The 47,738-nt window shown below is 64.8% G+C and carries 42 protein-coding genes and 1 pseudogene (1 of these 43 only partly in view); 23 read left to right on the forward strand and 20 right to left on the reverse strand.

Translation table 11 applies throughout. From position 1 onward, the window contains the following. From AB4Y44_RS24580 to AB4Y44_RS24595, 4 genes are all read left to right on the forward strand, one after another. On the forward strand, window positions 1-133 hold the 3' portion of the coding sequence (locus AB4Y44_RS24580; protein ID WP_368701134.1) for a tetratricopeptide repeat protein. It extends 2,222 nt beyond the left edge of the window; the window shows 133 of its 2,355 coding nt (coding positions 2,223-2,355); its start codon lies beyond the left edge, outside the window; it ends in the stop codon at window positions 131-133. A 225-nt stretch (window positions 134-358) separates the two neighbouring features. Further along, window positions 359-6,256: an excinuclease ABC subunit UvrA gene (uvrA, locus tag AB4Y44_RS24585; protein WP_368701135.1), complete on the forward strand. Its 5,898-nt coding sequence runs from the start codon at window positions 359-361 to the stop codon at window positions 6,254-6,256. Between the two features lie 305 nt (window positions 6,257-6,561). Continuing rightward, a complete protein-coding gene (locus tag AB4Y44_RS24590; RefSeq protein ID WP_368701136.1) occupies window positions 6,562-6,792 on the forward strand; it encodes an H-NS family nucleoid-associated regulatory protein in 231 nt (76 codons plus the stop codon). 318 nt (window positions 6,793-7,110) lie between these two features. Continuing rightward, window positions 7,111-7,689: an NnrU family protein gene (locus AB4Y44_RS24595; protein WP_342923827.1), complete on the forward strand. Its 579-nt coding sequence runs from the start codon at window positions 7,111-7,113 to the stop codon at window positions 7,687-7,689. A gap of 169 nt (window positions 7,690-7,858) precedes the next feature. Here AB4Y44_RS24595 and pcaG read toward each other — a convergent pair whose 3' ends face one another. Together pcaG and pcaH are read right to left on the reverse strand one after the other, a co-directional pair. Next, on the reverse strand, window positions 7,859-8,446 hold the full coding sequence (gene pcaG, locus AB4Y44_RS24600; RefSeq protein ID WP_368701137.1) for a protocatechuate 3,4-dioxygenase subunit alpha: 588 nt from the start codon (window positions 8,444-8,446) through the stop codon (window positions 7,859-7,861). A 3-nt stretch (window positions 8,447-8,449) separates the two neighbouring features. Continuing rightward, window positions 8,450-9,154, reverse strand: a complete 705-nt coding sequence (gene pcaH / locus AB4Y44_RS24605) for a protocatechuate 3,4-dioxygenase subunit beta (RefSeq protein ID WP_368701138.1) — start codon at window positions 9,152-9,154, stop codon at window positions 8,450-8,452. A gap of 141 nt (window positions 9,155-9,295) precedes the next feature. On the opposite strand from pcaH, the gene pcaQ reads away from it, so the two are divergent. Next, window positions 9,296-10,312 carry a pca operon transcription factor PcaQ gene (gene pcaQ / locus AB4Y44_RS24610; protein ID WP_342923824.1) on the forward strand — a complete coding sequence of 339 codons (1,017 nt, stop codon included), beginning with the start codon at window positions 9,296-9,298 and terminating at the stop codon, window positions 10,310-10,312. Window positions 10,313-10,351: 39 nt separating this feature from the next. Here the strand turns inward: pcaQ and AB4Y44_RS24615 are convergent, their stop codons facing one another. Further along, window positions 10,352-11,014, reverse strand: a complete 663-nt coding sequence (locus tag AB4Y44_RS24615) for a helix-turn-helix domain-containing protein (RefSeq protein WP_368701139.1) — start codon at window positions 11,012-11,014, stop codon at window positions 10,352-10,354. A 354-nt stretch (window positions 11,015-11,368) separates the two neighbouring features. On the opposite strand from AB4Y44_RS24615, the gene AB4Y44_RS24620 reads away from it, so the two are divergent. After that, on the forward strand, window positions 11,369-11,572 hold the full coding sequence (locus AB4Y44_RS24620) for a hypothetical protein (RefSeq protein ID WP_342923822.1): 204 nt from the start codon (window positions 11,369-11,371) through the stop codon (window positions 11,570-11,572). 197 nt (window positions 11,573-11,769) lie between these two features. Here AB4Y44_RS24620 and AB4Y44_RS24625 read toward each other — a convergent pair whose 3' ends face one another. The 3 genes from AB4Y44_RS24625 to AB4Y44_RS24635 form a co-directional block, all read right to left on the reverse strand. Continuing rightward, window positions 11,770-12,276 (reverse strand): metal-dependent hydrolase, encoded by a 507-nt coding sequence (locus AB4Y44_RS24625; RefSeq protein ID WP_028205038.1) that lies wholly within the window; start codon window positions 12,274-12,276, stop codon window positions 11,770-11,772. Window positions 12,277-12,407: 131 nt separating this feature from the next. Then, entirely contained in the window at window positions 12,408-12,662 is a 255-nt protein-coding gene (locus tag AB4Y44_RS24630) for a sugar ABC transporter ATPase (RefSeq protein WP_256094947.1), read from the reverse strand. A gap of 296 nt (window positions 12,663-12,958) precedes the next feature. Then, window positions 12,959-14,122, reverse strand: coding sequence for a porin (locus AB4Y44_RS24635; RefSeq protein ID WP_342923820.1), 1,164 nt, complete (start codon window positions 14,120-14,122; stop codon window positions 12,959-12,961). A 672-nt stretch (window positions 14,123-14,794) separates the two neighbouring features. Between AB4Y44_RS24635 and AB4Y44_RS24640 the strand changes: the two genes are divergently transcribed. Further along, on the forward strand, window positions 14,795-15,316 hold the full coding sequence (locus tag AB4Y44_RS24640) for a hypothetical protein (protein ID WP_368701140.1): 522 nt from the start codon (window positions 14,795-14,797) through the stop codon (window positions 15,314-15,316). Window positions 15,317-15,334: 18 nt separating this feature from the next. Here AB4Y44_RS24640 and AB4Y44_RS24645 read toward each other — a convergent pair whose 3' ends face one another. Further along, a complete protein-coding gene (locus AB4Y44_RS24645) occupies window positions 15,335-15,769 on the reverse strand; it encodes a hypothetical protein (RefSeq protein ID WP_368701141.1) in 435 nt (144 codons plus the stop codon). 219 nt (window positions 15,770-15,988) lie between these two features. Here AB4Y44_RS24645 and AB4Y44_RS24650 point away from each other — a divergent pair, with 219 nt between their 5' ends. The 7 genes from AB4Y44_RS24650 (at window position 15,989) to AB4Y44_RS24680 (ending at window position 23,702) form a co-directional block, all read left to right on the forward strand. Continuing rightward, window positions 15,989-16,690, forward strand: coding sequence for a CDP-alcohol phosphatidyltransferase family protein (locus AB4Y44_RS24650; protein WP_342923817.1), 702 nt, complete (start codon window positions 15,989-15,991; stop codon window positions 16,688-16,690). Continuing rightward, a complete protein-coding gene (locus AB4Y44_RS24655) occupies window positions 16,687-17,496 on the forward strand; it encodes a 2OG-Fe(II) oxygenase (RefSeq protein ID WP_368701142.1) in 810 nt (269 codons plus the stop codon). The genes AB4Y44_RS24650 and AB4Y44_RS24655 overlap by 4 nt, the downstream gene beginning before the upstream one ends. Next, entirely contained in the window at window positions 17,493-18,503 is a 1,011-nt protein-coding gene (locus tag AB4Y44_RS24660; RefSeq protein WP_342923815.1) for a flippase-like domain-containing protein, read from the forward strand. The genes AB4Y44_RS24655 and AB4Y44_RS24660 overlap by 4 nt, the downstream gene beginning before the upstream one ends. A 27-nt stretch (window positions 18,504-18,530) precedes the next feature. Further along, window positions 18,531-19,310: a phosphocholine cytidylyltransferase family protein gene (locus tag AB4Y44_RS24665; RefSeq protein WP_342923814.1), complete on the forward strand. Its 780-nt coding sequence runs from the start codon at window positions 18,531-18,533 to the stop codon at window positions 19,308-19,310. A gap of 229 nt (window positions 19,311-19,539) precedes the next feature. Continuing rightward, complete coding sequence (locus AB4Y44_RS24670; RefSeq protein ID WP_342923813.1) at window positions 19,540-20,943, forward strand: MFS transporter; 1,404 nt, start codon at window positions 19,540-19,542, stop codon at window positions 20,941-20,943. Between the two features lie 134 nt (window positions 20,944-21,077). Beyond that, window positions 21,078-22,808 carry a gamma-glutamyltransferase gene (ggt, locus tag AB4Y44_RS24675; protein WP_368701143.1) on the forward strand — a complete coding sequence of 577 codons (1,731 nt, stop codon included), beginning with the start codon at window positions 21,078-21,080 and terminating at the stop codon, window positions 22,806-22,808. A 348-nt stretch (window positions 22,809-23,156) separates the two neighbouring features. Further along, on the forward strand, window positions 23,157-23,702 hold the full coding sequence (locus AB4Y44_RS24680) for a LuxR C-terminal-related transcriptional regulator (protein WP_368701144.1): 546 nt from the start codon (window positions 23,157-23,159) through the stop codon (window positions 23,700-23,702). A gap of 18 nt (window positions 23,703-23,720) precedes the next feature. Here the strand turns inward: AB4Y44_RS24680 and AB4Y44_RS24685 are convergent, their stop codons facing one another. From AB4Y44_RS24685 to AB4Y44_RS24695, 3 genes are all read right to left on the reverse strand, one after another. Further along, on the reverse strand, window positions 23,721-23,912 hold the full coding sequence (locus tag AB4Y44_RS24685; RefSeq protein ID WP_342923810.1) for a hypothetical protein: 192 nt from the start codon (window positions 23,910-23,912) through the stop codon (window positions 23,721-23,723). 34 nt (window positions 23,913-23,946) lie between these two features. Then, a complete protein-coding gene (locus AB4Y44_RS24690) occupies window positions 23,947-25,650 on the reverse strand; it encodes an FAD-dependent oxidoreductase (protein ID WP_368701145.1) in 1,704 nt (567 codons plus the stop codon). A gap of 177 nt (window positions 25,651-25,827) precedes the next feature. Next, window positions 25,828-26,646, reverse strand: a complete 819-nt coding sequence (locus AB4Y44_RS24695) for a helix-turn-helix transcriptional regulator (RefSeq protein ID WP_368701146.1) — start codon at window positions 26,644-26,646, stop codon at window positions 25,828-25,830. 231 nt (window positions 26,647-26,877) lie between these two features. Here AB4Y44_RS24695 and AB4Y44_RS24700 point away from each other — a divergent pair, with 231 nt between their 5' ends. After that, window positions 26,878-27,900: a VTT domain-containing protein gene (locus AB4Y44_RS24700; protein ID WP_368701147.1), complete on the forward strand. Its 1,023-nt coding sequence runs from the start codon at window positions 26,878-26,880 to the stop codon at window positions 27,898-27,900. A gap of 41 nt (window positions 27,901-27,941) precedes the next feature. Here AB4Y44_RS24700 and AB4Y44_RS24705 read toward each other — a convergent pair. Then, window positions 27,942-28,404, reverse strand: a pseudogene (locus AB4Y44_RS24705) (MFS transporter); the annotation flags it as partial. 245 nt (window positions 28,405-28,649) lie between these two features. Here AB4Y44_RS24705 and AB4Y44_RS24710 point away from each other — a divergent pair. Next, window positions 28,650-29,675 carry an aldo/keto reductase gene (locus AB4Y44_RS24710; protein WP_342923806.1) on the forward strand — a complete coding sequence of 342 codons (1,026 nt, stop codon included), beginning with the start codon at window positions 28,650-28,652 and terminating at the stop codon, window positions 29,673-29,675. A gap of 27 nt (window positions 29,676-29,702) precedes the next feature. Here the strand turns inward: AB4Y44_RS24710 and AB4Y44_RS24715 are convergent, their stop codons facing one another. The 7 genes from AB4Y44_RS24715 to AB4Y44_RS24745 form a co-directional block, all read right to left on the reverse strand. Further along, window positions 29,703-29,879 carry a hypothetical protein gene (locus AB4Y44_RS24715; protein ID WP_154677984.1) on the reverse strand — a complete coding sequence of 59 codons (177 nt, stop codon included), beginning with the start codon at window positions 29,877-29,879 and terminating at the stop codon, window positions 29,703-29,705. A 570-nt stretch (window positions 29,880-30,449) separates the two neighbouring features. Next, a complete protein-coding gene (locus AB4Y44_RS24720) occupies window positions 30,450-31,151 on the reverse strand; it encodes a carbonic anhydrase (RefSeq protein ID WP_342923805.1) in 702 nt (233 codons plus the stop codon). 344 nt (window positions 31,152-31,495) lie between these two features. Then, window positions 31,496-32,329, reverse strand: coding sequence for an ABC transporter ATP-binding protein (locus tag AB4Y44_RS24725; RefSeq protein WP_342923804.1), 834 nt, complete (start codon window positions 32,327-32,329; stop codon window positions 31,496-31,498). 37 nt (window positions 32,330-32,366) lie between these two features. Then, a complete protein-coding gene (locus AB4Y44_RS24730) occupies window positions 32,367-33,200 on the reverse strand; it encodes an ABC transporter permease (RefSeq protein ID WP_368701148.1) in 834 nt (277 codons plus the stop codon). Window positions 33,201-33,240: 40 nt separating this feature from the next. Beyond that, a complete protein-coding gene (locus AB4Y44_RS24735) occupies window positions 33,241-34,041 on the reverse strand; it encodes an ABC transporter permease (RefSeq protein ID WP_368701157.1) in 801 nt (266 codons plus the stop codon). A gap of 84 nt (window positions 34,042-34,125) precedes the next feature. Continuing rightward, window positions 34,126-35,202 carry an ABC transporter substrate-binding protein gene (locus tag AB4Y44_RS24740; RefSeq protein WP_368701149.1) on the reverse strand — a complete coding sequence of 359 codons (1,077 nt, stop codon included), beginning with the start codon at window positions 35,200-35,202 and terminating at the stop codon, window positions 34,126-34,128. 288 nt (window positions 35,203-35,490) lie between these two features. Then, complete coding sequence (locus AB4Y44_RS24745; RefSeq protein WP_368701150.1) at window positions 35,491-36,738, reverse strand: MFS transporter; 1,248 nt, start codon at window positions 36,736-36,738, stop codon at window positions 35,491-35,493. Window positions 36,739-36,844: 106 nt separating this feature from the next. Here AB4Y44_RS24745 and AB4Y44_RS24750 point away from each other — a divergent pair, with 106 nt between their 5' ends. After that, window positions 36,845-37,726, forward strand: coding sequence for a LysR substrate-binding domain-containing protein (locus AB4Y44_RS24750; protein ID WP_342923800.1), 882 nt, complete (start codon window positions 36,845-36,847; stop codon window positions 37,724-37,726). A gap of 481 nt (window positions 37,727-38,207) precedes the next feature. Next, the gene (locus AB4Y44_RS24755; RefSeq protein ID WP_133184777.1) at window positions 38,208-38,606 is read left to right on the forward strand and encodes a BON domain-containing protein; all 399 of its coding nucleotides are present in this window, start codon (window positions 38,208-38,210) and stop codon (window positions 38,604-38,606) included. Between the two features lie 167 nt (window positions 38,607-38,773). On the opposite strand, the gene AB4Y44_RS24760 is transcribed toward AB4Y44_RS24755, so the two are convergent. After that, window positions 38,774-39,727 carry a LysR family transcriptional regulator gene (locus AB4Y44_RS24760; RefSeq protein ID WP_342923799.1) on the reverse strand — a complete coding sequence of 318 codons (954 nt, stop codon included), beginning with the start codon at window positions 39,725-39,727 and terminating at the stop codon, window positions 38,774-38,776. Window positions 39,728-40,069: 342 nt separating this feature from the next. On the opposite strand from AB4Y44_RS24760, the gene AB4Y44_RS24765 reads away from it, so the two are divergent. Beyond that, window positions 40,070-41,596, forward strand: a complete 1,527-nt coding sequence (locus tag AB4Y44_RS24765; RefSeq protein WP_368701151.1) for a CoA-acylating methylmalonate-semialdehyde dehydrogenase — start codon at window positions 40,070-40,072, stop codon at window positions 41,594-41,596. 51 nt (window positions 41,597-41,647) lie between these two features. Further along, window positions 41,648-42,538 (forward strand): 3-hydroxyisobutyrate dehydrogenase, encoded by an 891-nt coding sequence (gene mmsB / locus AB4Y44_RS24770; protein WP_342923797.1) that lies wholly within the window; start codon window positions 41,648-41,650, stop codon window positions 42,536-42,538. 62 nt (window positions 42,539-42,600) lie between these two features. Here mmsB and AB4Y44_RS24775 read toward each other — a convergent pair whose 3' ends face one another. After that, window positions 42,601-43,656: a phytoene/squalene synthase family protein gene (locus tag AB4Y44_RS24775; protein WP_342923796.1), complete on the reverse strand. Its 1,056-nt coding sequence runs from the start codon at window positions 43,654-43,656 to the stop codon at window positions 42,601-42,603. Between the two features lie 72 nt (window positions 43,657-43,728). On the opposite strand from AB4Y44_RS24775, the gene AB4Y44_RS24780 reads away from it, so the two are divergent. From AB4Y44_RS24780 to bamA, 3 genes are all read left to right on the forward strand, one after another. Further along, window positions 43,729-44,472, forward strand: coding sequence for a hypothetical protein (locus AB4Y44_RS24780; RefSeq protein WP_368701152.1), 744 nt, complete (start codon window positions 43,729-43,731; stop codon window positions 44,470-44,472). Between the two features lie 238 nt (window positions 44,473-44,710). Further along, complete coding sequence (locus tag AB4Y44_RS24785) at window positions 44,711-45,109, forward strand: hypothetical protein (protein WP_342923794.1); 399 nt, start codon at window positions 44,711-44,713, stop codon at window positions 45,107-45,109. 138 nt (window positions 45,110-45,247) lie between these two features. Then, on the forward strand, window positions 45,248-47,563 hold the full coding sequence (gene bamA / locus AB4Y44_RS24790; protein ID WP_368701153.1) for an outer membrane protein assembly factor BamA: 2,316 nt from the start codon (window positions 45,248-45,250) through the stop codon (window positions 47,561-47,563). Window positions 47,564-47,738 lie beyond the last annotated feature (175 nt).

The following is a 47,738-nucleotide window of genomic DNA, read 5'->3' on the forward strand; positions in this document are numbered from 1 at the left end:
CCTGCCGTGCCTCGCGAAGCTGCGCGCCACGCTGCGCGAACGCATGGCGCATTCGCCACTCATGGACGGCGAACGCTTCGCGCGCGGCGTCGAGGCGGCGTACGAAGGCATGTGGCGTGCCGCAGCGCAATAGGGCGATCTGGCGCGTAAAAACGGGGCAACCGGCGGCCCGGACTCAGCTGAACGGCCATCCAGCGTGCTGTATAAATATACAGTAGAATCCTAGCCTGACAGCCAGGGCCGCGCGTCGATTTCCCGCGCGCGCCGCGCTGCAAGTTGCCGGGCCGCGCCGCGTATTTGCCCCATTTCGCGCGCCGTCCGGCCCCACGCGTGTGATCCAGCCGGAATGCCAGCGCAAGTGAGCGATAACCGATCCATCCGAATCCGTGGTGCCCGCCAGCACAACCTCAAGAACCTCGACCTCGACCTGCACACCGGCGAAATGACGGTCGTCACCGGGCCTTCGGGCTCGGGCAAATCGAGCCTCGTCTTCGACACGCTTTACGCGGAAGGGCAGCGCCGTTACGTCGAAACGTTCAGCGCCTACGCGCGCCAGTTCCTCGACCGCATGGACCGGCCGCAGGTCGATCGTGTGGACGGCGTGCCGCCCGCCATCGCCATCGACCAGACCAACCCCGTGCGCAGTTCGCGCTCCACGGTCGGCACGATGACGGAGCTGAACGACCACCTGAAGCTGCTCTACGCGCGCGCCGCAAATCTGTTCGACCGCGTCACGGCGCAGCCCGTGCGGCACGACACGCCCGAGACGATTTACGCCGAACTGATGGCGCGCACGGCCGCGGGCGACCCGCGTCTCGTGGTCACGTTTCCGGTCGAGCTGCCCGATACGACCACCGAGGAAGAAGTCGCGCAGTGGCTCTCCGCGAGCGGCTATACGCGCGTGCAGGCGCAGCGCGAGGTGAAGACCACCGAAGGCACGCGCAAGCTGCTCGACGTGGTCGCCGACCGTTTCCGCATGCAGAACGTGGAGAAGAGCCGCGCGATCGAGGCGATCGAAGCCTCACTCAAGCGCGGCAGCGGGCGCGTGAATATTTACGTGCTCGAGAGCGGTGACGCCGAAGCTGCGGCCGAGCCGCAGATCTGGCGCTTCTCGACGGGGCTGCACTGCCCGGACAGCGATCTGCGCTACGCCGATCCGCAGCCCGCGCTGTTCTCGTTCAACTCGGCCTACGGCGCCTGCGACGCGTGCCGCGGGTTTGGCCGCGTGATCGGCGTGGATTGGGGCCTCGTGATACCCGACGAGCGCAAGACGCTGCGCGGCGGCGCGATCAAGCCGCTGCAGACGCCGGCGTGGAAGGAATGCCAGGACGACCTGATGCGCTATGCCGCGAAGGCCGGCATTCCGCGCGATACGGCATGGTCGGAACTGACGCAAGCGCAGCGCGATTGGGTCATCAACGGGGCGCCGGACTGGAAGGGCAGTTGGCAGACGCAGTGGTACGGCGTGAAGCGCTTCTTCCAGTATCTGGAATCGAAGGCCTACAAGATGCACATTCGCGTGCTGCTGTCGAAGTACCGCAGCTACACGCCGTGCGAAACCTGCGGCGGCGCACGCCTGAAAACCGAGGCCCTGCAATGGCGCCTCGGCACGCAGCAGAACGCGGACGACGTGCTCGCGCCATCGGGGCGCTTCCTGCCGCACGGCGTGGACTGGACACGCGCGCAGCTCGAAGCGCTGCCGGGCCTCACCGTGCACGACGTGATGCTGCTGCCGATCGAGCGCATTCGGCGCTTCTTCGACAATCTTTCGCTATCCTCAGCATTGCTCGACGATGCGCTGAAGCTGCTGCTCGAGGAAGTGCGCACGCGCCTGAAGTATCTCTGCGACGTGGGCCTCGGCTATCTGACGCTCGACCGCCAGAGTCGCACGCTTTCGGGCGGCGAAGTGCAGCGTATCAACCTGACCACGGCGCTCGGCACGTCGCTCACGAAAACGCTGTTCGTGCTCGACGAACCCAGTATCGGCCTGCATCCGCGCGACCTCAACCGTATCGTCGAAGCGATGCAACGTCTGCGCGATGCGGGTAACACGCTCGTCGTGGTCGAGCACGATCCGTCCGTGATGCTCGCGGCCGACCGCCTCATCGACATGGGTCCCGGCCCCGGCGAACGCGGCGGCTCGATCGTCTATGACGGCACGCCGAACGATATCCGCTCGTCGGGCACCCTGACGGGCGAGTACCTGGGCGGCCACCGTGCCGTCGCCGACGCTTCGCACTGGGAGCGACGCCCCGTCGATACGTCCACGCCGAACCTGCTGCTCGAAGGCGCGAGCGAGCACAACCTGCGCGACGTGACCGTGCAGATTCCGCTGCAGCGGCTCGTTTGCGTGACGGGCGTCTCGGGCTCGGGCAAATCGACGTTGGTGCAGGACGTGCTGTATCCCGCGCTCGCGCGGCATCTGGGCAAGGCGACCGAAGCGCCGGGCACGTTCCGCAAGCTGAGCGGCGCGGAGCAAATCAGCGATGCCGTGTTCGTCGACCAGTCGCCGATCGGCAAGACGGCGCGCTCGAATCCGGCCAGCTATGTCGGCGCGTTTGACGAGATCCGCAAGCTGTTCGCCAAGGCGACGCTCGCGAAGCAGCGCGGCTACACGGCGGGCATGTTCAGCTTCAACTCGGGCGAAGGCCGCTGCCCGACTTGCGGCGGCTCGGGTTTCGAGCACATCGAAATGCAGTTCCTGAGCGATGTGTACCTGCGTTGCCCCGATTGCGACGGCAGCCGCTATCGCGCGGAAGTGCTCGAAGTGAAGATCGAGCGCGCGGGCCGCACGCTTTCGGTGGCGGACGTGCTCGACCTCACGGTGAGCGAAGCGGTGCAATGCTTCGCTGAGGATGCCGACGTATTGCGTGTGCTGCAGCCGATCGTGGACGTGGGCCTCGAATACGTGAAGCTCGGCCAGCCGGTGCCGACGCTCTCGGGCGGCGAAGCGCAGCGCCTGAAGCTCGCGGGCTATCTCGCGGAAACCGCACAGTCGCGCGGCAAGGAGGCGGGCGGCCGCCTCTTCATGTTCGACGAACCGACCACGGGCCTGCATTTCGACGACATCGCCAAGCTGATGCGCGCCTTCGGCAAGCTGCTCGCGGGCGGTCATTCGCTGCTCGTGATCGAGCACAACCTCGACGTGATCCGCGCCGCCGACTGGCTGATCGATCTCGGCCCCGAAGGCGGCGATGCAGGCGGCGAAGTGGTGTGCGTCGGCACGCCCGAAGATGTGATCGCTTGCCCGCGTTCGCATACCGGCGCGGCGCTCGAGCGCTATGAAGCCTCACTTGGCAGCGGCGTCGAACTGCTGGCGGAGGAAGAGGGCGTGGCGCTGCAAACCGCGTTGCGTGCCGCGCAGGCGCGCCGCGAGGTACAGGGCGAGGACGTGGTGCGCATCGTGAATGCGCGCGAGCACAACCTCAAGGCGCTCGACGTCGATATTCCGCACGGCCGCTTCAACGTCATCACGGGCGTGTCGGGCTCGGGCAAGTCCACGCTCGCGTTCGACATCCTCTTTCACGAAGGCCAGCGTCGCTACCTCGAATCGCTCAACGCGTATGCGCGTTCGATCGTGCAGCCCGCGGGACGCCCCGAAGTCGATGCCGTGTACGGCATTCCGCCGACCGTCGCGATCGAGCAGCGCCTTTCGCGCGGCGGCCGCAAGAGCACGGTCGCCACGACCTCCGAGGTGTGGCACTTCCTGCGTCTGCTCTACGTGAAGCTCGGCGTGCAGCACTGCGTGCATGACGGCACACCCGTCACGTCGCAGAGCGTCGATGTGATCGTCGCGCAACTGCTGCGCGAACACCGCGGCCAGCATGTCGGTTTGCTCGCGCCGCTCGTCGTCAATCGCAAGGGCGTCTACACCGATCTCGCGAAGTGGGCGAAGGCGCGCGGCAACACGCATCTGCGCGTGGATGGCGAATTCGTGCCCGTCGCGCCGTGGCCCAAGCTCGACCGCTTCCGCGAGCATACGATCGAGTTGCCGGTGGGCGACCTCGTGATCAAGCCTGAAAACGAGGCGCAATTGCGCACGATGCTCGGCGCGACGCTCGAAGCGGGCAAGGGCATCGTGCACCTGCTCGCGCCTCTCGACGGCCTCCATCACGTGCTGGGCAATGGCGGCTCGACGGCGAGCATCGGCGAGGTGAAGGTGCTGTCGACGCGGCGCGCCTGCCCGGTGTGCGGCACGAGCTATCCGGAACTCGATCCGCGTATGTTCTCGTACAACAGCAAGCACGGCTGGTGCACGACCTGCGTGGGCACGGGCCTCGCGCTCACGCGCGAGCAGCGCGCCGCCTACGACGACACGATCGTCGCCGAAGACGGCCGTGGCCGCGAGCAGACCCTGCCTTCGGAAGAGCAGGAACCCGACGGCATGGTCGACGAGCCGTGCCACGATTGCGGCGGAACGCGTCTGAATCCGGTGGCGCGCGCTGTGACGTTCGACGCGCACCCCATCGTCGACGTTGCGCAGTGGACCGTGGCGGATACGCGCCGCTGGATCGATACGCTGAAACTCAACGGCCGCGATGCGCAGATCGCGCGCGACGTGGTGAGCGAAATCCGCAGCCGGCTGCAGTTCCTGGAAGAAGTGGGGCTCGGCTACCTGAGCCTCGATCGCGCCGCGCCGAGCCTTTCGGGTGGCGAGGCACAGCGCATTCGTCTCGCCGCGCAACTCGGCAGCAATCTGCAGGGTGTGTGCTACGTGCTCGACGAACCGACCATCGGCCTGCATCCTCGCGACAACCAGGTCCTGCTCGACGCGCTGCGCAGCCTCGGCGAGAAGGGCAATACGCTCGTCGTGGTCGAGCACGACGAGGACACGATCCGGCGCGCCGATCACATCATCGACATTGGTCCGAGCGCTGGCAAGCGCGGCGGCCGCGTGGTCGCGCAGGGCAGTGTGGCCGATCTCGCGGCACAGGCCGATTCGCTCACGGGCCGCTATCTTGCACATCCGATCCAGCACCCGCTGCAGCCGCGCCGCGAAGTGCGTCCGGTGCGCGCGGGACGCGAGGCGGTGCCGGGTCAGTGGCTCACCGTGCACGGCGGCAAGCTGCACAACCTGCGCAACGTCACCGCGCAGATTCCGCTCGGACGTCTCGTGGCGATTACGGGCGTGAGCGGCTCCGGCAAGTCCACGCTCGCGCGTGACGTGCTGCTATCCAATCTGCTCGACGCCGTGGGGCGTTCGGTGCTGTCTTCGCCTGCCGAGCGCCGCGCGCGCAAGGCGGTGAAGGAGAAAGCGCCGAGCGCCGCGGAACGCCGTTCGAGCGTGCTCGCGCGCACGAGCGCGAAGCCGAAGCTCGAGGTTTCGCACACGTGGCAGGGTTGCGATTCGATTAGCGGATGGGAAAGCATCGACCGCGTGCTCGAAGTCGACCAGACGCCGATCGGAAAAACGCCGCGCTCGTGTCCCGCGACCTATATCGGCGTATGGGACGCGATCCGCCGCCTTTTTGCCGATACGCTCGAGGCGCGCGCCCGCGGCTATAGCGCGTCGCGTTTCTCGTTCAATACCGGCGACGGACGCTGTCCCGCGTGCGAAGGCCAGGGCGTGCGCACCATCGGTATGAGCTTCCTGCCCGACGTGAAGGTGCCATGCGACGTGTGCCACGGCCAGCGCTTCAATCCGGAAACGCTGGCCGTGACGTGGCGCGGCCGGAACATCGGCGAAGTGCTGACGATGGAAATCGACGAGGCGGTGGAGTTCTTCGGCTCGATCACGAGTATTTCGCACCCGCTGCAGCTCATGAAGGACGTGGGTCTCGGCTACCTCACGCTCGGCCAGCCTTCGCCCACGCTCTCGGGCGGCGAAGCGCAGCGCATCAAGCTCGTGACCGAGCTCTCGAAGGTGCGCGACGACATCACGCGCCGCGGCCAGAAGGCGCCGCACACGCTCTACGTGCTCGACGAGCCCACGGTGGGCCTGCACATGGCTGACGTGGCGCGCCTCATCAGCGTGCTGCATCGTCTCGCGGACGCAGGGCATAGCGTCGTCGTGATCGAGCACGACCTCGACGTGATCGCCGAAGCCGACTGGATCATCGATCTCGGGCCCGAAGGCGGCGTGGGCGGTGGCACGATCGTCGCCGCGGCCGATCCCGAAGCGCTTGCGAAGGTGCGGGCGAGCCACACTGGTGCGGCGCTCGCGCCTGTGCTGGCGCGTGGCCAGGGCGGCGTGAGCGCGGCCGAAAGCAAGCCTGCACCAGTGCGGCGCGCAACGGGCGCAGCGGCTTCAAGCTAAGGGAACGGAGCGGGCCGCAGAGGCCCGCTCTGCCTTGAAACCGCTTGATCTGTGCCGCGCGCGCAAGGTATCATGGGTTCCGCTTGCAGCAAACGTTCGCTCACCTGTAGCGGCGTCACCTGAGAGCGGAGCAGCGGACTGCAGATCCCCTCCGAACCGGTCGCGGGCTCCACATCCAGGCCACCTCATCAGTGCAGCAAGGCTTCGCAGTTCATGCGCGAAGCCTTTGTCTTTTCAGGGAAGACCATTCTTTGCCGATCGTTGTATCGGTGCCTTGCCCTTGACGAAGCGAGAGGAATTAATCGATGTTCGACCTCGATGGAGAGGCGCGCGAACGGCTCATCGTGTGGATTCGACGCCGCATGGAAGAGTACGGCATTACGTTCGAAGAGCTTGAAGCGTCTATTGCTGAAAGCGAAAAACTACCCAAGTACCGCGACGCATACGGGAATACGTGGAATGGCGAGGGCGATATGCCGGGCTGGCTGTTGCGCTATAAGCACGCGGGACAGGATATCGAGCATTTTCGCTGCTAGCCATGACGGTGCGTGAGTGCGCGCCTGTGTTGCCCTTCGACCACCAGACCGTTCGCGGCGCATGCCGCAAAGCCCGCACATTGGTGCGGCGCCCAATATTATTCAGCATAGTTTTAAAATGCCTTTCGGCGCGAGCCGGGATTTAATTGCGCCTCCAAATGTGCCGTGCCGGTTTAGGCGCGCAATGATTTATGCATTCCTTTTTGCTGGCATTTGCGCGTGTAATTAGTCAGATTTTTTGAAAACTCCGGTTGGCTGCGCGATCAAGCTGCGCGACAATCTCGCCCATTGCGTTCTTGCTACGGCAGGGAGGTAGTCATGGCGATACTCGTGCTGGGCCTCGTGATTTTCATTGGTGTCCATTCGATCCGCATCGTGGCAGGGCCCTGGCGCGCCGCGCAGATCGAGCGCCTGGGTCCGCGTGCCTGGCGAGGCGCGTTTGCGTTGCTCTCCATTCTGGGCTTCGTGCTGATCGTCTATGGCTACGGTCTGTCACGCCGCTATCCCGTGCCGATCTGGCTGCCGCCGTTCTGGATGGCGCATGTCACGGCACTCCTCACCGCCATTGCCTTCATCCTGATCGTCGCGGCCTATGTGCCGGGCAATCACTTCAAGCGCGCGGTCGGCCAGCCGTTCGTGAGCGGCGTCGCGCTTTGGGCGTTCGCGCATCTGCTCGCGAACGGCACGCTCAACGACATCATTCTCTTCGGGGTTTTTCTCATCTGGGCGTTGTTCGAGCTGCGAGGCGAGAACCGGCGCGATCGCGAGGCCGGGGTGGTCTATCCGCCGGGAGAGGTGTCGCGCGATGCGATCGTCGTCGTGGTCGGGCTCGTCGTCTGGGCCGTGTTCGCCTTCTGGCTGCATGGCGTGCTGATCGGCGTGCGGCCGCTCGGCTGAGCGTGCAGCGAGCCGCGGGCGCACCGCAAAAAAAGAAGCCTGCGCATGGCAGGCTTCACAAGGTACAGCTCGGAGTTCCGCGATCAGATCGCAGCGTCACGATCATAGGGCCAGTTCATGAAAGCCGCGTGAAAGTCCGCACGATCCGTCTCGCGTATGCATCGATGCATCAAAGATCGAAGAACACCGTTTCCTGTTCGCCCTGCATGCGGATGTCGAACGTGTAGACGATGCTGCCGGCCTGCTCGCTACGGCGCGCGATCAGCGTGTCGCGGCGCGCGGCGGGCACGGCTGAAAGCACCGGGTCTGCGGCGTTGGCTGCGGCTTCGTCTTCGAAGTAGATGCGCGTGAAGGTGTGCGTGAGCATCCCGCGCATCATCACGATCACGTTCAGATGCGGCGCTTCGCCGGCGTTCTCCACGCCCGGCTTCACGGTGTGCACGATGAAGCGGTGCTGCGCGTCCGTGCCCGTGCCCACGCGTGCAAAACCGCGGAAGCCGTCTTTGGCAATTTCCTCGCGCGAAGCGGGATAGCGGCCGTTTGCGTCGACCTGCGAAAACTCGAGCATCGCGTCGAACACAGCGTTGCCGTCGCCGTCGATCACGCGGCCGATCAGCGTGATGTGCTCGCCCGGCGTTTCAGGTCCAACCACGTTGGCTGTGAAGAGGCTCTTGAAATCGAAGTCGTATTGCTGCGGACACAGGCCGTAAGCGAAGTACGGCCCGACCGTTTGCGAAGGCGTTTCCTTGAGTGCCATGGTTCAACGCTCCGTGGGGGTTTGGTTCGGGCCGCGCAGCACGATGTCGAATTCGTAGCCGAGTGCGTAGCCTTCTTCGGTGGTGTCGAGCGAGAAGCGCGAAATCATGCGCTCGCGTGCGTCTTCGGGCGTGCCCTGATAGATCGGGTCGAACGCGAGCAGCGGGTCGCCGGGGAAATACATCTGCGTGACGAGACGCGAGCCGAAGTAGTCGCCGAACAGCGAGAAGTGGATGTGATTCGGACGCCACGCGTTCGGGTGATTGCCCCAGGGGTAGGCGCCCGGCTTGATCGTGAGGAAACGATAGCGGCCGTCGTGATCGGTGATCGCGCGGCCGGCGCCGAGGAAGTTGGGATCGAGCGGCGCGTCGTGCTGGTCCTGCTTGTGGACATAGCGGCCGGCGGCGTTGGCCTGCCAGATTTCGACGAGCGTGTTGCGCACCGGCTTGCCGCCTTCGTCGAGCACGCGCCCCGTCACGACGATGCGCTCGCCGAGCGGCGCGCCATTCCTGGCCGCGTTGCGCGTGAGGTCGTGATCGAGCGCACCGAGGTCGTCGGTGCCGTACACGGGCGCGTGCTGGTTGCGCAGTTTTTCCTTCAGGGGGATGAGCGGGAGCGTGGGGCCGCGTTTGACCGACGAACGGTACGGCGGATAAACATACGCGGGGTGCGAGTCGAAGTCGCGCGGCGACAGGATGGACTCGTCCATGGGGTGTCTCCTGGGTTGGACTATTGGGGGAAGGGGCCTGGCGCCGGCAACGGTTGGCGGTGCGACCCGATGCCGCCACTTTATCCAAAGCGAAAAGTTATGCAAAATGATGTTTTTTCGCAGATCATATAACGAACCGTTATGCAAAACCGGCTCGCGGACGGACGCGTCAAATTCCGCCATCTCCAGTGTTTTCTTGCCGTAGCGCAGATGGGCAGCGTGCAGCAGGCCGCCGAGAGTCTTTCGGTCACGCAGCCCGCCGTGTCGAAGACGATCGCCGAGCTGGAACTCGTGCTGGGCGTCAAGTTGTTCGAGCGCGGCCGGCACGGTGCGGTGCCCACGCGCGAGGGGCAGCTTTTCATGCCGCACGCGAGCGCCTGCATGAGCGCGCTGCGCCAGGGCGTGGCCTTGCTCGCGCGCGACGAAGGCGCGGTGGCCGCGACGCTCGATATCGGCGTGCTGCCGACTGTGGCGACGGCGTTGCTGCCCGGCGCATTGCGCCACTTCGGCGAGGAATGGCCGCGCGTGAGCGTGCGGCTGGTGACGGGGGCCAACACCGAACTGCTCGAGCGGCTGAAGACAGGCGCGATCAGCTTCGCGGTGGGCCGTCTGGCCGACCCCGAGCGCATGGTGGGCCTGAGCTTCGAGCAGCTGTACAACGAGCCGCTCGCCGTGGTGGTGCGCGCGGGGCATCCGCTCGAGCAGGGGGCGGGGTTGCCGGCGCAACTCGCCTCGTTTCCGCTCGTGTTGCCGCCGTTCGGCACGTTGATCCGCCAGGCGGCGGACAGTCTGCTTGCCGCCTGGGGCGCGCCGCCGCTGTCGGCGTTCGTCGAGTTGCTGTCGGTTTCCGTGGGGCGCGCGCTCGCGCTCCAGAACGACGCGGTGTGGTTCGTGCCCGCCGGCGCCGTCGAGTACGACCTGCGGCGCGGGACGCTGGTGCGGTTGCCGTTGCCTTCCGCGGGCGGCGAAGAGCCGGTGGGGGTGATTCAGCGTACCGATACCCAACCCACGCCTGCCGGTCGCGCGCTCATCGAGGCCGTGCGGCGTGCGGCGCGCGAGCGCGACGTGCGGCCGGATGGCTCAGCGGCGCCGCGGACGCGGCGTGCACGTACCGCCAACCCTTCCGCTGGCAAGCGTTCGCCCGACGCCGGGGGGTGAGGCTTCACGGTTCCCGCGGACCCACACTGCGCGCCGGATTCAGCCGGCCGTGAGCTTCGTCCTGGCGCGCGACTTCGAGGTTGCCGACGCTTCCGGCGCGACGCCGGGCAGGCGCGCGCTCGTGGCCATCCACAGCACTTCGGCGTCTTCCTCGCTCGTCGAAATGGCCGCGTGGCCGGTGCGGCTGTCGAAGTAGAGGCTGTCGCCGGCTTCCAGATAGGTGGGCGCGTATAGCTCCGAATACAGGCACACGCTGCCGCTGATCACGTAGAGAAACTCTTCGCCTTCGTGGCGGCCCCAGTCGTCGAACGCGTCGAGCGAATGCGCGGTGATGCGGATGCGAAACGGCAGCATCGCCTTGTGCGCGAGATCGGTGGCGAGCAACTCCATCTGATAGCCGCGATAGGCGTGGCGCTGACCTGCGCCGTTGCGCGCGAGCGCGCGGCGGCCGCCGGCATTGAGCCTGGGCGGGGTGCCGAACAGCTCGGCCAGGTCGATTCTGAGCCCGCCGACGATCTTTTGCAGCACGTCGAAGGTCGGCGACATGAGGCCGTTTTCGACTTTCGACAGGGTCGAGCGCGAGACGCCGCACAGGCGGCTGGCCGTATCGAGCGTCAGGTCCTGAGCGACGCGCGCGGCGCGCACGCGGCGGCCGAGGTCGGTGGTCGCCGTGCTGGCGGATGGGGTGAGCGTGGAATCCATGGGCTACGTTCGAATGCTGACGAAAAGCCCTGGTTGGGCCCCGCGATGTCTTACCGATCATATCAAACGGTTGCCCGCGCGAAACGCTGACCTCGCCTGGCCGGCCGGTCTGCGACGTTGGCTCGGCGGTATGGGGCGAGCCGTCACGCATCGACGCCCTGTTCAACGGTGAATTAAAACGATTCGAATTAACGATTTTAAAAAATTAATCCGTCGATGTTTTAACAAATTTTAAAGATTCCCTGGATTTGATATTAGAGCAAGGCCTCAATATGCGTCCATGCGCCGCGGCTCTCACGGATTTTGATATTTATCATTGTAATCAGATGATATAGATCAAGTGGAGAGCGCAAAATGCATGACGAACGACTCGAATTGTTGCTGGCTATCTCGCGAAGAACGCTCGGAATCGAGAGCTTCGAACTGACCGGGAAGCCGACCGCCGACGCACACCTCGTGAGCGCGGAGGATATTGGCCGCGCGCTGGAGTCGGCCTATGACGCCGGGCTGATCGTCGGCTACCGCATGGGCCGCGCGGAGTGCGAAGAGAACACCTGATTACCGCATGACGCGATTTAGGAGCGGCGCCCTTTAAAGGGCGCCGTTTTTATTTTGATTTAGGTTAATACGATAATAAACGTTGCCTGATTAATGGCGATGTGGCGCCTGATCAGTTCCGACGATTGTCAATCGACGCTTCATCGGCTGCATGACTACCAGCATGCCTGCACCTGTTATCAGGGAAACCTGACCAATCAGACGAGCCGTCGCAACGGCGCGAGCGACCAGTCGTGCGGCACGCCATGCACGGCGAAAAACCACGCGGCCACCCATGACGCGGCGACGACGATCAGGTCGCAACGCCCGCTGCGCCACCAGTTCAGCGAATGTCGTTGAAAGATCCACGGCACACCGAGCGGATTGGGCCAGTCCGCGAACAGGTGGATCACGCCTCCGCAAGCGAAGCCGAACGCGGGCGCTGCGAGGGGCAGGTGCCCGAGTTTGTGATACGACCACACGAGCAACGCGATCCAGCCGATGCCCCAGTGCGTGAACGTGCGATGCGTGATCCAGAGGCGCCGCTTCTTGCGCCACCATGCGACCTCCAGCCAGTCGGGCGCCGATCCGCCCGCGACACCCGCCGCGAACGCGAGTGCGGCGTAGAGATGCCAGGCGCTATCGGCGCCCTGATGCGTGACGATTGCGGCGGCGATGACGCCGGCGGCCCAACCCGTGGCGTGATGTGCGGTGCCTGATGCCATGAAGCGGTGTATTGCGAAGTCGAAGGGGGCGCAATCTTCGCAGATGTGTCGCCGTTATGACAGGGGTGACACGCGGGCGACATGCGGAACGTCGTGTGGCGCGTGCGGTGCACGCGCCAGCCGTTCGCGCGTCAGGTCGTGCAGCGTGCTACGTCGAAGCGCAGTTCTTCTTCGGGCGGATCGTTCGACGCGGAAGCGCCGTGCGTGACGCGAATGACCGAGCCGTGGCCGTTCGGCGTGAGCGTGACGAAGTACGACGCGTCCGAGCGCGAGCCCACGCTCAGTTCGGTCGTATTGCCGTCGCGCGAACTGTGCACGTGCGGCAGGCGGTCTTCGAGGCAGCTCGCGACCGACGATGCCGAACGCGCCGACGAAGCGTAGATCATCGGTTCGCCGTTCGAAGCAGTTCCGGACGGCGGTGTCGATCCACAAGCGGCGATGAGCGCGAGCGGAGTCGCGGCGAGGAGTCGTTGCGTGAGCGTTTTCATAGGCGACGTGACAATATCGAAGCAGCGGATTGTGCCAATAAGTATACGCACGCTGATCTGAATCAAGGCCCACGCAGACGTAAAAAGATGCAACAGGTAACAGGAAAAAACGCACATGCGCTTGTGGCGCATGTGCGTTTCGCAAAGGCAAGGCAGCGTGGCGGATCGCGCCGGGTTTCCCCAACCCCGAGCGATCAGAAGCGGTGACGCAAACCGACTGTCGCGGCCACCTGGTTGTTCGTCGAAGAAGGCGAGAGCGTATTGATCGCAGCGACATTCGCGATGCCCGAGCCGTCGGCGTTATAGCCGAGCGAGCCCGAAGCGTGCTGATAGACGCCGGCGAGATAGACGTCCGTGCGCTTGCTCAACGAGTAGTCGGTGCCAACCAGCACTGTGTGCCACTTCGGGCTGTTGTTGCCGCCGTTGCCCGTGACCGTGCCGTCGGTGAACGTGTAGGAGCCGACGAACGCGAGGGCGGGCGTCAGATGGTAAGCGCCGTTGATCTCGTAGTTGTCGACGTGCAGGTTCAGGCCCGAGAGGCCCGGCAGCGGCGCGCTGCCGCCACTCGAGAGACTCTGCATGCCATCGATCTGCGAGTGTGTCCACACGAAGCCAACTTGTGCCGGGCCGTAGGTGTAGTTCACGCCCGCGCCAAACGAGCGCTGCAGCCGCGCCGAGATGTTCTGGTCGGCCGAGGCCGCGCTGTTCGCGGCGCCGAGGCCGCCGGAGTTGTTCTGTTGCGAGTAGGCGGCTGCGAAGTTCAGCGGGCCGTTGCCATACGATGCGCCCACGCTCCACGCGCGGCCATTCGCGAAGCCGTTCGCGTCGTTGCTGAAGCCGTACAGGCCGCCGAACTGGAGGCCCGCGTAGTTTGCGCTGGCGTACTTGACCGAGTTCTTGATCGAATAGCTTTGGGCGAGGTTGTCGTTGTCGAATGGGTGGCCCGCGAGATTGTTGCCGTAGCCCGCGCCGGCTTCCGAGAGCGGCGAGAGGTAGTCGACCATCGAGTCGTACTGCCGGCCGAGCGTGAGCGTGCCGAACCGGTCGCTCTGCAGGCCGACCCAGGCCTGGCGGTTGAAGCCGCTGTCGCCGTTCTTGTAGCCGCCGTTGTTGAGATTGAAGCCGCTCTCGAGGGTGAAGATCGCCTTCAGGCCGCCGCCCAGGTCTTCGGCTCCGCGAAAGCCGAAGTAGTTGTTCGAGAGGGCGCCGCTGCCCTGAGCCCACAGGCTGTGGCCGCCGACGTTGTTCGCGTAGACGATGCCGGCGTCGAGCGAGCCGTAAAGGGTGACGCTGCTTTGTGCATGGGCGCTGATGGCAAATGCACTGAGGACGCCTGCAGCAATGAGTGCTTTTTTCATGTTTTTCTCCGGTCAGAACTTGGGGAATCTCAGGCCGAATATTCTGAAAATCGATTTCGTGCCCGGATGATTCGCAACGAAGTGTAGGCCCGGTATTCGATGTATTTACGTAAATTGACGCAACAATGCATTCATCTCATTTCGTGATCGGCATTAATCACTGTAAGTGACTGCATATAAAGCGTTTTTCTATTGGATTATCTACTGCGACAAAATGGTCCGTCTGGATAATCTGTTGTGCACCTGCGACGATGCGGCAAACCCGCGCAGCGGCTCGCATAGCGCGAATTCAACGCCTTTTCAAGCGCGATTCTTGTCGTTTGGTGAAAGGTACTGTTCCAGATCATGGACTGAACACATGCATAGCGCGGAGGTACAATTTCTTCAGCCCTCGACCAAGGGTGGTCTTTTTTCATCTGTTTTTACGCGGCTCTCGGGCCGCGTTTTTTTTGCCTGCGCAAAATCATTTTAAATTAATGCGCGGGGCGGAATGGTGCGTTGCGGAAAATGGAATGATTACAGTCGCTGTCGGATATTCCGCTTTGATGGCGGGATAATCCGGGACGGCTGGATAGAAAGACGTGGCGCCCGACGCGCGACGCGATCCGGGTAGAATCTTGCCCTTGCCCCGCGACGGGCAAGTCCCGCGCAGAACCCGATGAAAGCCCCGCCATGACCGATTCCTCACCCGCAACCGATCCCGATTTCCCCGCCGATGACCTCGCAGCCGAAGCCGAGGTGATCCAGGAACCGCGCCTGTGGCGCAAGGACGGCTGGACCGCGCGCGTGATCAAGAACGAAGACGACGACGGCTGGGCCGTCGAAATGATCAAGGATGGAGAGCCGGAACCTGCACTCGTCGGCCCGTGGACCATGGGCCGTGACAAGAAGAATCCCAAGCCGCTCGATACGTCGGCGTTCAACACGCTCGTGAAGACCGCTTCGGAGGTGCTGCGCCGGCACGAGCAGCAATTGCGCGCGCTCTTGCACAAGCGCGTGAGCGTGCAGACCGCCGAGGGCGACGTGGACGTGACGCTCGACATCGTTCCCGACGAGTACGAGCCCTACGCGCTCGTCAGCGCGATCGACGCGTTCGGCGAGCAGCTCGCTCAGGCGCGCGTCGCGCCGAACTTCAAGCTCACGAAAGCGCGCGCCGAAGCCTGGGCCGAAGGCGGCTTCGGGCGCATCGAGTAAATCTCAAAGCCTGCCCGCTTACTCCTGCTTGCAGAAGATCGCAGTCAATAGCGGTCCGGCATGGTGGACGATGGCGTTATTGCCTGCCGCCGTGAGGGCTGCCTGCACCCTGGCCTGGGTGCTGACCACGACGGCCCCGTAGGCGGAAGGGGCGATGGGCGTGCCGTCGCCGGTCTTGAAGAGCGGGTCGTCCTTCTGGAAACCCACGATGGCGAAGACGCTGAAGCCATAGGCGGTCATGCGCTGGCCGTGCGCGGGCCAGAACGCGTTGATCGAATTGCTTTCGACCTTCATGGGCTTCGGATCGATCAGGTTTTGCGTGATCAGCCCCGAGATGAAGTCGTGTGCGGACTCGCTACAAGTCAGTGAATCGTCGATGGCGGCGGCGTGGGCGTTGCCGGCGAGAAGCGTCAGGACAGCGAGGAAAAGGGCGGCAAAGGTAAAGCGTTTCATTACGTGAATGGCGAAAGTGCGTGCGCCGGGGCCGGATTGCGGCGGGCGCAAAACGCCCGGGCTGGCGCGAAGGGTTGCACTCTACGCGTGTTCGCGCGATTCCGCTTGCGGCGCCGCGGAAGCCGGTCTGGCGCTTTGCCTTACAGAACCACAAGCAAAAAGTGGGACGAACGTCGGAATACCTGCAAGATTTCTGGAAGGCGTATATATTGCGCGGTTATGACCGAAAAAGATAAACCTGTAAAAACGGCTCCGAAAGCGGTGCCGCTGCCGCGCACGTGGGACGCCCGCGCGGCGCGCTGGCTCGTCACTCCGCTGGTACCCACACGCGTTACCCCGAATCATCTGACCACGCTGCGGCTCCTGATTGGCGTTGTCGGCGGTTTTTATCTGGCGCGCGGAGATTTTCTGCACGTCAATATTGGTGCATTTCTGATCGTTCTGTCGAATTTTGTTGATCATACCGACGGCGAACTGGCGCGTATCAGCGGCAAAACCAGCCGTATCGGGCATTTCTACGATCTCGCGGCGGACGCTCTCGTCACCGTCCTGCTGTTCCTCGGCATGGGCTACGGCCTCGGCGTCGTGGCCGCCCACTCCGGCACCGAATGGCGAGTACCGCCGGCCGTGCTCGGCGGCATCGCGGGCGTCGCGGTCGCCGTGATCTTTTTCCTGCGCATGCGCATCGAGGAAATGGCCGGCAAGGCGGGCACCCAGCAGGCGTTCGCCGGCGGCTTCGAGACCGAGGACGTGCTCTATCTGCTACCCCTTGTCACGCTGACGGGCGTCGTGTCGCCGTTCATCATCGCGGCTTCGATCGGGGCGTCGTTGTTCGCCATCTGGGTGGTGCTCGACTATGTGCGCGTGACGCGCCGCCTGCGCCCCGCCAAGGAAACCCGCCAGGTGTGGAGCAGCCGATGAGCTTGCAGGCAGAACAAGAACAGGTCGTAGCGGCGCCCGTCTCCGCGCCAGCCCGCGCCTCGCGTGCGGCGGCCGGCGGGCCGGACGCCGCGATCGGCCGCGCGCTGCAACCGCTGAACACCGTGCGCCTGCGCGACGACTACCAGAGCCAGGGCTCGTTCCTGTATCTCACCGATTTTCTGCCCGCCGACGCCACGCAGCAGTTGATCGACGCGGCCAACGCACTGCTTCCCGAAGTCAACCGCAACTATCTGCCGGGCCATAAAGCGGGTGGCAGCGTGAGCCGTCACACCATCGACCGCCTCGCGCCGTACATCGCCGAGCTTTACCGCTCGCCGCAACTCATCGCATGGCTCGAAAAGATCACGGGCGACCGCCTGCAGCTCTCGCCCGAAGACGACCCGCACGCTTACGCGCTCTATTACTACACGCGCGCCGGCGATCACATCGGCTGGCATTACGACACATCGTATTACGACGGCCGCCGCTATACGGTGCTGCTCGGCGTAATCGACGAGTCGTCGTGCAAGCTCGACTACGAGCTGCACACGAAAGACCCGAACAAGGCGGATGAACCGGGCTCGGTGCAGTACCCGCCGGGCGCGCTCATCGTGTTCGACGGCGACAAGCTTCGCCATCGCGTCACGCCGAGCCTCGAAGGCGAAGTGCGTGTGTCGCTCACGCTCGAATATGTGACGAACCCGAACATGCGCCCGTGGCGGCGTTTCATTTCGAACATGAAGGACGCCATCGCGTACTTCGGTTTCCGCCAGGTGTTCCGCAAGGCGTTGGGGGGCAAGGCGTGAGCCGCGCAGCCATCCTGCTGCTGTCGATCGGCACGGCGCTCTTCATTGCGCTGCTCGCCTGGCAGGGGCTCGGCTCGGTAACGGGCGCGCTCGCGGCCGCCGGCTGGGGCCTCGTCCTCGTCGCGGCGTTCCACGTCGTGCCGCTCGCACTCGACGCGGGCGCGATCGCCGTGCTCTTCGGCAAGGACGAGCGCGTCGATCAGCGCGATGCACTGCTCGCGCGGTGGACCGGCGAATCGGTCAACAGCCTGTTGCCCGCGGGCCAGATCGGCGGCCCCGTGGCGATGGTGCGCCAGCTCGGGCAACGCGGCATGTCGATGCGCAATGCGGCTGCGGCCATCACCGTGAGCACGACGCTGCAAGCCGTCGCGCAGATCGTCTTCGCCGTATTCGGCATCGTGCTTTTTTCGGCCTACGCCGCGAATGGCGCGCCGCGCGACCTCGGCGTCGCCGCGCTGATCGCGACCGCCGTGCTCGGCGGCCTGATCGCGCTGTTTTATGTCGCGCAGCGCCGCGGTCTGTTCGGCCGCCTGCTGCGCCTCGCATCGAAAGTGTTCGGCAAGCGCGACTGGTCGGCGCTCGCCACGCGCGCCGACGCCATCGACGAAGCCGTCACATCGCTTTATGCCCTGCGCGGCCGCGTGGCGGCCAGCTTCGCGCTGAGCCTCGCGGGCTGGCTCGTGGGCACGGTGGAAGTGTGGCTCGCGCTGCGCTTTCTCGGCCATCCCGTAGGCTGGATCGATGCACTGCTGCTCGAGAGCATCGGCCAGGCGATTCGCGGTGCGGCCTTCGCCATTCCTGGCTCGCTGGGCGTGCAAGAGGGCGGTTATCTGCTGCTCGCGCCGCTCGTCGGCCTGCCGCCCGAGGCGGCGCTCGCGCTCTCGCTTGCCAAGCGCGCGCGAGAAATCCTGCTCGGCTTGCCGGGCCTTCTGTATCTGCATTTCAGCGAACGTAGCTGGCAACGCCGGCGCGCCTTGCGCGTCCCCGCTGTCGAAGTCGCCGATTGACCTTTTTCTTCCAAGGAACGTTTGCGCATGCGCGCCATCATTCTCGCGGCAGGCCTCGGCCTGCGCCTTCAGCAACCCGCTGGAGAACAGTTTCCGAAATGTCTGCTGCAGTTCGAGGGCGTGACGCTGCTCGAACGCCATCTGCAATTTCTGGAAGAGGCGGGTGTCACGGAAGTCGTGCTTGCGCTCGGTTTCCAGCCTGAGCTGGTCGAGGCCGAACTCAAGCGCATCAACTGGCCGCACAAGGTCGAGGTCGTGATGAATCCGCGCTTCGACCTGGGCAGCGTGCTCACGGTGCATCGCACGGCAGAAGCGCTCACGCGCGGCGGCGACGTGCTGCTCATGGACGCCGACGTGCTCTACGACGAACGCGTGTTCGCACCGCTCGTGGCGGGCGAGGCGCCGGCCAACCGTCTCCTGATCGACCGCGACTTCGAATCCGGCGACGAGCCCGTGAAGCTGTGCCTGCGCAACGGCGTGCCCGTCGAACTGCGCAAGCAGCTGGCGGTCGGTCTGCAATACGACACGATCGGCGAGTCGGTGGGTTTCTTCCGCCTCAACGAAGCGACGGCGCGCCGCTTTGCGCAGATCGTCGAAGGCTACGTCGATACGGGCCGCGCGAACCTGCCGCACGAAGAAGCGCTGCGCGACCTGCTGCTCGAACGCGGCAGCGAATTCGAAACGGCGGACGTGACCGGCGCGCCGTGGATCGAGATCGACTTCCCCAACGACGTCACGCGCGCCGCGGAGCAGGTGCTGCCGCAACTGCGTCCCGTGGTGAGCCGCGTGAAGCAGGCCGCTATCTAAAGCGCATCTGCGCGGATTGCCCGACGCTGATTGCTTGAATCAGGCCGCGAGGTCTGTCTCCGCTTGAAGGCGGAGGCGGGCTTCGCGGCTTTTGCTTTTGCGCGCGCGTTTGCTGCGTGGCGCACACACAAAGCGCGCCGCTTCATCTGTTGCCGGGTTCCCGTTTTCCGCAACAAGGGCCATAATGGCAGCTTTACGCCATCAGCCGCGCTGATCGTCGTTCCTGCCCATGCCATTAGCCCTCGGCACCTTCATCGTTCCGCTCATTGTCGCGTGCTCGATGTTCATGGAGAACGTGGACGGGACGGTCATCGTCACCGCGCTCCCCGCACTGGCCCGCGATCTCGGCCAGGACCCCATCACACTCAAGCTGGCCGTCACGAGCTACGTGATCGGCCTGGGCGTGTTCATCCCGATCTGCGGCTGGGTGGCCGATCGCTTCGGCTCGCGCAATGTGTTTCGCACTGCCATCGGCATCTTCATGGCCGGGTCGCTGTTGTGCGCGGCTTCGCGCTCGCTCGAGATGTTCGTGGCCGCGCGCTTCGTGCAGGGCATCGGCGGCGCGATGATGGTGCCGGTGGGCCGGATCATCATCTTCCGCTCGCTGCCCAAATCGGACTTCATTCGCGCGGTCAACTATCTCACGGTGCCCGCGCTGCTCGGGCCAGTCGTGGGGCCGCCGCTCGGCGGCTTCATCACCACGTATCTGCACTGGCGGCTGATTTTCTTCATCAACATTCCGATTGGCGTGCTCGGCATCTGGCTCGCGAACCGGCACATCGAGAACATGCACGAGGAGCATCCGGGGCGGCTCGACTGGGCCGGCTTCGTGCTCTCCGCGGGTGGGGCGTCGCTGTTCATGCTCGGCCTCTCGCTCGTGGGCGGCGAGATCGTCGCCACCGGCACCGCGGTGACGATGTGCGTGATCGGCGCGTTGTTGCTGGCGGCGTATTGGTTGTATGCGCAACGTGTCGAGCGGCCCGTGCTCGATCTGAAATTTCTGCGCATCCCCACGTTCAATGCGAGCGTGGCGGGCGGGTCGCTGTTTCGCATCGGGCTCGGTGCCGTGCCATTTTTGTTACCGCTCACGCTGCAGGAAGGGCTCGGCATGACGGCGTTCGCTTCAGGCGCCATCACCTGCGCTTCGGCGTTCGGCTCGATCTTCATGAAGGCGATCGTCTCGCGCGTGCTCGGGCGCTTTGGCTTTCGCCGCACGCTGATGGTCAACGCGGTGCTCGCGGGCACGGCCATCGCGATATGCGGCTCGTTTTCGCCTGGCATGCCCGTGTGGCTCATCTGGGTCATCGTGCTCGCGGGCGGGATCTTTCCTTCGCTGCAATTCACCGGCCTCAATTCGCTCGCCTATGCCGATATTCCGACGCGCGACATCGGCCGCGCCACGAGCGTGGCAAGCGTGATCCAGCAGGTGTCGCTCGGCCTCGGCGTGACGATCGCGGGCCTCGTACTGCAGATTTCGCATCGGGTGCAAGGGCATCCGGCCATCGTCTGGTCCGATTTCTGGCCCGCGTTTCTCGTGGTCGGGCTCTTTTCGGTGGCGTCCATTCCGGTGACGATGCGTTTGCCCGCGAATGCGGGCGAAGAAATTGCGCGCGGGCGGCGAGGCAAGGCCTGATCCAGTCCAGAAAGACGCCGTCTTGCACGGCAGCGGAATCAGCGGATCGCCGGATCGCAATCGTTAGCCTGGCGTGCTATAAGGCCAAGGCAGGTTTCCGGTAGGCCAACAAACCGAATCATGGGGTGAACTCGATGAAGCTGGTTGAAAGAACGAAAATTTCCGCTGCCGCTCTCGCACTGCTTTCGCTATCCGCCTTGTCCACGGGCTTCCTCGAAGCCACGCCGGCCTTTGCGAAGGATACGCAGCAACGCCCTGCGGTCCTCAATGCATCGGCCGTGGCCGTTGCCGACAAGTACGCGGCCGACGCCGCCGAGCAGATCTTCAAGGAGGGCGGCAACGCCGTCGACGCGGCGGTCGCCATCGCCTTCTCGCTCGCCGTGACGTACCCCGAAGCCGGCAACATCGGCGGCGGCGGGTTCATGACGCTCTACGTGAACGGCAAGCCGTACTTCCTCGACTATCGCGAACGCGCGCCGCTCGCCGCCACGCGCACGATGTACCTCGACGACAAGGGCAACGTGATCCCGGGCAAGAGCCTCTACGGCTACGACGCCGTGGGCGTGCCTGGGACGGTCGAGGGCATGTGGGAAGCGCAGAAGCGCTTCGGCCGGCTGCCATGGAAGCAGGTGCTCGCGCCGGCGATCAAATACGCGCGCGACGGCTTCGTGGTGGACGAGCAGCTCGCGAAGCGCCGTGAGGCCGCCGAAAAGGACTTCGCCGACAAGACCAATTTCGACGACTACTTCGGCAACCTGAAGGAGGGCGTGACGTTCAAGCAGCCCGATCTCGCCAACGTGCTCACGCGCATTGCGAACCAGGGCGCGAAGGACTTCTACGACGGCAAGACCGCGGACCTGATCGCCGCCTCGATGAAGGGCCACGGCCTCATCACGAAGCGCGACCTGCAGGAGTACAAGGCAGTGTGGCGCCAGCCCGTGGAGGCGAAGTGGAACGGCTACGAGATCATCACTGCGCCGCCCCCGAGTTCGGGTGGCGTGGGCCTCGTGCAGCTGCTCAAGATGAAGTCGATGCTGGCGCCGCAATTCAAGGACGTGCCGCTCAATTCGCCGCAGTACATCCACCTGATCTCGGAGATCGAGAAACGCGTGTTCGCGGATCGCGCGCAATATCTCGGCGACCCCGACTTCTACAAGGTGCCGGTCGCGCAGCTCACCGACGACGCGTACCTCGCGAAGCGCGCCGCCGAAGTCGATCCCGACAAGCCATCCGACACCAGGAGCGTGCAGCCGGGCCTCGGCACCTCGATGCCTGAGAAGGCGGAAACGACGCACTTCTCGGTGGTCGACAAGTGGGGCAACGCCGTCTCGAACACGTACACGATCAACGGCTACTTCGGTTCGGGCGTGGTCGTGCCGGGCGCCGGCATCGTGCTCAACGACGAGATGGACGATTTCGCGTCCAAGCCCGGCGTGCCGAACATGTTCGGCGTGGTGGGCAGCGACGCGAACGCAATTGCGCCGAAGAAGCGTCCGCTTTCGTCGATGACGCCGACCATCCTCACGAAGGACGGCAAGGTGGCGCTCGTGATCGGTACGCCGGGCGGCTCGCGCATCTTCACGTCGGTGTTCCAGGTCATCAACAACAACTATGACTTCGACATGCCGTTGAAGGACTCGGTGGCGGCCATGCGCTTCCACCATCAGTTGCTGCCGCCCAACACGATTTTCTGGGAGCCGTATGCGCCGATCGACGGCGAACTCGCCAAGCAGGTCGAGGCGAAGGGCTACGTGCTGAAGGCGCAGAACTTCAACGGCGACATTCAGGCGATCCGGATCAACGGCGATACGCCCGACGCGGTTTCCGATCCGCGCGGCCGTGGCGTGTCGCGTCTGATCCAGTAAAACCGCGACGCCATGCGAAACGATGCGCCGCGCATGAACGCCAACCCTTTCGCATCGGCAAGCCGGCATGAGGCGGCAAATGTTTGCATGACATGAGCGTTTGTCCTCAAATTTGGGGATGCCGCTCCGCTGTTCATCGCGTACTATGCAACCTCCGGCGGAAGACAGCCCTTTGCCGGCGTGTGTTTTTCTTGGGGCGGCATTTGCCGCCCCATTTTCTTTTCGGCATTTCCGCTTCACGCTTCAGAGTCGCGCTGCATATTGAATCCGTCAGGCGAGGTCACCAGGCTCTGACGTTTGCGCCGCCGCGCAAGCGAGGCGCGCGCCCACTTTTCATCGCACCCGAGCATGGACTTGACGAACCGCGAACTCGCGTTGATCGCCGACGTCTTCAAGCTGCTGGCCGACCATATCTTGCCCGAGGGCGCCTTGCGACTCGAGGTGGGGCGGCGCCTGCTCGAACTGCTGCGCGCGGATGGCCTGCATGCGGGCGCGGACCTGTTCGTCTGGTCGGGCGAAGAGCATCTCGATCATCTGCGCATTGGGCGCGGCAAGCGACGCGAGCACTTGTCCGATCGGGAACTGGTGCTGTTCGATCTGGTGCGCCCGGCTTTCATCGCTGCGCTGGCGCGCTCGCGCGCGCAGACGGGGCAGGTTCTGCCGCCGCCGGGCGGCGACACCTGCACTGCGGATAACGAAGCAATCAACCGCCTGACGCGGCGCGAGCGCGACGTGGTCGCGCTCGTGGTGGAAGGGCTGCTCGACAAGGAGATCGCCGAGCGGCTAGGCATTTCCTATACGACCGTGCGCACCCATCTCGATCGTTCGTTTCAGAAACTCGGCGTCAGCAACCGCTCGCGCCTGGCGCGGCTCGTGCAGTCGACGCAGAGCTGAGGCGCACCGCGCGTTCCCTCATTCCGGCACCGCTGCGGAAACGTTCTTGCCTGCGGCGTCGATCAACTCGAGGCAGGTTTGCGCGTTGCCGATCCGCTCGATCGCGAGCAGCGCGAAGCGCGCGAGAAAGAGCGGGCCGTTGGCTTCGCCCAGATTGGTCATGGTCTTGCACAGCTGCGTGTAGACGGCGTCGAGTTCGCTGTCGGTCATGGCTTTCTCCATCTTTAGGTGTATCCGCCAGCGCTCAGGCGCACAGCGCGTGGTCGAGGGCGGCGAGCGCCTGCTTGGCGGCGGTGCCGGCTTCGCCGTGCCAGCGGCCGAGCACGTGGCCGTCCGGGCGCACGAGGTAGAGCGTGCCGGGCCGGGCGCCGTACATCGGGAACAGGCGTCCCGTTCGATCCCAGCCGCTGCGGCGTGATGCGTCGCCGGGCTGGCGCTGTGCGAGCGGCACCAGCGCGAACGGCAGAGCGCGGGCGGCCAGCGTCGTTTCGAGCGCGGCGATCGGGGCGGGCGTCGCGCCATCCTCGCTGAAGTAGAACGCCGTGAAGCTTGGCGCGATCAAGTCGGTCACGTGGCCTTCGCGCGCGCCGGCCTGATCGACGATCGTGAGCGGGCATTCGGGCAGCGCCGTGCCCGGCGCCGGGCCGTTCGCGAAGGCATCGGAGGCCGCGTTGAGCGGCGAGGCCGCGTAGGCGATGGCCGAAGTCTGGCGCGGATTGATCAGCGAGCGCACGGCGGCGTGCTCGCGCGCGAGGCTCAGCACGGCGGTGCGCATCAGATCGAAGGCGAACGACGGCGGCGCCATGAACTCCGTGCTCTTGGTGCCGTAGCTCAGGTTTTCGTGCGCGGCGTAGACACGCTCGTCCGAGTAGCTGTCGAGCAACGCGTCGCTCGCGAGGCCTTTCACCACATACGCGAGCTTCCACGCGAGGTTGTCGGCGTCGTCGATGCCCGAGTTCGCGCCGCGCACGCCGAAGATCGGCACGAGGTGCGCCGCGTCGCCCGCGAACAGCACGCGGCGGTGGCGATAGCGCTCGAGCGTGAGCGCGTTGGCCTTGTAGATCGTGATCCAGACCGGCGACCACGATGCTGTCTCGCCCATCATGTCGAGCAGGCTCTGCACGCGCGGCATGACGTTTTCGGGCTTGATCGCTTCGTCCGCGTCCTCGCCGTCGCGCAGCTGATAGTCGATGCGCCAGACGTTGTCGGGCTGCTTGTGGACGAGCACGGTCGAGCCGGGATTCGACGCCGGGTCGAAATAGGCGAGCCGTTCCGTGGGCCGCGCGCTGTCGAGCAGGATATCGACGATCACATAACGGCCCTCGTAGCTCGTGCCCTGAAGCTTCAGGCCGAGCGACTCGCGCACCGTGCTGCGGCCGCCGTCGGCGGCGATGAGCCAGTCGGTTTGCGCGGTGTAGTCGCCTGCGGGCGTGGAGAGCGAGAGCGTCGCGCCATGGGCGTCGTCCTGCAGTGCCGTCACTTTCGTGCGCCAGTGAATGTCGATGAGATCGGCGTGCCGCTCCGCTGCATCGAGCAGGAACTGTTCGATGTGGTACTGCGCGAGGTTGACCATGGGCGGCAGCTTCTGGTTTTCGTCCTGCGGCATCGTGAAGTGCAGCACTTCGTCGTTGCGATAGAAACTGCGCCCGCCGGTCCACGGCAGACCTTTGGCGAGGAAGCCGTCGAGCGCGCCGAGGCGCTCGATGATTTCCAGGCTGCGGCGCGAGATGCAGATCGCGCGGCTGCCGTAGCAGACCGATTCGTCGGCTTCGATCAGCACCGAGCGCACGCCGTGCTTCGCGAGGCCGAGCGCGATGGCGAGGCCCACCGGGCCGCCGCCGACGATTGTCACGGCGTGGCGTTGCGTCTCGCCGCCGCCTTCGAGTTCGGGCAGGCGGGCGGCGTACTGCTTCGCCTCGAACGGATAGGGTTTGAATCCGGCGCTCATGGGGATTGCGTCTCCGATACGTAAGTCTTGTGCTTGCCGGCTTGCCCCGAGCAGGGCGCTGGCGATGAAGTCAGTATGGAGCGCGAGGCGCGGCCCGCTGTCCTCAATTTGGGTACAGGGGGCTTACGGGGGGAGATTTTGCGCAGTCGTTTTTCTGCGCGCGCTGGCGGCGGGTGGTTAGCCCTGATCCGTCGCCAGACAAAGCGCAAAAAGCTGCCGCTGGCTCGAAATGCCCAGCCGCTGATACGCACGCTTCTGATAGGTCACCACACTGCTGGGCTTCACGCCCATGCACTCTGCGATTTCAACCGCGCTGCGCCCTTCGAGCACGCCGCGCAGGGCGTCGAGTTCGCGCTTGGAAAGCGTGGGGCAGAGTCCGCGCAGGCGCGCGAGCATCATCTGAGGAATGCCGAGCTGGCTCTGGCCGCGAATCGCATAGTGATGCCGCGCCGACTCGCCGATCAGCGGCGCGAGCGATTCGACCAGCTCCACTTCGCCCGGCTGAAAATTGCCGGCGTCGCTTTCGCGGTACAGGTTCACGGAGAGCCAGATGTCGGCGGCCGGCTGCAGCAGCAGCGAGAGCCGGTCGGACACGTTGGGCGTGGCGTAACACGCGGTGCGGTAACCGTCGTGCGCGATGTCGGCGCTGCTTTGCCAGTGCAGCACGAGCGACGAGCCGGGTTTGTCGGCCGAGCCGCCGCTGACGATCTGCTGATTGCCGTCGAGCGCGTAGAAGAGGCGCGCGTAGGTGTCGGCGACGTCGCGCAGAAAGCGCCCGCCGCGATGATCGGCCACGGAAACCGTGCGCGGCCGGTTGCCGAATTCGTAGGCGAACACGGTGCACTGCGTGACCGAAGTCGCCGGTCCGAGCATGTTCAGCACTTCGGCGGCGAGCGCATTGGCGTCGTCGCGGCCGATGGCCGAAACGAGGCTGGTGACGCGCGAGAGGTCGAATTGACCTGCCTGTCTCGGTCGATCGAGATGCCAGTAACGCATGTGTTTCTTGACGGAAAACGGCTGGAAGAAGCAACTTTTACGAGATTAGCACCGTTTCGCATCGCCGCGAAAGCGCCAGCAGCGGGGCCGGATCGCCCGCCCGATGCCGCCGTGGAGCCTGCGTCAACGTGAGCAAGGAATGGCACGTTGGGGTAATCTCCACCCTCGGCCGGCGCGGTATGCGCGCCATGTTTCCTTACCTGAATATCCCTGCGCGCAGGTTATCTCGAAATGTTGACGCTCCCCACCGCGATTCCACCCGATTTCGGCGCCGGAGCGGTCTTTCTCAGCGTACTCGTCACGCAACTGGGCGTGCCCGTGCCGGCCGCGCCGGTGCTGATTCTCGCGGGCACGATGGCGGCGAGCGGCGAGACATCCTACGGGAGCCTGCTGGCCGCGGCCGTGATCGCCACGCTGCTCGCGGATTCGCTGTGGTTCGCCGCGGGCCGCAAGCGCGGGCGGCGTCTGCTTAACGGGCTCGTGCGGTTTTCGCTGTCGCTGGACACGACGATCCGCATCGCGCGCAACGTATTCGAGCGCTACGGCGCGCCCATTCTCGCCGTGGCGAAGTTCGTGCCGGGGCTCGGCCTGATATCCGCGCCGCTGCTCGGCACGACGACGGTGGCGGTGCACGTTTTCCTGCTGTGGGACACGGTCGGCGCGGCGTTGTGGGCGGGCACCTGGCTGCTCGGCGGCGCGGCGCTGCATGCGGAAATCGTCCGCTTCGCGGCGTTCGTGCGCGCGAACGGCATGACGATTTTCGACGTGCTCGCCGTGGCCGGCGTGCTGTTCCTCGCCTGGCGCTGGCTGCGGCGCATGCAGTTCCGCCACTGGCTGGCGACGCACCGCATTTCGCCCGATCAACTCGACGAGATGATGAAGTCGAGCGCGCCGCCCATCGTGCTCGACGCGCGCCCGCATGCCGTGCGCGAGAAGGAGGCCTACCGGATTCCCGGCGCGCGGCCGCTGAATCTCGAATCGAGCGAAGAACTCTCGCCGGAGCTGATCGGGCGTCCGATCGTCGTGTACTGCGTGTGCCCGAACGAGGCGACGGCCAAGCGCATCGTCGATCAGTTGCGCAACAAGCACATCTATCATGCGCGCGCGCTCAAGGGCGGGCTCGACGCGTGGGAGCGCCACGGCTATCCGGTCGAGCCGCTGTCCAACGAGTTCCACGCGGCGCATGCCCATGCCGATGAGCTCGAAGCGGGCGAGGAAGCCGAATACACCGTGCGGGCGAGCCTTTCCAAATAACGGTCGTTGCACCGCGCGCGTCGCCAGCCGCGCGGCGTGACTTACGCGCGCTGCCTGCGCGAGCCGCCGCCCACGCTCTGTCCCGCATCGCGCGCCATCTGCGCATAACCCCGCACCGAAACCAGCGTGAGCACGCCGGCCGCGAGAAAGGCGATCCGGAAGTCGTCGAGCGTGAACACGTGTTCCGTGGTTTCGCCGTTCAGGTTCGCGGCCACCCGCAGCGCGAGCGCGCCAAACGCAATGCCGAGGCCGATGGTCATCTGCGCCGCCGCGCTCCAGAGCGTGCTGGCCGCGCTCATCTGCGGCTGCGCGACGTCGGCGTAGGCCAGCGTGGCGAGGGTCGAAAACTGCACCGAGCGCGCCATGCCGTGGACGAACACGACGATCAACACGATGGCGAGCGGCGTACCGGGCGAGAATGCGCGTCGTGAGCGCCTTCATGCCGAGATTGCCGAGTGCGCTCGCGAGCAGCAGCAGGCCGGACTTGAACGCCGAGACCTGGTACGGAGCATGGGCGGGCAGCGGAGAGAGTGCCGATCGGAACACTGCGGACCGGATAGTGAAGCCCAAAGCCCGCAGCGAAAGGCGACAGTTTTCATTAGGAAAACACATCTGTACAGCCGCGCGGCGGTCGGCGGCGCTGCGAGGTCTTCTCCGTGAGGCCTTCGCGGCAAGCCCGAATCGAAACGCGTAGACTCGTCCGCTGTCGGCAACTCATCGTCAACCCCTTGATTAATGGAGGATCGGAAATGGAATACCGTTTTCTGGGTGCGTCCGGAATGAAGGTGCCGGTGCTGAGCTTCGGCACCGGCACGTTCGGCGGCAAAGGCGAGTTCTTCGAGGCCTGGGGCGCAACCGATGTCGCCGAAGCGCGCAAGCTCATCGACATTTGCCTCGACGCCGGTGTGACGATGTTCGACACGGCCGATATCTATTCGAGCGGCGCGTCGGAGTCGGTGCTCGGCGAAGCGCTCAAGGGGCGCCGCGACAAGGCGATCATCTCGACCAAGGCGACCTTCCGCTTCGACGACGAGCCCAATAACGTGGGCTCGTCGCGCTTCCACCTGAAGCGCGCGGTCGACGCGGCGCTCAAGCGTCTGCAGACCGACCATATCGACCTGTTCCAGTTGCATGGATTCGATGCGCGCACACCGGCCGAAGAGGTGCTGTCCACGCTCGACGAACTCGTGCGCGCAGGCAAGATTCTCTACACGGGCGTGTCGAACTTCTCGGGCTGGCATCTGATGAAGTCTCTGGCCGTGGCCGAGCGCTACGGCTATCCGCGTTACGTCGCGAACCAGACGTACTACTCGCTGATCGGCCGCGACTACGAGTGGGAGTTGATGCCGCTCGGGCTCGACCAGGGCGTGGGCGCGGTGGTGTGGAGCCCGCTGGGCTGGGGGCGTTTGACGGGCAAGATCCGGCGCGGCCAGCCGCTGCCGGAAAAGAGCCGTCTGCACAAGACGGCGGAGCAGGGTCCGCCGGTGCCGGACGAGTACCTCTTTCGCGTGCTCGACGCCATCGACGGAATCGCGCAGGAAACCGGCAAGACCGTGCCGCAGATCGCGCTGAACTGGCTGCTGCAGCGGCCGACGGTCGCGACGGTGCTGATCGGCGCGCGCGACGAGGCGCAGTTGCGCCAGAACCTCGGCGCGGTCGGCTGGAACCTCACGCCCGAGCAGGTGGCGAAGCTCGACGCCGCGAGCGCGGTGCGGCCTGTCTACCCCTACTGGCACCAGGAGGGCTTTGCCGAGCGCAACCCGTCACCGGTGTGACGGGTTGCTTCGCCCGGTGAGGCTTCGTCAAGCCGCTTCGGTCTGGCGCAGGATCTGGGTCGCGCCCAGATGCAGCGCCAGCGCGAAGAACTCGCGCTCCGCGAGATTGAGGGTTTTCGCGGCGGCCATCGCGCGGTAATGATCTTCCGGGTGCAGGAACAACTTCACTTCGACTTTCGACTGACGGTTCTGCGCGGACTCCATGGATGCTTCTCCTTCGGTAACCGGGCGCTCGGCCCGTGACGGGTGCGAAGCCCATTACCGGGCGTCCATACGCGCAAGGGCGCGCGCCGTTTGCCGCCATGGGAGCGGCGGCGTGAAACGGCGATGACGCGGAGTGGGCCTTTCAAGTTCGCCTGCCGCGGCGCGTGCGCGACGGCAGGACACGCACGCTGAACTAGCGAAGCGTGGGACGGCGTAATGCGCCGGTAGTGCGGTTGAAGCCGGGACGAGACAGGTGATGCGACGGCGGGGCAACGTGCTGCATAGCGACCAACCTCCGGAATTCTTCTTCTTGTGCGGCAGGGCGCCGCATGTAGTACGGGCGAGAGTGTAGTCGGGTTTTGCCCTAGGGTAAACCCCTAATTTGCAAAGAATTATTGCGCAGATTGAGAAAATCGCGCGACAAGACGTGAAGTGCGCTGTGGACGCACTTCAATTCATGCGGAATGCATAAGGGCGGTGTGATGGGGCGGCGGTTCACGCCGCCCCGGCGCTGGCCTGAATTGAGCCTGGCAGCCAGCGTGAAGGCGTGGGCGCGTCAGCGCCCGGTCATTATTCCTCGAGGCGCTTGCGCAGGCGCGCACGCGCTTCGCCGAGCGACAGGAACTTGCCGTGTGCTTCGTCCAGCACGGTGACCTTGCCGTGGCCGATGTCATAGACCCAGCCCTGCAGTTCGAGCTGGCCCTGGGCCACGCGCGCCGCGACGGCGGGGTGCGTGCGCAGGTGGGTGAGTTGCAGGCGGACGTTTTCCTCCACGAGCGCCTGAACGACCTGGTCGTCGTCCAGACCGCGGGTCTTGACCACGCTGCGCGCGGCTTCCGCGTTGCGCAGCCACGCGTGCACGGTGGGCATGTCGGCCGTGGCTTCCGCGCCCGAGGCGAGCCCCTTCATCGCGCCGCAATCGGTATGGCCGCACAGCACGATCTGCTTCACGTTGAGCTCGAGCACAGCGAACTCCACGACGGCCGAAACGCCGCCGAGCATTTCGCCATACGCCGGCACGATATTGCCGATGTTGCGGCAAACGAACAGGTCGCCGGGCTTGGCCTGCGTGATCATTTCCGGCGAAACGCGCGAGTCGGCACAGGTGATGAAGAGCGTGTGCGGCGCCTGGCTATGGGCGAGGCTGTGGAACAGCTCCTTGTTGCCCGGGAAAACGTGATGAGTGAATTCTTCCACGCCGTCGAGCAGGTGTAACAGGTCGCAGCCGCACGACTCGGAGTGACCGTCGTGCGGGTGGGTGTTGTCTGGCATGGATGTTTCTCTCTTGATCATGAATCGACACTATCGAATGGCAACAGCGGGAGTTTACGCTGAGCCGACCCCTGATGGATCGGAAAACTTCGCGTCACGTTGCCCCGGACAGCCGTTTCCTAGGTGCTCGATCGTCGAATCGGCGGGATATGTCGATAATCCGGTAGAAAAGACGGCTAATTACGGGAAAGCGGGCTGCCGCGAAGGCACTGGCGCGTCGTGCGTTTCCGTTCGAGAAGAGATTTTCTCACGCCGGGCGCAATTGGCACATCCGGGTGTCGCCGGTGGTGCCGGGATCAAGAGGAGGGAGGACGCGCGACCGACCAGTCGGTCGGTCGGCGCGCTTACCACGCCATGCGCCATTGACCTGAAGATTGCGCAGGGGTATCGGGCAAAAGCGTGTCGCCGGGCGGTGTCGTGGCGTCGGAGAAGTCGGAGAGTATCTCGTCGCGCAGTCGCACGAAGCGCGGATCCGCGCGGTCACGCGGGCGCGGCAATGCCACGTCGGCGATGCGACGGATGCGGCCGGGTCGCGGCGCCATCGTCACGACACGCTCGCCCAGGTAGATCGCCTCGTCGACATCGTGCGTGACGAGGATCATCGTGATGCGTTCGCGTTCCCAGATGCGCAGCAGTTCGTTTTGCAGACGGCTGCGCGTGAGAGCGTCGAGCGCGCCGAAGGGTTCGTCGAGCAGCAGCACGCGCGGGCGATTGACGAGGCCACGCGCGATCGCCACGCGCTGCGCCATGCCCCCCGAGAGCTGATGCGGATATGCCCGCTCGAAGCCCGTCAGGCCCACGAGTGCGATGTGCTCGGCCACCGCGTCGTGCTTTTCGCGTGCCGACAGCGGGGCGTTGCGCAGCGCCGCCAGGATGTTCTGTTCCGCCGTGAGCCAGGGAAACAGCCGATGATCCTGGAACACGATGCCGCGCTCGAGCGAGGTGTCGCCCACACGTTCGCCGCGCATCATGATCGCGCCGCTATAGCCGGCGTCAAGGCCGGCGATCAGGCGCAGCAGGGTGGATTTTCCGCATCCGCTCGAGCCGAGCACGCTCACGAATTCGCCGGGGCGGACATGCAGCGTCACGTCGTCGAGCACGACGAGCGTGGACTCGCCCGCGCCGTAGCGCTTGCTCACGTGCAGAATGTCGAGTCCGGCGGGTTCAGTGGCGCTCATCGGTTTTTCTCCCAGGTTGATTGATTTGCAATCCGGATCATTGGGCGGTGATGTGCAGCCGCGCCAGCACCGTTCGCTCCACGCGCCGTGCGAGGGCGTTGAGCGCCCAGCCGATCGCGCCCACGACGACGATGCCGAACAGCACGAGGTCCATGCGGAACTGCTCGCTGCCGTCGATCAGAAGATTGCCGATGCCGCTGCCCGCAACGAGCAGATACTCCGCGCCGAGCGTGGCCAGCCACGAATAGATGAGCGCGAGATAGAGGCCCGTAAAAATAGAGGGCAACGCGGCCGGCAACAATACGTAGCGCACGAGCTGCAGGCGCGAATAGCGCAACGCCTGCGCGAGTTCGACGTATTGGCGCGGCACGGCGTGAATGCCGTCACACGTATGGGCGGCAACCGGGAGCAGCGCCGCGAGCGAAAGGAACACCACCTTGGCGGCGTCGCCGAGCCCGAACCATACGGAAATCAACGGAATCCACGCGAACAGCGAGATCTGTTTGAAGGTGTCGAAGCTCGGCCCCACGACGCGTGCGGCGATGCGCGAGAGCCCCAGCGCGCCGCCCAGCAGGAACCCCGCCGTTGCGCCGATGGCGAAGCCGCAGGCTTCGCGGGCAAGCGACGCCGAAAGCGCGCGGAACAACGCGCCGCTCCCGATCTGTTCGTGAGCGGTGCGAATCACATCGGCGGGACTCACGAGCAGGCCGCTCTTCACGACATGCGAGGCGCTCAATGCCCACCACAGCACGATGGCGACGAGCGGCAGGGTAGCGCCACGCAAATCGACAGTACGGCGCGGCCTGGCTGCGGTGGCCGCGTCACAGGCGCAATCGGGACGCGCAGACGCTCGTGCAAACGATATCTTCATGGTGAATTCAACTCTCCTCAATGACGGCAATCGCGCGTCGTCAGACGCGAAACGCCGAGGGCGTGCCGCGCCGCAAACGCCGCTCGAGCACATCGAGCAGACGATTGATGACGAGGCCGACCGCCCCCACCACGACCACCGACGCCATCACGAGATCGAGCTGAAAGAGCTGGCGGCCATACACGATCAGATAGCCGAGTCCCTCTGAGGACGCCACGAGCTCGACCACGACGAGCGCGAGCCACGCCTTCGTGAAGGCAAGGCGCACGCCGGTGGCGAGCGTCGGAACCGCCGCGGGCAGCACGAGCCTCACGATGCGTTGCCAGCGAGTGTAGGCGAACACGCGCGCGACTTCGTCCAGTGCGGCGGGCGTCTGCCGAAAGCCCTGCATGGTGCTGAGCGTGACGGGCACGAGCGCCGCGTGAGCGATGAGCAGATACTTGAGCGGCTCGCCCACGCCGACGAGCAACAGCAGAAACGGCAGCCAGCCGAGCACGGGAATCTGCACGATCGCGTTGAAGCTGGGCAGCACCCACGCTTCGAGCGTGCGGGAGAGCCCGAGCGCGCTGCCGATCAGGAAGCCGAGCGCGGTGCCGCCGGCGAAGCCGAGCAGCACGCGTTGCAGGCTGATCAGCGTATTGCGCGCCAGCTCGCCGCTCTGGGCGAGGTCGACGAAGGTTTCATACACGCGCTGCGGCGCAGGCAGGATTTGCGGCGCGATCCAGCCCCGCGCGCAGCCGACGCTCCACAGCAGATAAAGCATTGCAGGCAGCAGCCAGGGCGCGAGATGCCACGCGCAGGTGCGCAGTACGCTGCGCCAGCGCACTTGCGCGCCTGTCATGTCGATACGTGATGCTGCGGCACGCGACGTGTCCGAAGCAATCGTGAGCGCGGTTTCCCTCATGATGCGGCTCCTCTCGCGTGCTCAACCAAGCGGCTTGCCGGCGGCGTCGTAGCGGGTCCAGTAGTGTTCGAGCTTTTGCGCGCGCAGCGCGTTGTCGAGATAGCGCGGCTCGAACCACGAATCGACGTCCACGGGCTGGCGGATCAGCTTCAGGCGCAGCGCGTCCTGTGCAACGGCTTTGTAGCGCGCCACGATGAACGGATCGATCAGCGGCGAATTGCGGTACTTCAGCGGCTGCTCGCCGAATTCGGCTTGCCAGGACGAATAGCTCACGCCGCTTTTGGCCCAGAGCTTGAAGAGCGCGTCGCGGTTGGCTTCATCGGACGACCATTGCGCCGCTCGCACGAAGACATCGACCACGCGCTGCACGATGTCGGGGTGCGCCTTCTCGAAGCCGTCGAGCACGAGCAGATGCGCCTGGCGCGTCAATTGCGGGCCATCATGCTGCGATTCGTAGACGATGCGCGCGAGCCCCTGATCGCGCAGCCGGTAAAGGTGATAGTCGTTCACCGAGGCGTCGATGCCCTTCGATGCGAGCGCCGCGAGCGAGCTTGCGGTGTCGAGATTGATCACGCGTAGCGCGCGCTCGTCGAGCTGGTTCTCAGCGAGCGCGTTGTCGGCCACGAGTTGCAGATTCGTGCCGCGAAAAATGGCGACGCGCCGGTCCTTGAGGTCCTTGATCGATTTGATGTCGGAATCGGCGGGCACACCCACCTTCACGCCGGAACGCACGCCCGACTCCAGCAGGATGCGGGTCTTGAGACCGTTGGCGCGCGCGAGCACCGAGGGCAGGTCGCCTTGATACGCGAAGTCGAGTGCATTGTCGGCAATGGCTTCGTTCACTGCTGGGCCCGCGCCCTTGAAGAAGAGCCATTCGACCTTGATGCCGTCCGCGGCGAATTCTTTTTCGAGCAACTGCTGGCCGCGCACCGTGGCGGCGGTCGAGCCGCCGAACGTGGGCGGGTCGCCAGCGCCTTGCTGCGCGACGCCGATGCGGATCACGGCGGGCTTCCCGGCCGCGGCATGTAGTGAGATGAGCGCAAGCGCTGCATAAATCAGAAACCGGGGCAGATATTGCAAAACGCGATGTGAACGCATGGGCAGGTCGGATTTGAGTGACGAAACGGGGTGCGCGGACTGGCGAGCTTGCGTCGCTGTCGTTGCTGTTGGGTCATTCTTTTCCGGGTATGCCGATCAGGACAACCAATGATTCGAGATTTGCATTTCTCGGCAAAGGCGCTGCGTTTTATGGGGAAAGTGAACGGCAGGGCGCATTCATGATAGTGGAGCGAAGCCCGTGCCGAAGGAAGAAATCGTGCTATCGATGTGAGCAGAAGCGCAAAGCCGCACCGCGCGTCGGGCGCGGTGCGGTGCGTAAAATGCGCCTTAATGTGTTTCGACTGCGTGGCGCGGTGCAGCGACACGCCGCGACGGCGTGAAGTACCACACGGCGCAGAGCACTTGCAGCCCGACGAGGACAGTCCACACGGTCTGATGCGCGACCGCGGGGTAGTGGCCGTCGAGTGCGGGCCAGTGTGCGAGCGCGGCGCCGATCGCGATCTGCAGAAGGAAGATGCCGATGAAGATGACGAGCGTAAACGTGGTGTTCACTCGGCCAATCAGGCGCGGCGGGAAATATTCGGCGAGCACGGCATACGTGAGGATGCCGGTGCCGCCGAACGCGCCGTAAGCCGCCCAAAGCAGGGACGCGGGAAGCGGCACGCGCGCGGCGAGCAAGGCTTGCACGAGCACGAACACAAGCATCGTGACGCCGGAAAAGAGCTGGACGCTTACGCCGCGCCGCTCGAAGCTGCGTGCGAGCGCGCCAAAGCCGATGTTGCCGATGATGAATGCGCCGCCCAGCACGGAAACGAGCGAAGCCGCGCGCGCACCGACATCGGCGGTGCCGGCCGGCACGACGTCGCGCAGGAACGCGCCGACCCACAACGACTGCATGGCGTAGAACACGGCCTGGGTGAGGCCCGAGAACGTCGCGGTCTTCCAGAATGCATGGCTGCACAGGATGTGCGCGGTGCCCTTGAACTGCTCGAGCACGCTCGCCTGGTGGTGCGTGTCGCGCGTGCGCGGCCCGCCAGTCAAGATGATGGCGGCCACGAGCACCGTGAGCGCCGCGAGCCCGAGGCTCACCGCGCGCCAGGGCGCGATCGAGAGCAGCCACGAGAGCGGGGCGCCCACGGCCACGCCGCCCAGGCCGCCCACGGCCATCACGAGGCCGTTCACGAGCGTGAGCTGCGCGACGGGAAAGTGCTGCGCCGTAGCCTTGAACGCGCCGCCCAGGCAGACCGACACGCCCACGCCGATCAGCAGCCGGCCCACCATCATCGCGGCCATGTTGTGCGAGACGCCGAAGATCAACGCACCCGCCGCCGCCACGAGCATGACGCACGCGGTGACGCGGCGCGGGCCGTAATGGTCGAGCAGCACGCCGCCCGGAATCTGCGCGCCCGCGAAGCCGAGAAAATAAAGGCTCGTGAGCGTGCCGAGATCGGTTGCCGTGAAGCCCATTTCACGCGAGAGAAACGGCGCGAAGCCGAGATTGACGCCGCGAAACAGGTACGAAATGAAGTAGCCGAGCGCGAATACGGTGAAGACGCGCAGTCTGAGTGAGGTCATGTCGGGGGCGAAAGCGGATTGAATGCCTGGCTGTCGATTATTGGCGATTGCCGTGTGTGAGGCCAGCGAGAGATTTCAGACGGCATTGTGAGTAGAATTTGACGTCATGGCTCGACCTCTCCCACCTTTGCAGGCGCTGCGCGCCCTTGAAGCCGCTGCGCGTCGGCGCAGTTTCAGCCGTGCCGCGGAAGAATTACATTTGACGCACAGCGCCGTGAGCCATCACCTGCGCGCGCTCGAAACGGAACTGGGCGTCGAGCTGTTCCGCCGCGCGGGCAGCCGCATGATCCCCACGGCGGCGGGCGCACAGCTGGCGGAGCGCGTGCGCCGCAGTCTGGACGACCTGCGCGAAGCGCTCGACGCCACGCGCCCCGGCGTGAGCGGCGTCACGCGGCTCGAACTGAGCGTGATGTCCGATTTCGCTTCTGTCTGGCTGATTCCGCGCCTGGGCGACTTCTACGACCGCCATCCGATGGTCGATCTCTCGTTGCGCATGCACGCCGACGTGACGCCGCCCGATCCCTATCCCTTCGACATCGGCATCTGGCATCGGCGCGTCGACGAGCCCGGCTTCCAGATCCGCAAGCTGCTGGACGACCAGGTCGTTGCGGTGTGCAGTCCGGCCTTGCTCGCACGCCATCCCGCCTTTCGCATGGAAGATCTCGCGAGCATGCCGCTCCTGCGTTTTTCACGCCGCTCATGGCGCGACTTCTTCGAAGCGGCGGGCGTGGCCGGCGACGAACCGGAGCGCGGACCGGTGTTCGACGACGCGGGCCTGCTGCTGCAGGCAACGGTGGCTGGGCAAGGGGTGGCCACGGCCCGCCTGCAGCTCGCGCGCGGATTCATGGAACGCGGCGAGCTGGTGCAGTTGGGGCAGGTCCGCATTCCGGCTTCGCTCGACTATTACTTCACGTGGCGCGAAGGGCATCCGCGCGAGGCTGCGATCCAGCAGTTCTATCGATGGATAAAGGCGCAATTGGCCAATTGATGCCGGCCTCCCGTATTGCGCAATGGGTATTCGGGTTAACCGCCGACCGTATTGTCAACGCTACTTGCGTGATGTGCGTTGCTGTTTGAATAAAGCGGCTCAATCCCGCTCTGGATTTACGTGATTAGTCATATATCCATATCGCATGCACCAGAGCGGATCATGGCTGAAAGCATGGCACCGGACGTTTATGAACGGCAGTGAAACGCCGGTGAATGGCCGTAAAACGGGCTTGTGAAGCGATTCAATTGCCGTCTTGCGCAATGGCTTCACTATTTGGACAATCAACGGTATTTGTCTGCGGAAAGCGCCAGGAAGTGTGGCGTGGAATCACAGGTTGGGCACGCTTCGTGTCAAGAATGAAATAGTTGCGGTATTGTTACTCCCCATCGCCGTTTGGCGCGTGAATGTTTTGTAGTCAATGGTGTAGTTAACGGCCCATTCCTGGGCCTGCAATAAGACTGACAACAGGAGAAACTGCATGAAGGCTATTCAGATGTTCAAGCTTGCCGCAGCCACGGCACTCGTGGCGGCCTCGTTCCAGGTCTACGCGCAGGACGCGTCGGCCCCGGCGGCCGCAGAAGCCCCTGCCAGCGGTCCGACGGCCGCAGCCCAGCACAACGTCAATCAATCGAAGGCAGCACTGCGTCAGGCACGCGCAGCGAACCGTGCGCTCGGCCGCAAGGTCCGTGCGGCCCTCGCGCGTGACAAGAACGTGAGCGTCTCCAACATCACCGTGCGTGCGAAAGACGGCGCCGTGACGCTGCAAGGCACCGTGCCCGAGCAGTCGCAGATCCAGCGCGCTGGCGATGTCGCCAAGGGCGTCGAAGGCGTGACGTCGGTGCGCAACGCGCTGACCATCCGCCCGGTTGGGACCTGAGCATCGGCTAGCCGGCGCGCGCCCATCGTCCTGCGAGGTGCGGGCGACGCCGGAGCGGGTGTCTTGCTTCCTGAAGGCCGCACATGCAGTCCCGTTCGTGGACTGCATGTGCGGCTTTTTTATTGCCTGGCGAAACGGTGAAGCGTTATGCGTTAAGCGCGCTGCGCTTACGGCTCGACGTAATGCATTTCCGGCGATTCGCCCATCAGCAGCGGGCGATTGGCGTCGGCGGCCGCGCGCAGGTAGTCCCATAGCGACGTGATGCGTCGCAACTTGCGCAGGTCCTCGCGGCTGCACAGCCAGAAGCGCCGCGTCACCACGACTTCGTCGGGCAGGATCGGCACGAGGCGCGGGTCGGGCTCGGCCATGAAGCAAGGCAGGATCGCGAGCGCGCTGCCCTGCAGCGCAGCATGGTATTGCGCGATCACGCTGGTGCTGCACAGGTTCGCGGTCACGTTCGGCGCCGTGCGTTCGAGGTAGAGCAGCTCATGGCTGAACGCCAGATCGGCGACATAGCTGATGAAGGCGTGATTGCGCAGGTCGGCGGGCGTGCGTATGCGCGCGTGGCGCTCGAGATAGGCCGGCGTGCCGTACAGGCGCAAGCGGTAGTCGCATAGCTTCGTGTAGACGTACTGTCCGCGCTCGGGGCGCTCCAGCATGATCGCGAGGTCGGCCTCGCGCTTCGAAAGGCTCACGAAATGCGGCACCGGCAACAGGTCGATCGACATGTCGGGATGCTGGCCCGTGAAGCGCGCCAACTGCGGGGCAAGAAAGAAGCAGCCGAAACCCTCCGTCGAACCCACGCGCACATGGCCCGAGAGCGACTGCGCGCCGATCGCGAACTGCTCGCTGGCCGATTGCACCGTGGTTTCCACGGCGTCCGCGTAGGCCAGCAGGCGCTGGCCTTCGGCCGTCAGCACGAAGCCGCCCGAGCGCGATTTGTCGAACAGGACGGTGCCTAGCGCTGCCTCCAGCTCGCGCACCCGGCGCGCAACCGTGGTGTGGTCGACGCCCAGGCGTTTCGCGGCGCCGCTCGCACGCTGCGTGCGCGCGACTTCCAGGAAGTAGCGCAGATCGTCCCAGTTCAGTGTCTCCATGCTGCTCGTTGTGTTTTTTTGCATATTGGATGGGCTTTTTCATCTCTATGCCGTGGATATTCGAATAACTATACTCGTTGAAGAAGGCGACTGAAACAGCCACGGTCGCAAGACAAGGATGGAGACAGACGATGCAAATGCAGTCGTTCCCAGCGCGGGCGCCGCAGGCATGCGCGGCGGCGCGCCCACGCTCAGCAGGACTCTCCTTTACCTCGCCCACCTCCATTCCCGGCACGCTCGACATGACCGCACGCATTTGCACAGCGTGCTTGCGCGCGTGCTGCGATTGAAGATTTCGCTGGTTCCACAGCTTTCGCTATATCCGGCCACGGCCGGCCCGTTCGAATCCATCAGGGAGAGTTCACGATGAACGCAGTGACCCAGGCATCCAACGCGCAAGTTTCGACCGTCAAGCTGCTCATCGACGGCGAGTTCGTCGAATCGAGAACGAAGGAATGGCGCGACATCGTCAATCCGGCCACGCAGGAAGTGCTCGCGCGCGTGCCGTTCGCGACCGTCGAGGAAGTGGACCGGGCCGTGAAGGCCGCGCACGCCGCGTTCGCCACGTGGAAGAACACGCCGCTCGGAGCGCGCCTGCGCATCATGCTCAAACTGCAGGCCTTGATTCGCGAGCATATGCCGCGCATCGCGCAGACGCTCACCGCAGAGCAGGGCAAGACGCTGCCCGACGCCGAGGGCGACATTTTCCGCGGCCTCGAAGTGGTCGAGCACGCCTGCTCGATCGGCACGCTGCAGCAAGGCGGCTTCGCCGAGAACGTGGCGGGCGGCGTGGACACCTATACGCTGCAGCAGCCGCTAGGCGTGTGCGCCGGCATCACGCCGTTCAACTTCCCCGCGATGATTCCGCTGTGGATGTTCCCGATGGCGATCGTTTGTGGCAATACGTTCGTGCTCAAGCCTTCGGAACAGGACCCGCTCTCGACCATGCAGCTCGTCGAACTCGCCATCGAAGCGGGTATTCCCAAGGGCGTGCTCAACGTCGTGCACGGCGGCAAGGAAGTCGTGGACGCGATCTGCACGCACGACCTCGTGAAGGCGATTTCGTTCGTCGGCTCGACGGCCGTGGGCACGCACGTCTATCGTCTGGGCAGCGAGCACGGCAAGCGCGTGCAGTCGATGATGGGCGCGAAGAACCACGCTGTCGTGCTGCCCGATGCGAATCGCGAGCAGGCGCTCAATGCGCTGGTCGGCGCGGCGTTCGGCGCGGCCGGTCAGCGCTGCATGGCGACTTCGGTGGCCGTGTTCGTGGGCGCCGCGCAGCAATGGGTGGACGAGCTGGTGGAAAAGGCGAAGACGCTCAAGGTCAATGCGGGCCATGAGGCGAAGACCGACGTCGGGCCGGTCGTTTCGCGCGCCGCGAAAACGCGCATTCTCGGCCTGATCGACTCGGGCGTGAAGCAGGGCGCAACGCTCGCGCTGGATGGCCGCGACGTGAAGGTGGCGGGCTACGAGAACGGCAACTTCGTCGGCCCCACGGTGTTCACGAATGTGAAGACCGACATGGACATTTACACCAACGAGATCTTCGGGCCGGTGCTCGTGGTGCTCACGGCGAAGACGCTCGATGAGGCGATCGCCATCGTCAATGCAAATCCGTTCGGCAACGGCGTGGGCCTCTTCACGCAGAGCGGCGCGGCGGCGCGCAAGTTCCAGAGCGAGATCGACATTGGCCAGGTCGGCATCAACATTCCGATTCCGGTGCCGGTGCCGTATTTCAGCTTCACCGGTTCGCGCGGCTCGAAGCTCGGCGACCTTGGCCCGTACGGCAAGCAGGTCGTGCAGTTCTACACGCAGACCAAGACGGTTACCGCGCGCTGGTTCGACGACGCGACCGTGAGCGACGGCGTGAACACGACGATCAGCCTGCGCTGATGCGCTGCCCGCCATCAACATGGAGTACTGAACAATAAGGGGGAAAGGCTCATGAAAATCGGATTTGTCGGGCTGGGCCACATGGGCGCGCCGATGGCGCTCAACCTGCTCAAGGCGGGACATACGGTGACGGTGTTCGACTTGAGCGCGAGCGCGATGCAAACGCTCGCCGAGGCCGGCGCGCAGAAGGCCGCATCGGCGAAGGCGGCGGCAAGCGGAGCGGAGTGGGTCATCACGATGCTGCCCGCCGCGGCGCACGTGCGCAGCGTGCTCACCGCGGAAGACGGCGTGCTGGCGGGCATCGCGAAGGGCGTGACGATCATCGATTCGAGCACGATCGATCCCGCGAGCGTCAAGGAGTTCGCGACGCTGGCCGAGGCACAGGGGAACGCGTTCGTCGATGCGCCGGTGTCGGGTGGCACGGGCGGCGCGGCGGCGGGCACGCTCACGTTCATGGTGGGCGGCAGCGCCGCGCACTACGAGAGCGTGAAGCCGGTGCTCTCGGGCATGGGCAAGAACATCGTCCATTGCGGCGAGACGGGCACGGGGCAGGTGGCGAAGATCTGCAACAACCTCGTGCTGGGCGTCACGATGGCTGGCGTGGCCGAAGCGATGGCGCTGGGCGAGGCGCTCGGCATCGACCCGAAAGTGCTGGGCGGCATCATGAACACGTCCACGGGCCGCTGCTGGAGTTCGGATACGTACAACCCGTATCCGGGCGTGATCGAGACGGCGCCTTCTTCGCGCGGCTACACGGGCGGCTTCGGCACCGACCTCATGCTCAAGGACCTGGGTCTCGCCACCGACGCTGCCAAAGGCGTGCATCAGCCCGCGTACATGGGGGCGCTTGCGCAGCAGCTCTATCAGGCCCTGAGCAGCCACGGCGACGGCAAGCTCGACTTCTCGGCGATCATCAAGCTGTATCGTGCAGAGAAAGGTTGAGTCGCGTTGATTCGAGTCGCGAAAGGCGCGCTGCGAAGCGCGCTTTTTATCGACCGTACTTTTTAGGCCTTGATACGCGCCTCGATGCGCGCGAAGAGCCGCTTGAACCAGACGCCGAGCAGCGCATTCGACGGCGCGAGCGCGGTGGAGCAGGCAAGAATGCGATAGACATCGTTGCGCGTGACCTTCGAGGTCTTCGCGGGATCGAGCCAGTCGTCGTTGTCGACGAGGCGTTCGAGCGTTTCGAGGCCGATGAGAACGGGCCACAGGCAGGCGAGCCGCAGTCGCACCGAAAGGCGCGGCAGCGCGAACGTATAGTCGATGGCCGCGCGGAAATGATCGAGCGCGATGCGCACGAGTTCGAGCATGATCGGCCGTGCGCGCGCCGAGGCGCCGGGCTGCAGCAGGCCCTGCGCGCTGAGCCCCGCCTGGGCCAGCATCGAAGCGGGCAGATAGCAGCGGCCGATGCGCAGATCCTTGCCGCAGTCCCGCAGCACGTTCACCATCTGCAAGGCCTTGCCGAAGCGGATGCCGCGCGTGTACATGGTTTGTTCCAGCGAGGGCGCGAGCGTGCCGGGCAGGTGCATGTAGGTCATCTTCGTCCAGAACTCGCCCACGCAGCCCGCCACGAGATACGTGTAGCGGTCGAGTTCGTCCCACGTGTTGAGCGCGGCCACCTGGCCCGAGCGCTCGTCGGGGAACGTGCGGAGATCGAACTCCATGCCTTCGGTGAGCGTCGTGACGATCCCGCGCACGGCCCGGCGGTCGGCGGCGTCGAGTTGCGCGAGCACGTCGAGCGCGCCGCCCAGCGATTCGAGCAGCAGCTTTTCGTCCGATTGCGTTTGCTGGCCCGCAACCTCGCCTGCGAGATCGGCGAGCAGGGTGTCATGGTTCGTCGCGCCGTTCACGCGCTCGCGCAGCGCGAGCAGCAGGGCGAGCCGCCGCCCGGGCGGGATCAGCGCGGTGTCGGCGATGGTGTCGGCGGCGCGCGCGAGCAGATAGGCTTCGCCCACGGGGTCGCGCATGCCGGCGGGCAGCACGCGCATCGTGAGGTAGAACGAGCGGGAAACGCCTTTGAGCAACGGGCCCAACAGGAAGGCCCGGGTAGTATTCTGCATGTCGGATAGGTGGCAGCGGGGGACGGATCGGACGCAGCCGCATTGTATCGTGGACGAAGGAGACGAGGCCCGTTGAGACCCGAACGCGCGTTTTACGACCTCCAGGTGCGCTTCGCGCGCACGGCGGCGCGCCTCGCGGACATCCCGCTCGCGGCGGCGTTGCTCGACTGCACGAATCTTTATGTGCGCTTTGGCGCGGGGCGGACCTTCGATCGCACGCACCCGCTTTGGGCTGCCTATGTCGATGGTCTCGATGAGCACGCAAGCGTTGCAGAGCAGTGCGAGTGGACGTGGCGTTACTTGCAGCGCTGCCCAACGCATCAGGCTGCGCCTGCGGTCGCCCAGACGGTTGGCTGCTTCTCGTGCGCGCCGGAACCGCAAGGCGGGGTGCGTCTGCATTTCAACACCCAGACCGATAACGGCATGTCGCCGCTCGATGCCAGGCAACTTGCCGAGCGGCACGGCGAGTTGCGGAGCTTGATTGACCAGTTATGCGGGCAACTGCGCGAAAGCGGTCGTGCGTCGGGCAACGTGCTCGTCCACGGCACTTCCTGGCTCTACAACGTGCCCGCTTATCGGCGCATCTTTCCCGCTGCCTATATTGCGAGCGCGCAGCCCGTCGCCCGCCTGCGTGCGCTTTCGCTTTGGGGCCAATTTCTCGACCGTCACGGCTGCGTGCGTGACGACGCAGCCGCGCTGCTGCTCGCGCGCATCGAACGCGCGAGTGCCTTCGCCGATCTTTTGTCTTGCTTTCCCTTACAGGCGCTCGCGGTGCAGGCGAGCGTCGCGGTGTTTGCCGATAGAAAGCGAACGTAACCGGTACGGTTACCAAAGATTTTTCCGGATGGCGGTGACAGCGTGCAGGCGAGAGGAGATTGAAAGCCGCTGCATGCACGCACAGTATTGGCGTGACGCAGAAATGGGTGCGTGCGAAACGACTGAACTCAGCCACGGCGCAATATTGATGAAAGTAATCCCTGTAATGCAGGGGTAACGCGTACACCGCGCCCAGCGCACTAGACTCCGCCGATGCTTTTGTAACGGAGCGCCGCACATGCCCTCGTCCCCGGCTCTTGCCATTCATTCCCTGCGCGATTTCGAGTTGACCGCGGACGGCCAGTACCTGATGGTGAACGGCAATCAGCCCGATAGCGTCGCCCTGCATTGCTCGGTGCTGCATGAACTGCTCGCCGCGCTTTCCAACGCGATTGGTCGCTCCGAGCGCATTCGCCACAAGACCGCTAGCGTGAAATTCACCATGCCTTGCGAGGCCTGGGAGGTTGGCCGCGAGTCGGGCGACGTGCAGCATCTCGTGGTGAGTTTTCGTCTGCCCGGCGGCGCCGAACTGTCGTTTCGTCTGCAGCCTGCGCAGGCCGTGCACATGACCGAGGTGCTCTCGCTCGCAACAGGGCTCGCGAAGATGCGCCTGCCTGGCCGCGCGAGCATGCAATAGGCGTGGCGCGTCGGCCTCGCCTCGCGCACCCGTTGTACACCCCGCATCCGTGGATGCCGGCCGCGCGCGTCTCGCGCCGGTCATGGCGCATTCGGCACTCTCACGGCTCCTTCGTTGGCTTCACATTCGACCTCCCGCATGACGGCATCAACTACCACGGCGCGCTATGCACGCGCACTGACTCTCGCCGGCTTCGGCATCGGCGTGACCGCTGCGGCGCACGCCACCGAGCCCTTCGTGGTCCAGGACATCCGCATCGACGGTCTGACGCGCATCGAGTCGGGCACCGTGTTCGCCTATCTGCCGATCAAGCAGGGCGAGACCTTTACCGACGACAAGGCGTCCGACGCCATTCGCACGTTATACGCGACGAGCCTCTTCAGCGACGTGCGCATTTCCACGCAGGGCGGCACCGTGATCGTGCAGGTACAGGAGCGGGCCGCCATCGGCACGATCGATTTCGCGGGCATCAAGGAATTCGATAAGGATAACTTGACGAAGGCGCTCAAGTCGGTCGGGCTCTCGCCGGGCCAGAGCTACGACAAGGCGCTCGTCGACAAGGCGGAGCAGGAACTCAAGCGCCAGTACCTCACGCGCGGCTACTATGCGGCCGAAGTCACGACGACGGTCACGCCGATCGACCGCAATCGCGTCGGGCTGCTGTTCTCCGTGGTCGAGGGGCCGAGCGCGAAGATCCGCCAGATCAATTTCATCGGCAACAACACGTTCAGCGGCGGCACGCTGCTCGATGAAATGCAGCTCTCCACGCCGAACTGGTTCTCCTGGTACACGAAGAACGACCTGTACTCGAAGGAAAAGCTCACGGGTGACCTCGATAACGTGCGCTCGTACTATCTCGACCGCGGCTATCTCGAGTTCAATATCGATTCGACGCAGGTTTCGCTGTCACCCGACAGGAAGGACATGTATCTGACGATCGGGATTCACGAGGGCGAGCCCTATACGATCTCGAGCGTGAAGATGGCCGGCAATCTGCTCGACCGCGAGGCGGAGCTGAAGAAACTCGTGGGCATCAAGCCGGGGCAGCGCTTTTCGGCGCAAAAGCTCAAGGACACGACCAAGGCGATCGTCGACAAGCTCGGCGAATACGGCTACGCATTCGCGACCGTGAACGCACTGCCGGAAATCGACCAGAAGGACCACACGGTTGCGCTCACGCTGCAGGTCGATCCGAGCCGACGCGTGTACGTGCGGCGCGTGAATGTCACCGGCAACACCCGTACGCGCGACGAAGTCGTGCGCCGCGAAATGCGGCAGTTCGAAAGCTCGTGGTTCGATTCGAACCGTCTCGCGCTTTCGAAGGACCGTATCAACCGCCTTGGCTACTTCACCGACGTGGACGTGACCACGGTGCCAGTGGAAGGCACGCCGGACGAGGTGGACGTGAACGTGAAAGTGACCGAGAAACCCACCGGCACGCTTTCGCTGGGCCTCGGCTATGGTTCGGGCGAAGGGCCGATTATCTCGGCGGGTATTTCGCAGGACAACGTATTCGGCTCGGGCAACAGCCTCTCGCTGAACGTGAATACGGCCACGACATACCGCACGCTTTCGGTCACGCAGGTCGATCCGTATTTCACGGTGGATGGCATCAAGCGCATTACCGACGTCTACTACCGCACAACCGAGCCGCTTTACTACTCGAGCACGAACGACACGAGCTTTCGCATCATTTCGTACGGCGCGGATATGAAGTTCGGCATTCCGTTCTCCGAGACCGACATGGTGTATTTCGGCCTCGGCGTCGAGCAGGACCGCCTCGATGTCGACGCCAACACGCCGCAGACCTATAAGGACTACGTGAACGATTTCGGCCGCGTCTCGAACACGGTGCCGCTCACCGTGGGCTGGTCGCGCGACAACCGCGACAGCGCACTGGTGCCGAGCCGCGGCTACTACGCGCAGGCCAATGCCGAATACGGCACGCCGGCGGGCACGCAGTACTACAAGGGCGATGCGCAAATGCAGTATTACTACTCATTTGCGCGCGGCTTCGTGCTGGGGCTGAACTTCCAGGGCGGCTACGGCAACGGACTGGGCGGCAAACCGTATCCGATCTTCAAGAACTACTATGCGGGAGGGATCGGGTCGGTGCGCGGTTACGAGTCGGGCTCGCTCGGGCCGCGCGATACGACGACGAACGATCCCATCGGCGGATCGAAGATGGTGGTGGGCAATATCGAGCTGACGTTTCCGCTGCCTGGCACGGGTTATGACCGCACGCTGCGCGTCTTCACTTTCGTGGATGGCGGTAATGTGTGGGGTACCGAAGGCAGCAGCACCGGGGCGAATGGCTTGCGTTATAGCTATGGCGCGGGGCTTGAATGGATCTCGCCGATTGGACCGCTCAAGCTTGATCTGGGGTTCCCAATCGTCAGGCACGCCGGTGATCAGTATCAGAAGTTCCAGTTTCAGATTGGGACCTCGTTCTGAGGTTTTTTCTTTTTTTTGGCCTTTACTTGTGTTTGCGTCGGTATGCATGCGTTGCCCCTGTGCGGGGCAATGCTCTCAACTTAAGCCCGATTGCATCACGCGAGTTTGTAGGCGAGGTGGAAATGGGGTTTGGCCTTTCTGGGTGGCCTGGGATAGGAGCGTGAGGGCTGTATGC

The sequence above is a fragment of the Paraburkholderia sp. BR10937 genome, assembly GCF_040965695.1.
Taxonomy (GTDB): domain Bacteria; phylum Pseudomonadota; class Gammaproteobacteria; order Burkholderiales; family Burkholderiaceae; genus Paraburkholderia.

Coding starts and splice junctions, on each gene's coding strand:
- AB4Y44_RS24690 (WP_368701145.1), bottom strand. CDS start 25,650: ATGAGCGCCGGATTCAAACCCTATCCGTTCGAGGCGAAGCAGTACGCC.
- AB4Y44_RS24740 (WP_368701149.1), bottom strand. CDS start 35,202: ATGCGTTCACATCGCGTTTTGCAATATCTGCCCCGGTTTCTGATTTAT.
- AB4Y44_RS24695 (WP_368701146.1), bottom strand. CDS start 26,646: ATGCGTTACTGGCATCTCGATCGACCGAGACAGGCAGGTCAATTCGAC.
- AB4Y44_RS24735 (WP_368701157.1), bottom strand. CDS start 34,041: ATGACAGGCGCGCAAGTGCGCTGGCGCAGCGTACTGCGCACCTGCGCG.
- mmsB (WP_342923797.1), top strand. CDS start 41,648: ATGAAAATCGGATTTGTCGGGCTGGGCCACATGGGCGCGCCGATGGCG.
- AB4Y44_RS24645 (WP_368701141.1), bottom strand. CDS start 15,769: ATGAAACGCTTTACCTTTGCCGCCCTTTTCCTCGCTGTCCTGACGCTT.
- AB4Y44_RS24685 (WP_342923810.1), bottom strand. CDS start 23,912: ATGACCGACAGCGAACTCGACGCCGTCTACACGCAGCTGTGCAAGACC.
- AB4Y44_RS24720 (WP_342923805.1), bottom strand. CDS start 31,151: ATGCCAGACAACACCCACCCGCACGACGGTCACTCCGAGTCGTGCGGC.
- AB4Y44_RS24655 (WP_368701142.1), top strand. CDS start 16,687: ATGAGCTTGCAGGCAGAACAAGAACAGGTCGTAGCGGCGCCCGTCTCC.
- AB4Y44_RS24670 (WP_342923813.1), top strand. CDS start 19,540: ATGCCATTAGCCCTCGGCACCTTCATCGTTCCGCTCATTGTCGCGTGC.
- AB4Y44_RS24765 (WP_368701151.1), top strand. CDS start 40,070: ATGAACGCAGTGACCCAGGCATCCAACGCGCAAGTTTCGACCGTCAAG.
- bamA (WP_368701153.1), top strand. CDS start 45,248: ATGACGGCATCAACTACCACGGCGCGCTATGCACGCGCACTGACTCTC.
- pcaG (WP_368701137.1), bottom strand. CDS start 8,446: ATGGCACTCAAGGAAACGCCTTCGCAAACGGTCGGGCCGTACTTCGCT.
- AB4Y44_RS24615 (WP_368701139.1), bottom strand. CDS start 11,014: ATGGATTCCACGCTCACCCCATCCGCCAGCACGGCGACCACCGACCTC.
- AB4Y44_RS24715 (WP_154677984.1), bottom strand. CDS start 29,879: ATGGAGTCCGCGCAGAACCGTCAGTCGAAAGTCGAAGTGAAGTTGTTC.
- AB4Y44_RS24730 (WP_368701148.1), bottom strand. CDS start 33,200: ATGAAGATATCGTTTGCACGAGCGTCTGCGCGTCCCGATTGCGCCTGT.
- pcaQ (WP_342923824.1), top strand. CDS start 9,296: ATGCAAAACCGGCTCGCGGACGGACGCGTCAAATTCCGCCATCTCCAG.
- AB4Y44_RS24755 (WP_133184777.1), top strand. CDS start 38,208: ATGAAGGCTATTCAGATGTTCAAGCTTGCCGCAGCCACGGCACTCGTG.
- ggt (WP_368701143.1), top strand. CDS start 21,078: ATGAAGCTGGTTGAAAGAACGAAAATTTCCGCTGCCGCTCTCGCACTG.
- pcaH (WP_368701138.1), bottom strand. CDS start 9,154: ATGGACGAGTCCATCCTGTCGCCGCGCGACTTCGACTCGCACCCCGCG.
- AB4Y44_RS24775 (WP_342923796.1), bottom strand. CDS start 43,656: ATGCAGAATACTACCCGGGCCTTCCTGTTGGGCCCGTTGCTCAAAGGC.
- AB4Y44_RS24785 (WP_342923794.1), top strand. CDS start 44,711: ATGCCCTCGTCCCCGGCTCTTGCCATTCATTCCCTGCGCGATTTCGAG.
- AB4Y44_RS24650 (WP_342923817.1), top strand. CDS start 15,989: ATGACCGAAAAAGATAAACCTGTAAAAACGGCTCCGAAAGCGGTGCCG.
- AB4Y44_RS24630 (WP_256094947.1), bottom strand. CDS start 12,662: ATGATCTACGCTTCGTCGGCGCGTTCGGCATCGTCGGTCGCGAGCTGC.
- AB4Y44_RS24710 (WP_342923806.1), top strand. CDS start 28,650: ATGGAATACCGTTTTCTGGGTGCGTCCGGAATGAAGGTGCCGGTGCTG.
- AB4Y44_RS24725 (WP_342923804.1), bottom strand. CDS start 32,329: ATGAGCGCCACTGAACCCGCCGGACTCGACATTCTGCACGTGAGCAAG.
- AB4Y44_RS24760 (WP_342923799.1), bottom strand. CDS start 39,727: ATGCAAAAAAACACAACGAGCAGCATGGAGACACTGAACTGGGACGAT.
- AB4Y44_RS24750 (WP_342923800.1), top strand. CDS start 36,845: ATGGCTCGACCTCTCCCACCTTTGCAGGCGCTGCGCGCCCTTGAAGCC.
- AB4Y44_RS24640 (WP_368701140.1), top strand. CDS start 14,795: ATGACCGATTCCTCACCCGCAACCGATCCCGATTTCCCCGCCGATGAC.
- AB4Y44_RS24625 (WP_028205038.1), bottom strand. CDS start 12,276: ATGGCATCAGGCACCGCACATCACGCCACGGGTTGGGCCGCCGGCGTC.
- AB4Y44_RS24635 (WP_342923820.1), bottom strand. CDS start 14,122: ATGAAAAAAGCACTCATTGCTGCAGGCGTCCTCAGTGCATTTGCCATC.
- AB4Y44_RS24680 (WP_368701144.1), top strand. CDS start 23,157: ATGGACTTGACGAACCGCGAACTCGCGTTGATCGCCGACGTCTTCAAG.
- AB4Y44_RS24665 (WP_342923814.1), top strand. CDS start 18,531: ATGCGCGCCATCATTCTCGCGGCAGGCCTCGGCCTGCGCCTTCAGCAA.
- AB4Y44_RS24620 (WP_342923822.1), top strand. CDS start 11,369: ATGCATGACGAACGACTCGAATTGTTGCTGGCTATCTCGCGAAGAACG.
- AB4Y44_RS24590 (WP_368701136.1), top strand. CDS start 6,562: ATGTTCGACCTCGATGGAGAGGCGCGCGAACGGCTCATCGTGTGGATT.
- AB4Y44_RS24745 (WP_368701150.1), bottom strand. CDS start 36,738: ATGACCTCACTCAGACTGCGCGTCTTCACCGTATTCGCGCTCGGCTAC.
- AB4Y44_RS24595 (WP_342923827.1), top strand. CDS start 7,111: ATGGCGATACTCGTGCTGGGCCTCGTGATTTTCATTGGTGTCCATTCG.
- AB4Y44_RS24700 (WP_368701147.1), top strand. CDS start 26,878: ATGTTGACGCTCCCCACCGCGATTCCACCCGATTTCGGCGCCGGAGCG.